Below are 55023 nucleotides of genomic sequence, written 5' to 3' on the forward strand. Positions count from 1 at the left end.
AGCAACTCAATCGTCTCGGCCCAGCCGTCATCAACAAGCGATTCGTGTGTCATCCCCAGCGTAGAATCACAACCGATTCCGCGCCGCAATCCCTATCTTAGCGCCTATGCCCTCGTGGGGGAGATGGCCGGCAGGCCAGAGGGGGGCGCTGTCCCTCCAGCGTTAAAAGCTTTCCGCCGTGCCTTGGTCAATCGAGCGTGCGCCGGAACCGCACCAGCGCCACGCCGGCAAACAGCGCCACGAACACGACCAGCCAGCCGATCTCCGTCGCCACCGCCGGCAGCTCCGCGCCCTTCAGCATGACCGCGCGCGTGATGCGCAAGAAATGCGTCAGCGGGAAAATCTCGCCGAAGGTCTGGGCCCAGCCCGGCATGCCGCGATAGGGGAACATGAAGCCCGACAGCATGATCGAGGGCAGGAAGAAGAAGAAGGTGAGCTGCAGCGCCTGCATCTGCGTGCGCGCGATCGTCGAGATCGTATAGCCGAGCAGCACCAGCGAAAGCACGAACACCAGCACGGTCGAGAGCAGCAGCGACAGCGATCCCATGAAGGGAATGAAAAACAGAAGCTTCGCCGCAGCCAGCACCACCACCACCTGCACGGCGCCCACCACCAGATAGGGCAGCACCTTGCCCAGCATGATCTCCAGCGGGCTCGACGGCATGGCCAGCAGGTTTTCCATCGTGCCGCGCTCGGTCTCGCGCGTCAGCGCGATCGAGGTCATCATCACCATCGTCATCTGCAGGATGACGCCGAGCAGGCCGGGAACGATGTTGTATTGTGAGATGCCTTCGGGGTTGTAGCGCCGGTGCACGACGACATCGAGCTGGCCGCGCGCCGCCTCCTTGGCCGCTTCCTGCATGCCCTGCGCCCGAAGCAGCGCCTGGCTGGCCACGGTGCCGAGCGTCGAGATGGCGCCGCTGGCCACCGCCGGGTCGGTGGCGTCGGCCTCGATCAGGATCTGCGGGTTGTCGCCGCGCTCGACGCGGCGGGCGAAATCGGCGGGGATAGTGACGACGAAGGAAACGTCGCCGCGTGCCATCAGGAACTCGGCTTCCGCCGCACTTTGCGCGACATGGTCGAAGCGGTAGTAGCCGGTGGTCTGCAGCGCCGAGACCATGGCCCGCGTATAGGGATCGCTGCTGGTCGCCACAAGTGCGGCCGGCAGGCTCTTCGGGTCGTTGTTGATCGCATAGCCGAACAGCACCAGCTGGATCAGCGGCACGCCCAGCATCATGGCGAAGGTGATGCGGTCACGCCGCATCTGGATGAATTCCTTGATCAGCAGCGCGCCGAGCCTGGCGAAGGAGAAGACCGCATTCATGCCATGTTGTCCTTAGAGCCGGACATGAATTGGATGAACACATCCTCGAGGCTGGTCTCGCCGGGCTTCACCGTGACGCCCCGGTGCTCCTTCTCGACATCGGCGAGCGCTTTTTCGAGCGCCGCCTTGTCGGAGCCGACGACATGGAGCGTAGCGCCGAACGGCGCCACCTGGTCGACGCCGGGCCGGCCCTGCAGCGCTTCGGCCACCTGGTCGAGCCGCGGCCCCTGCAGCACGAAGGTGGTCAGCCCGGCATTCCTGACCACCTCATCCACCGTGCCGGTGGCGAGCATCTTGCCGTAGGAGATGTAGCTGATGCGGTGGCAGCGCTCGGCCTCGTCCATGTAATGGGTGGAGACGAGCACGGTGAGCCCGCCGCCGGCGAGGCGATGGATCTCGTCCCAGAACTCGCGCCGCGCCTTCGGGTCGACGCCGGCCGTCGGCTCGTCGAGCAGAAGCAGCTTCGGCTTGTGCATGATGCAGGCCGCCAGCGCCAGCCGCTGCTTCCAGCCGCCGGAAAGTGTGCCGGCCAGCTGGTTGCGGCGGCTCGTCAGGCCAAGTTCCTGAAGCGTGCGCGAGACATACTGCTCGACCGGCTTCAACTGATAGAGCCGCGCCACGAATTCGAGATTCTCGCCGATCGTCAAATCCTCGTAGAACGAGAATTTCTGCGTCATGTAGCCGACCTCGCGCTTGATCCTCAGCGCGTCGGTGAGGATGTCGAAGCCCAACACGGTGCCCTCGCCCTCGTCCGGCGTCAAAAGTCCGCACATGATGCGGATGGTCGTGGTCTTGCCCGAGCCGTTCGGCCCGAGGAAGCCGACGATCTCGCCTTCGGCCACCGTCATAGTCACATGGTCGACGACGGTCTTGTCGCCGAAGCGCTTGACCAGGCCGCGAACGTCGATGACGTTCATTGCCCGAGATCCGCGAGATCGACATCGACGATCTGGCCGGGCTTCAACTGACCGGCATTGCCTTCCGGTCGCGCCTCGACGAGGAAGACCAGTTTCTGCCGGTTCTGCAGCGAGTAGATCACCGGTGGGGTGAATTCCGGATCGGGCGAGACATAGCTGACACGGGCCCTGAGATCCGGCTCACAGCCGTCGCAACGCACGTTGAGCAGCATGCCGACCTTCACCGACGAGAAGGCCTCCTGCGGTATGTAGACGCTGAGTTTCACGGCGCCGTCCGGCAGCATCGAAATTACCGGAGCGGTCGGCCCCGCCGTGTCGCCAGGATTGCGGATCACGTCGTTGACGCGGCCCGGAGAAGGCGCCGTCAGCACGCGCTTGGACAGTCGCCATTGCGCCTGTCCCAAGGCTGACTGCGCCTGCTTGACCTGGTTCTCGGCGGCCCTGATCGTCTCTTCGCGCGCCGGCAGGCCGCCGACGGCGAGATTGGCTTCCGCCTGGCCGACCTGAGCGTTAGCGGTCTCCAGCGTGGCCGTGGCGGTGTTGTAGTCGGCCTGCGTGCCGGCGCCGCGCTTGTAGAGGTCACTGGCGCGGTCGAACTTGCGCTGCGCATCCGCGGCCTGGGCTTTCGCCATGTCCACCTGTGCCTTGAGCACGGCGATCTCTTCCGGCCGCTTGCCGACCTGCAGGTCGGCAAGCTGCGCCTCTGCCTGCGCCAGCGCCGCCTCCGCCTGCGCCACGGCTATCCTGGCATCGGCATCCTCCAGCGTCGCCACCGGCATGCCCGGCGTCACCCGGTCTCCGCGCTTCACGTTGACCGTCGCGACCTGTGCCACCTCGATTGGTGCCAACAGCACGAACTCGCCTTCGACATAGCCGACGGCAAGCGGCGCCGGTGGCGCGCAGACGCCAAACAGTTGCGCCGCAAGCGGAAGGAAACAAAGAAAACTCATGATTTGGACTCCTTGCGGGCGACCGGATCACGCGTTGCCAGCATGGCCTTGAGGTTGTCGGCTGCGACCGCCATCACCTTGGCGGCCTCTGCTTCGCCGATCTCGCGCCAGCCCATCCGGCGCATCACCGCCTCGCGGCCGATGCGGAAATAGATGACCTGGCCGATCATCGTGAAGACGGTGAGCTTGGTCGCTTCGCTCTCGGCCGGCTCGCCGGTCGCCTGCTCCCAGATCTGGCACAGCCGCAGGTGCATCGGCTCGAACACGCCGGCATAGATGCGGTCGAGCGCGGCGGTCGGGTGCGACAGCTCGCGAAGCACGAATTGCACGATCTCGCCGGCATGCGGACTGGCCACGACGAAGCCCACCATCCGTTCAAGGGCGGCGAAAAGCTGGGCCCGGGCGGCTTCGGGGTCGAGCGGCGCAACGGCCTGGGTGCCGCCCAGCGCCTGGCCGGCAACCCCCTGGATGGTGTCGACGATAAAGTCGGCGGCGGCGGCGCGTAGGCCCTCCTTGCCGCCGAAATGATAGGCAATGGAGCCGATATTGGCCTTGGCCTCGGCAGCGATCTCGCGCGTCGACGTGCCGTCGAAACCCTGCCGTCCGAACAGCTTGAGCGCCGCCTGCACCAGCGCCGCCCGCGTCTGCTCGGCGGTGGTCGCTTCGCGCTGTTGCCTTTTTGGGTCCAGTTGCCTTCTCATGGCAGAACTTTAATCAATCGATTGATTAAAGTCAAATTTGACCTCTGAGTCGGCTTGCCTTCTCGACCCTCACAGGCTTTAGTGCGCGGCCATGGGCAAGGAAGTCGAGCGTAAATTCCTGGTCTCCAGTCCCGCCTGGCGCGACGAGGTCGAGGCGGAGATCCGCATTCGCCAGTTCTACGTCGCAGCACAGCCCGGCCGCTCGGTGCGTGTGCGCATCAGCGACGGGCGCTCCGCCAAGCTGACGCTGAAGTTCGGCGAGAGGGCGCGCGAGCGCGATGAGTTCGAATATTCGATCCCGCTTGCCGAGGCCGAGGAATTGATGGCGTTTGCCGTCGGACGTGTCATCGAGAAGACACGCCACCATGTTAGACACCGCGGCTATCTCTATGAAGTCGATGTATTCGGCGGAAAGCTCGCGGGGTTGGTGATCGCGGAGCTGGAGACGCCGGAGGACGTATCTGACGAAATGCTGCCCGACTGGCTCGGTCGCGAGGTCACCGGCGAGTCGAGATTCTACAACGCGTCGCTGGCCCTCGGGGGGATTCCGGAGATCGCCGCATGAGCTTCCGCATCGATCCGCGCTTGCCGCTGACCGGCGAGGTCAGGCGCATATTGGCCGATGAGATCGGCAAGGCAATCGCCCATCTCGAGATGGCGCGCGAGAAGCCGGAGCAGGGGCTGCACAAATGCCGCAAACGGCTGAAAAGCGTGCGCGCCCTGCTGCGCCTGGTTCGTTCCGGAGACGAACCGTTCTGCCAGACCGAGAATGAATGTTATAAACAGGTGTCGGCGCTGCTTGCCGGGCCGCGCGAGGCGACCGCCTTGATCGAGACGGTCGACCGCCTGGCTAATGCCTTTCCCGAACAATCCGTGGGCGGCGGTCTGGACGCCGTGCGCGAGCGGCTGGTGCTGCGCCAGCATGAGCTCCATGCCGGCCCCGGCCTCGACGCCGCCATCAATGCGGCAATAGCCGCATGCCGGGAAGGCCTGGAGCGCATCGACAGGCTCGCTCTGCCCGATCAGCCGGAGCAGGCCGCCGACATCCTGGCTGACGGCGCCCGCACCACCTTGCGGCGGGCGAAGAAGGCGCTGGACAAGGCGGAGTCGCGCGGCGAGGACGAGGATTTCCACGATCTGCGCAAGGCGGCCAAGACGCATTCGATGCATCTGTCCTTGCTCGGCCGCTTGTGGCCGACGCCGATCAAGGCGCGCCGCAAGGCGGTCGACAAGCTCGGCGAGCTGCTCGGCGAATTGCACGACGTCTTCGTCATGCGCGCGCTGCTCGATGCCGAAGGCGAGCCGCTCGGCCCGCCTGACGAGACGAGGCTCCTGCGCAAGCTCTTGAAGCGCTCCGAAAAGAGCCTGACCAAGGCCTGCCTTGCCGATGCCGCCGAGCTGTTCGGCGACAGCCCCAAGCGTTCGGCCAAGAAGCTCGCCCGCAAGGCGCGGGACGATCTCGCCGGACCGCAGGAAGAAGCGAAAGCGGCCTGACGCCACCCTCTCGCGCTGCTGTCCACCCGTGCACCCACATCACCGCGGCTCGCCTATACCCGCCAGTTTGTCCGGATTGCGGACGGTGTAGACCGCGGCGATGCTGCCCTCCGCATCGAGGGCGAAGCTGAACGTCTGGACGACGGCGCCGGCGACCGAGACCACCAGCCCCGGACCGCCGTTGATGAGTGCCGGCCGGATCGCGGTATGTTCGGGGTCCGGATTCTTGCGCGCCGCGCCGACGAGGAATTTCGCCACACGGTCGCGGCCGACCAGGATGTTCAGCGCCGCGGCCACCTTCCCGCCGCCGTCGGCAATGAATTCCACATCCTCGGCCAGCAGCCGCTTCAGCGGCTCGATATCGCCGCTGGTCATGGCCTGCTCGAAGCCCGCGACGTAGCGGGCGATGTCGGTCTCGTTAGCCGGAAAGCGGCGGTTGTCCTTTCTCAGCATCTTGCGCGCCCGGGACGCCATCTGCCGGCAGGCGGCGGGTGACCGCTTCAGCGTCTCGGCTACCTCCTCGAACGGCACATCGTAGAGATCGTGCAGGAACAGCGCCGCGCGTTCGAGCGGCGACAGGCGCTCCAAAGCCCGCATGACGCTGAACGAGATGTCGAGCGCGGCGTCGCTGGTCTCGATATCGGCGCTGGCTGCCTGCTCGACGAAGGGCTCCGGCAGCCAGGGCCCGACATAGGTCTCGCGCCGCTTCTGCGCCGAGCGCAGCCTGTCGAGGCTGAGATTGGTGACGATGCGCGACAACAGGCGCGGCGCGTCCTCGATGCTGTCGGCGCCGGCAAACCGCAGCCAGGCATCCTGCACGATGTCCTCGGCCTCGCCGACCGAACCGAGATAGCGGTAGGCGAGCCGGATCAGCCGCTTGCGTTGGCCAAGATAGGCCTGCAGGCGTTCGCCGCCGTCGCTCTGATGCTCAGGCAAATTCCGTCTCCGCGTGATGCTCCCGCGCGTTCCGCGCCGCCTCGGCCTTCAGCCATGCCAGCACGGGCTCGCAGGCGTTGCCGTGGCCAAGCCCGCGCTTGAACGTCGGATAAAGCTGGCCCGACACGACCGCGGCCGAAAGCCCGGCGATGCCCGCCTTGCCCCAGCGCTGCTGGCAGGCATCGAGAATGTCGGACAGTTCCGGATCGTTGTCGAGAACGGCGCGCGCATAGCGCTCGGCAAGCACCATGTCGTCCGGCAGCGAAGCGGCGGCGCCGTCGAGCAAGGCCTCGATCGCCTCGAGCTCGACGCCCGCCTCCCGCGCCATGGTGATGATGAGCTTCAGGCAGGAGCCGCAATCGGCGCGGCGGGCCGCTGTGACCTTGGCGGCGAAATAGGGTGCGGCTGGCAGCGAGAACCGCTCGTCGGTGAAGGGCGAGATCAACGCCAGCTTCAAGGCGCCGAATTCGCCGGTGTCGACCAGCTCGCGCATATAGAGCGTATCGTAGCCATAGCGGCTCTGGAACTTGCGCAGCTGTCGCTTGAGAAGCCGTTTGAACATCATGTCCTCCCTTTCTCGCTGCCGGGCAGGAGGGCGGCAAGCGGCAGTAGTCCAGGCGCGACGATCAGCATTATGTCGCGCGCGGCCGCGGTAAGCGTCGTGCCATGCGCCATCTCGACGAGGTGATAGACCGCGTGTCCGCCAAGGAAGATCGTCGCGACCGTGATCAGCCGTCCGTCGCCCGGCCGCCGGCTCGCCATAAGCAGCGCAACGCCGGCCGCCAGGAAGGCGAGGCCGATGTCACGGATGAAATGGATGTTGGCCGGCCCGGTCTCCGAGACGCCAGGGACGGCCGAATACCAGATTTCGGGTACCGCCAGCATGACGACGCCATTGGCCGCCTGGTAGATGCCGATGACCAGAAGAAGAACGCGCATGAGTGTGACCTCCTGCCGTCATGACGGGGATAGCCGGCTGGGGTGTGACAGCAAGCGGCGAAATTTTTCGCATCCGCCGATCGGCATTGGACCGTCACATCGGCGGCGCTGCCATCTGGTTTCGCCGCGTGCTCCGCACTATCCGGCGGCAATCCGTCATGTGAGCGAAGCCGTGAAGACATCCAGCCTGAACGGCGCCGTTTCGCCGATGATTCCCGTGCTGATATGCGCGCTGGCGATCTTCCTCCTGTCCGGCATGGATGCGGCAATGAAGTCGCTGACCATCGCGGTCGGCGTCTATAACACGCTGCTGTGGCGCAGCGTGGTTGCCACGGTGGTCGCGGGCGCGGCCTGGTCGGCGGGGTCGCGTTCGAAGCCGGCCCTTCCGGTGCTGGGCCTGCATGCGCTCCGCGCCGCGATGGTCGGCATCGTCCTGGTCTTGTTCTTCTGGGGTCTGGCCAGGCTGCCGCTCGCCGAGGCGATCGGGCTCAGCTTCGTCGCGCCGCTGTTTGCGCTTTTCCTCGCCGCGCTTTTGCTGGGCGAGCGCATAAGGCGGCAGGCGGTCTGGGCGTCGCTGGCCGGCATGGCGGGCGTCGCGATCATCCTGACCGGCCAGTTCGGGGCGGCAAGCCATTCGCAGGATGCCCTGCTCGGCACGGTCGCGGTGCTCGCATCGACGGTGTTCTATGCCTACAATCTGATCCTCTCGCGGCAACAGGCGCTGCTGGCCAAGCCGGTGGAGATCATGCTGTTCCAGAACCTCTTCGTCGCGATCATCCTCGGTCTCGCAGCACCCTGGCTCGCCGTTGCGCTGCCGGGCGATCTGTGGCTTCCCTTGGCCGGGGTGGCGCTGCTGTCGCTCGCCGGACAATTCCTGATGAGCTGGTCCTACGCCCGTGCCGAAGCGCAATATCTGATCCCGACCGAATACTCGGCCTTCATCTGGGCAATCGCGCTTGGCTGGTTCTTCTTCGGCGAGAAGGTGGCCTGGACCACGCTGGCGGGCGCATGCCTCATCGTCGCCGGCTGCCTGATCGCCGCGCGCGCCAATCCAAAGCTTGCCGAGCCGATCGAAGCGGCGATGTGAGAGAGCAGGGCATTGGCTGGCTGGTTCGGCTGTAATGCCGGTTCAGCCAAGCCGACGCCGCTCAGCCTTGCGGGCTCTGCACCGCGGCCTTGAGGCGCACGCCCCTGCCGCCACGCTCGCTGGCCTGGTTTTCGCCGATCAGCTCCACGCCCGCCTCATCGAGCGCCTGGATGACCTTCATCAACGTGTCGACCACGCCCCGGACGACGCCGTCGCTCGCCTCCATGCGCTGGATCGTCGGCAGCGAGACCCCGGCGCGCTCGGCCAGCGTCTTCTGGTCGATCCCGGTCAACGCCCGCGCGGCGCGCATCTGTGCGGCAGTGATCATTGGCGGTAACCTGTCTCCGAAGCTTCACGGGATGTATATTGTAGATATTACAATGTCTCAAGCATCATTTTAGATGCTTCAGACATAGATCAGTCGCTGTCGGTTACCATTTTGCGCCGCTGCAGCAGGCGAGCCGCAAGCCAGCACAGCATGGCCCAGGCAAAGCCGGCGCACCAGCCGGCAAGCACGTCGGACGGCCAGTGCACGCCGAGATAGACGCGGCTCGTGCCGACCAGCACTGTGGTGAGCACGGCGAGGCAAAGCACGAAGACCTTCGTCCTGCGGTCCGGCAGGAAGCGGGCCGCCAGCGAGCCCAGCGTCAGATAGGTCACCGCCGACAGCATGGCGTGCCCGCTTGGAAAGGACAGCGACGTCTCGGTGACGAGATGCGAGACGAGTTCTGGCCGCGGCCGGTCGACCTCGAGCTTGAGCAGGCTGGAGAGCACCTGCCCGCCGGCGATGGCGACAAATACGAACAGCGCCGTCCCCGGCCTGCGGATCAAAAGCAGGTAGACAATCGTCGCCGCCGTGATGATCACCAGCACGGCGGTGCTGCCCAGCGCGGTGACGTCGCGCACCGCGCCTTGCAGCCAGGGCGGACCGATCGGGCTGTCCGGCTGCCCGGCATGACGGAAGGCGAGCAGGATTTCCGTGTCGAAGGCGTGCGGAGTCGTGGCGCGCGCCACCTCCATCAATTCCTCGAAGCCCCACAGACAGCCGGCGATGACCAGCCCGGCCAGAAGCAGGGGGAATTCGATCTTGGCAAGCAGCGCGCCGGTGGATGATTTCATCAGAGGCTCAAACGTCAGAGCTTCTGCATATAGGGCCCGAGCGTGATCAGGGCGACGGCGGCGATCGCCAGCACCATGCCGGTCGCCTGCAAAACATTGAGCCGTTCGCCGAAAAAGGCGAGCGCCGCGACATTGACCGCGACGAGCTGGATCACCGCCGACAGGCTGAACGACACCGACATGCCGAACTCGCGCACCAGCCGCAGCATGATGAGATTGCCGGCCGTGTAGAGCGCCAGCGTCAGCAGCAGTTTGGCTAGGCTCGGCGCCATCCCCCATTGCTTGGCAGCCATCGCCGCCAGCAGGAACATCAGGGTCGAAATGCCGAGCTGCGCCAGTCCCCAGAAACTCACCTTGCCGTCCCCTTGTTCGAAGCGCCGTCGCCACGCCGGCCGCAGCCCTTGTTTCCGAAGCGGGCGAAGTCGTCAAGCTGATGGCGGCGAAGCGCCCCCGCTCACAAGGGGCCGGAGCCGGGAATCACAAAACACCGGCGCTGCAAGCCGGCAAGCAACTCTTGCGGTTCGATCACGGCGATGTCACGAAAATGTGATCGGCCCGCTTTAGGGGTCGAAAGGTCAAAATCCCAGCCACCTCAAGAAGCCAGAGGAACACCATGACCGTGACCCCTGAAACCCGTTTCCGCACCAGCCAGCTGGAAGACAATGACGGCCCGCCCGTCAACCCGACCGACAACCGCACCATGGGCGAGATCATCGCCGCGCGTTTCTCGCGCCGCGGCTTCCTCATGGGCTCGCTGGCCGTCTCGGCCATCGCCGCCACCGTCAGCCCGCTGGCGCTGGTCGCCGCCGACGAGGCGCGCGCCAGCGAGGCCTCGGCCTTCAAATTCGACGAGCTCGAAGCCGGCATCGACGACAAGCACCATGTCGCGCCGGGCTATGACGCCGACGTGCTGTTGCGCTGGGGCGATCCGCTCTTCACCGACTCGCCGGAGTTCGATCCGCTGAAGCAGTCGGCCGAGGCCCAGGCCAGGCAATTCGGCTACAACAACGACTATGTCGGCTATATCCCGATCGACGGCTCGGCCGAGCACGGCCTTTTGGTCGTCAACCACGAATACACCAACCCGCATCTGATGTTCCCCGGCATCGTCTCGATCGTCGAGAAGGATGGCAAGAAGGCCGCCGAGGTGGCGCCGCTTTCGAAGAAGCAGGTCGATGTCGAGATGGCCGCGCATGGCGGCACCATCGTCGAGATCCGCAAGCAAGGCGGCAAGTGGCAAGTGGTGCGCGACGGCAAGCTCAACCGCCGCATCATGTCGACCACCGAGATGGCGCTGTCCGGCCCGGTTGCCGGACACGACCGCGTCAAGACCAATGCCGACCCGTCCGGCACCAAGGCCATCGGCACCCTCAACAATTGCGCCGGCGGCGTCACGCCCTGGGGCACCTATGTGATGGCCGAAGAGAACATCCACGGCTATTTCTCGGGCGAATTGCCGGAAGGCCACAAGGAAGCCGCCAATTACAAGCGCCTCGGCATCCCGGAAGGCGCTTATGAGTGGGGCGCGCATTACGACCGCTTCAACCTTGCCAAGGAGCCGAACGAGCCCAATCGTTTCGGCTGGATCGTCGAGGTCGACGTCAACGACCCGACCTCTACACCGAGGAAGCGCACCGCCATGGGCCGTTTCAAGCATGAGGGCGCCGAGTCGATCGTCGCCAAGGACGGCCGCGTCGTCTTCTATCTCGGCGACGACGAGCGCTTCGACTATGTCTATAAATTTGTCACCGCCGGCACCTTCAACCCCAATGACCGTGCGGCGAACATGAACCTGCTCGACGACGGCACGCTGCATGTGGCGAAGTTCGCCGAGGACGGTTCGGTCGAATGGATGCCGATCGTGTTCGGCCAAGGCCCGCTGACGGCGGAGAACGGATTTGGGTCCCAGGCCGATGTGCTGATCGAGACGCGGCGTGCCGCCGACCTGCTGGGCGCCACCAAGATGGACCGGCCGGAGGATATCCAGCCCAATGCCGGCAACGGCAAGGTCTATGTCATGCTGACCAACAATTCCAAGCGCAAGGCCGAGCAGGTCGACGCCGCCAATCCGCGCGCCGACAACGCCTTCGGCCACATCATCGAGATCGTCGAGGATGGCGGCGACTTCGCTAGCACCAAGGGCAAGTGGGAAGTGCTGTTGAAATGCGGCGATCCTTCGATCGCCGATGTCGGCGCCACCTTCTCGACCGCGACCACCGCCCATGGCTGGTTCGGCATGCCGGACAATTGCGCCGTCGATTCCGCCGGGCGCCTGTGGGTCGCCACCGACGGCCAGGGGCCGAAGGCCACCGGCCGCACCGACGGCCTCTGGGCGGTCGACACCGAGGGCGCGGCGCGGGCAACCTCGAAACTGTTCTTCCGCGTGCCGATCGGCGCCGAAATGTGCGGCCCGCTCTTCGCGCCGGACGACCAGACGGCTTTCGTCGCCGTGCAGCATCCGGGCGATGGCGGCGAGGACTGGGAAGGGTTCGGCCGCCCGTCCTACTACGAGGACCCGTCGACCCGCTGGCCGGACTTCAAGCCGGACATGCCGGTGCGGCCTTCGGTGGTTGCGATCACGAAGCAGGGCGGCGGCAAGATCGCGGTGTGAGCTGCTGCCGCTTCCGCATGCATGCATGATCGCCGACGTTGGGGATTGGCTGAGGCCTCCCCAACGTCGTCATCCCAGGGCGAAGCAGGAGCGAAGCTCCGTCGCAAAGACCCTGGGATCCATGCCGTTACCTCGGTCGTAGAGTACAGCGGAGCAGAATTCTGCGCCGCTGCAGCGCCTTAGAGTCACGGCATGGATCCTCGGGTCTACGCGTCCGCTTCGCTCGTGGATGACGAAGTCACGGCGCCTTTGAGCCAATCTCCCAGGTCAATTATCCGGCGCGTTGAACCATCGCCATGTTCATCACGCTCCGCAACCGGAAACCGATCGTCTCGTAAAGCCTGATCGCCGCGGCGTTGCTCTCATAGGCGTGCAGGTACGGAACCTCGCCGCGCGCCGCAATCCGGCCGGCCACGAACACCGACAGCAGTCGGGCAAGGCCGCCGCCGCGGAAATCCGGATGGGTGCACACGCCGCTGAGTTCCGAATAGCCGGGCTGCTTCATGCGCTCGCCGGCCATCGCCGCGAGCCTGTCGCCGATCCGGATGCCCCAGAAATCGCCGAGGTTCAGCGCTTCCAGCGTGAAGGGGCCGGGCTTGGTGAGCGAGGCGAGAGCCAGCATCTCCGCCGCGTCGCCTTTCGTCAGCTGTTGGATGTGCCCGTCGGACATCGCCGGCATCGGCGCTTCGGCGATCATCTGCACCAGCGGCGCCGCCGAGATTGCTGAAATTTGCGGCGGCAGGACGATCTCATCCGCCTGGACCAGCACGGCTGTTTCACCCGGCGCGAGAAGCCTGCCCAGCGCCCGCAAGCTGTCCGCATCGTCGCCAGCGGTGGCGGCGAAAGGAACGATCGACGGGCGATACCGCCTGGCAAGGTCGCCACCTTCGGCGAGAGCCTTGTGCCGCGTTGCAAGCGCGCTCCAGACGGGGCGGTCGAGAACATGTTTCATGGCGCGGCAACCCTGGCATTTTCGGCGCGGCGATGGAGCGGCGTCGCGGCCAGACGGTCCTCGATGGCGGCAAGCTGGCCAAGCAGCGGCCCGGAAAGGTCGGCGCACAGCTCCGCCACGGCATGTTCGATGCTCGGCCAGATGTCCCGCTTCGCCTGGTCGACCAGCCTCCGGCCGTTAAGGCTCAGCGAAACGATCCTGCGCCGCTGGTCGTCTTGCGAAGGGTTGACCTCGACCAGCCCCAGCTCGGCAAGCAGAGCCGCGCTGCGCGTCACGCCCGGTTGCGCGACGCCCAAGGATTGCGCCAGCTCGCCGACCGGCAGCGGACCCAGCCTGTCGAGCGCGGCGAGCAGCGGGTACTGGCTCGACTGGACGCTCACATCCAGCCGGTCGAGCACACGCTGCGTGTCGGCCTGCAACTGCTCGCCCATGCGCTTCATCCGGCTGCCGAGGCAGAGAAAGCCGAGGGATCGAAGAATGTCTTCCATGGGTCGCTCGCCATAATCGATAATTTGATATATAACATGACATAGAAATATCAAGACAAAGCTCTCGCGGCAGTCTATGGGCGATAGCATTCGCTTTCGGACATTTGCCCTTCATTCGTGGCCAATTGCATCCTATATCGCGCTGACGCGACGTGGCCGGTCGCGAGCGATTCGCGACCTGAGGGCGGCAGGTCATCACTCTTGGCACGCGGAGCTCATGGCGCCCCTGCGCATCTATTTCGACAGGCTTCTCGACGCCGTGGCACCAAAGGTTCCGCGGTGCGACTTGACGGACGCCGAACGCCTGGCGCTGGTGCGCCGCCACGGCGATTTCTCGCTCGCCTATTCCACGGCCGTGCAGCAGAAGCTGTCCTATTTCAGCGATGGCGACGGCTACATCGCCTTCGGCACCAAGATGAGCCGTCATTTCGCTCTGGGCGATCCGGTGGTCGATCCGGCGGATCGCGCGGCCTATATCAAGCGCTTCGTCGAGGCCGCCGGCGGCCCGTGGTTCGTCCAGATCGGCATGGATACGGCCAAGGTGCTCGCCGGCCTCGGCTATCATGTCAACCGCCTCGGCATCGACACCAGGCTGCTCCTGCCGGCGCATGACTTTTCCGGCAAGCGCAACGAGACCGTGCGCTATTCCGAACGCTGGCTGACGAAGAAGGGTTTCACCATCGCCGAGGACAGAGGCGACAGGCTGCAGGAGGAGATCGCTCAGCTTTCGGCCGACTGGCGCAAGGAGCGCATCATCAAGCGCTGGGAGATGGGCTTCCTCAACCGCCGCTTTTCCGAAGAGCTCGGCGTCGACATGCGCCGCTTCCTCCTGCACAGCCCAGAAGGCCGGCTTCTCGCCATCCTCGATTTCGACCCGCTGTTCCGGGACGGCAAGGTCATCGGCTACACCACCGCCTTCAAGCGCAAGCAGGTCGACGCGACGCCGCATGCCGAGGTCGGCCTGACCAAGTTCGCCGTCGACCGCTTTCGTGAGGAAGGCATCTCCGAGGTGACGCTCGGCCTCTCGCCGCTATCCGATATCGAGCCCAGCGGCTTTGCCGAATCGAGCTTCTGGCGCGGCGCCTTCCAGCGCGCCTACAACTCGCCCTGGGTCAACCGCTCGCGCTTCAACCTGCAGGGCCAGGCGGCCTTCAAGCGCCGCTTCCACGGCGTCGAGGAGCCGACCTATATCGCGTTCCGCAAAGGGACGTTCGTGGAGATGCTGGGCCTGCTGCGTTTGCTGAAGGCGATTTGACCTGGCGCTCTTTCCTCGCCCCATATTCGTCTCGCCATGCACACATCTTTTGTGACTGGCGCGACTGATCAGGCCGAAGCTTGATTGCCACGTGGTTCCCCCAATCCGTCGCTGCTTCGCAGCGCCACCTTTCCCCCCTCCGGAGGGAAAGGAAGGGAGCGTTGCTGGACGAGCGTCGACAGCAAAAAGCTTGGTGCCTTTCCTCTACCCCGTCGATCGGGGAGAGGTGGCTCGGCGAAGCCGAGACGGAGTGGGGGTCGACCAGCGCTACAGTAGAGCATGATCCCGAAAAGTGGGAACCGGTTTTCGGAAAAGATCATGCTCCAACAAAAAATTAGAGCAGGATGACGATTCAACAAAATCGTCATCCTGCTCTAGACAATGCATGCGCCAAGCTGCCATGCACACTATCGCCAAATACCAGCAGCCTGGAAATGTGTGCATGCCGCAGCCCACTTCGTGGGGCGAGGAACTCCGTCAGTTCCGCAACCGATAGCCGGTCCTGAAGATCCACGCGACGATCGCGATGCAGATGCCCAAGAACACAAGCGTCATGCCGAGGCTGACGCCGACCGAGACGTCGGCCTTGCCGTAAAAACTCCAGCGGAATCCGCTGATCAGGTAGACCACCGGATTGAACAGCGTGACCGTCTTCCAGATGCCCGGCAGCATGTGGATCGAATAGAAGCTGCCGCCGAGGAAGGTGAGCGGCGTGACGATCAGGAGCGGCACCAGCTGCAGCTGCTCGAAGGTCTTTGCCCAGATGCCGATGATGAAGCCGAACAGGCTGAAGGTCACTGCGGTCAGCACCAGGAAGGCAATCATCCAGAACGGATGCTCGATCCTCAGCGGCACGAAAAGTGCGGCGGTGGCCAGGATGATCAGGCCGAGCATGATCGACTTGGTCGCCGCACCCCCGACATAGGCGAGGATGATCTCCAGATAGGAGACCGGCGCCGACAAAAGCTCATAGATCGAGCCGACGAATTTCGGGAAATAGATGGCGAAGGAGGCGTTGGAGATCGACTGGGTCAGAAGCGACAGCATCATCAGGCCCGGCACGATGAAGGCGCCATAGGGGATGCCGTCGATCTCGTTGATGCGCGAGCCGATGGCCGAGCCGAAGACGACGAAATAGAGCGAGGTCGAGATGACCGGGGAGATGATGCTCTGCAGGACGGTGCGGAAGGCGCGCGCCATCTCCACCCGGTAGATCGCCCATACGGCTCGAAAATTAGGGGCAGCGCTCAGGTTCATGGCTCTTGCCTCAGGAGATTGACGAAGATCTCTTCGAGCGAGCTGTTCTTGGTGTCGAGATCGCGGAACTGGACGCCAGCCGCCTCGAGGTCGCGGATCAGCGAGGCGACGCCAGGACGGTCGCTCTGGTTGTCATAGATGTAGGTGAGCTGGTTGCCATCGGCGGACAGCTCCAATGAATAGCGAGAAAGTCCGTCCGGAACGGCGGAAAGCGGCGCGCGCAGCTCCAGGGTCATCTGCTTGCGGCCAAGCTTGCGCATGAGCTCGGCCTTGCCTTCGACCAGGATGATCTCGCCCTTGTTGATGACGCCGACGCGGTCGGCCATCGCCTCGGCTTCCTCGATGTAATGCGTGGTGAGGATGATGGTGACGCCGTCCTCGCGCAGACGCCTGACCATCGCCCACATGTCCTGGCGCAACTCCACGTCGACGCCGGCCGTCGGCTCGTCGAGGAACAAGACGCGCGGCTCGTGCGACAGCGCCTTGGCGATCATCAGCCGGCGTTTCATGCCGCCCGACAGCGTGATCGCCTTGGAATCCTTCTTCTCCCACAGCGAGAGGTCGCGCAGCACCTTCTCGACGAAATCCTTATTGGGCGCCTTGCCGAACAGGCCGCGGCTGTAGTTCACCGTCGCCCAGACGGTCTCGAAGGCGTCGATGGTGAGCTCCTGCGGCACCAGCCCGATCAGGCTGCGCGCCGCGCGGTAGTCCCGGCCGATGTCGTGGCCGTCGACCGTGACGGTGCCCGAGGAGCGGTTGACGATGCCGCAGACGATCGAGATCAGCGTCGTCTTGCCGGCGCCGTTCGGCCCGAGCAGCGCGAAGATCTCGCCGCGCTCGATGTCGAGATTGATTTCCTTCAGCGCCTTGAAGCCGGTGGCATAGGTTTTCGTGACACCGGAGATCGAGATGATGGATGACATGCTGAAATACGGCCGGCTGGAAAAGGTGACCTGATATAGGTCGGATGCCGCAAGGTGCAACGGTAAATCGACGCCGCTGCTGACAGTTCTGGACAGTGAGCCTGGCGACGGGAATCGCCAATTGCCGAAATGATTCAACTTCGAATAGGGCGATTGAACAATTTACAACTGTATCGCCGCACTATGAGGGCATGTTCAAACAGAGCTATCCGCTTCGCAGAGGTCTGGTCCGCTTTCTCTACGGCCTGATCTTTGCCGGGCTTTCCGTTGTGCCTTTCGGCTTGTCCACCGCGCATTGGATAGCACGCTCCTTCGGGAACGGTGGTTTGCTGATTTCCCTTGTGGCGTACATCGCCGTCATGGCGCTCCTTTTTTGGGTTGTGAACAGGGTCAATGACGCCGCCCCAACGTTTACCCTTCCACCTGGCGATGCGATCCGGGTCGGACTACCTATTGAAGAGACTGTCGAGAACACGGACTTGTCGCTGGAAACAGCGCTGAAGAGAGCGCAGTTCAATCAGAAGTGATCGTGTGTGCCGTCACCAAGGCGCCGATCCAATCGCGAGCAGCGATGAGGGGCGGCGCCGACCTGGAAGGCAACGAGATGGCGGTGCCAAATTCGAACGCCGGCGCCGCCCCTCATCCGTCCTTTGGGCACCTTCTCCCCGCAAGCGGGGAGAAGGAAATCAGGTCTGCGCCGTCCAGAAGGCGATTTCCTGCGCCTTGGTCGTCAGCTCGGTCTTCAGCCATTGATCATCGTCGTCGAGGTAGCTCCACGGCGTCTTGCCCTCAGCCCGCATCTCGCGAATGTAGGAGCGATAGCGGTAGTGGCTGTAGACCGACATCGCATAGGTGGCATAGGCGGCGGTGAGCTTCCTGTGGCCGCGGATGATCACCAGGTTCTCGTCGTTCTTCTCGCTCGCCGGCGCCGAGAAATTGTGGCTGCCGGTCACCACCACGCAATCGTCCGAATGCGGGTCGGTCACCAGTATCTTCGAATGCACGATGGCATGGCCGATCTGCGACAGGAAGGTACGCCGGTTGACCTCGGCGATCCACGGTCCGAGCGGCGCGTCGAGGCCTTGCGGCTGCGCCACGGCGTAGCGGTCCGGCGTGAATGTCCGGTCGCTGCTCACCAGGTTGATGTCGAGGAAATTCTGCTCGGTGCCGCCCTCGTCGGCGCTCAGCGTCGAGACCACGCCGCGCACATACATGCCCTTTTCCCGGGCGCGCTGCCCGGCCAACGTGTGCAGCCCCTGCTTGCCCGGCGTGAACATCAAAAACAGCACCGCCTGCTTGGCCGAGTTGATGACGTCGCGCAGCGCCGCCATATCGGCGCCGTTCGAGGTGCGGGTGAACCACACCGTCGCCTTTGCGCTGCCCACCGTGAAGGTCTTGGGCGCGTCGTTGTCGGCCATCAGCGCCGGCGTGAAATTGGCCGGGTCGGTCTTCGGCGGCGAGGCGTCCGTGAGCAGGTCCCAATGCTGGCGGTAATGCTGTGCAACCGCCGCGTCCTCGATCAGCAGGCCGTTGTTGACCTGCGTGCAGAGGCCCGTGGTGCTCCAGTTGGTGCTGCCGGTCCACACCTTCTTCGGCTCGCCGTCTTGCGACACGACGACGAATTTGTTGTGGCCGAGGCCTTTCGATTTCAGCATCCGGTCGATGGTGGCGATGCCGTGGTCGTTGAGGTTCTTGCGCGCGTCCTTGTTGCCGTCGCCGCTCTTGTCGGAGCCGTTGGCGAGGATGAGATGGAGGCGCGGCCCGAGCCCGATCAGCGCTGTCTCCAGCGTCGCGTCGGCAAGCTCGTAAAGCGCGGCATGCAGTTCGTCGCCGGCGCCTTGCGTCAGCCCGACCATGCGCAGGCCGAGATCACCTTCCAGGAAAGCGCGGAATTTCGCGTCGCCATTGGACTGCAGGCTCTTCTTGAAGGCGGCGGGCGTGAGCTTGTTCTTGGCCATGTAGCGGGCGACGAATTGCGACAGCACCAGGCCGCGGTTGAAGTAGCAGGAAAAGCCGCCGCCAGCGTCGGTCGCGAGCGTATGCCAGTCCGTCCAGTCGCTCGATACGCCTTTGGTCAGCGGCTTGCCGGGGCCGGCGCTCATCATCGCGGTCACCCGGTAGCGCACGACATTGCCGACATCGGCCGCATGATCGGTCCAGTTGAAGCGCTGAAACGGCCACACGTCCGACGGCCTGTGGTCGCCTGATTTCGGCTTGTCCTTGGTGAAGCCGACGCGGTTCTCCACCGGCTCGATCTTCTCGCTCGTGCCGGCCTTGCGGCCGCGCTCGAGCAGGAAGCCGCGGCATCCGGCTATGAACCCGCTCGGCGCCCAGGCGACGAAGGCATCGTCGCCATTGGTGTAGACGGAAACCTTTATGTCGACGGCCATTTGTCGTTCCTCCCCGATACGGTGCCGGAATGCCCGGCCCGCCAAGCAGCCAACAAGAATCCGCGCCGGAAGCAGGGTCCCGGATCAGTTGAGACAGAATTTACGAAAGGGTGACGGCAGTGATTATGTGGCGGCAGAAGATCGGATGTCAATGTTTTGCAGCATCAAGTATAAATCTATGAACTGCTTCACACGGCATCTTCTTTGCCAGCAAAACAAAGGGCGGAGGCCTTGCGACACTCCGCCCGAACCTTTCATCAGGCCTGCCGAGACTGTTTCGAAATTCGTTCCGGCGAGTCATATGGTGGTGGTTTCGAGAACCGGCCTCCGCCGGCCCTAGCCTTCATGGGGCGGAGGCACTTATGAGGGCTTCGGCCGGCGTAGGCCGGAGCGGAGCGGACATTCGGTCCGTGAGCCTGCGCATGACCCCGAAAATCGAAATCGATTTTCGGATAGGATCATGCGCCAACTAAAATTGCGGCAGCGTCCTTTGCGCGTCCAAGAGGACGCGCGGCGCTGCAGTAGCGCAGAAAACGCCATCAGATGACCGCCGGAGTAGAATTTCCAAACGGTCTCTCAGCTCTTGCTGGAGGCCAGCACCAGCACCGGCTTCTCGCTGTAAAGCTTGGGGAACAGCGACTTCAGATTCTCGATCTTGGGCAGGTCGTTGTAGACGATATAGGGATAGGTCGGGTTCAGCGTCAGGAAGTCCTGATGGTAATCCTCGGCCGGGTAGAAGGTCTTGCCGGTCTCGAGCGTGGTGACGATCGGCTTGGGGAAGACCTTGGCCTTGCCCAGCTGGGCGATGTAGCTCTCGGCGACCTTCTTCTGCTCGTCATTCTCGGCGAAGATCGTCGAGCGGTACTGCGTGCCTGAATCCGGCCCCTGGTAGTTGAGCTCGGTCGGGTTGTGCGCGACCGAGAAATAGACCTGCAGCAGCTGGCCATAGGTGACCTTGGACGGGTCGTAGGTGATCTCGACGGACTCGGCATGGCCGGTGCGGCCGGTGCCGACCACTTCATAGACCGCGTTCTCGGCGCTGCCGCCGGTATAGCCGGACACCGCCTTGCTGACGCCCTTGACGTGCTGGAACACGCCCTGCACGCCCCAGAAGCAGCCGCCAGCGAATATCGCCTTCTCGGTGCCGCTCGCCGCCTTCTCGTCCAGCGCCGGCGGCGGGATCACCACCGCGTCCTCGGCCGAGCGCGCCGGGCTCTGCCAGAAGACGGCAGCGGCCACCGCCGCAAGGCCAAGCGCTGCAACCGCGCCGCGAGTGAAGAATGGCCGCGCGGCTTTTTTCTTTATGCCGTTCATGTCCTGATCTCCTGTTGTTGTTCCATTATATACGATGCAAGCCGCCGGCAGGTTCTCACTTTGCCGTGCGGCGGCTAATGGCCAACGGCGCTCCCCCTCATCCGGCCCTTCGGGCCACCTTCTCCCCGGCGGGGAGAAGAGACTGGCGCCGCGCCGGCAATCTCCTCTCCCCGGCGGGGAGAGGTCGGATTGCCCCGAATTGCTCTTCGCAATTCGGTTGGCAATCCGGGTGAGGGGCAGTGCCGGGCTCAGCTTACTGAGCGGTGGTGTCCGCCGGCTTCATCGCATCCGCCGGTTTCATCGCATCCGTTGCCGGCTTCATTGCCTGGGTGCTCATCGCATCGGGCTTCATGGCATTGCCGGGCTTCATCGCGTCCGTCGCCGGCTTCATGGCGTCGGTCGCCATCGCGGGCTTCATCGCATTGGTTGCGTCGTCGGCGCGGGCGCCGGCGATGAAGACGGAAGCCGAAAGCGCGAGGGCCAGCGCCGGCAGCGTGAGGAACTTGGTCATGGGTGTACTCCTTGGTTTTGGCGCGCGCATGCGGGCCTTGGTGAAGCGTTGCCGCTCTCATGCGGCCCCGCGCGAAGGGAAAGAAAGATCAGTTGGCGGCAGCGGCGAGGATCGGTCCGCCGCCCGGCGCCTGCACCAGCACAGCGGTGCTCAAGCCGCCGGTCGCCGCCGGCAGCGGCAGCGTGGTCGCCTCGCCATTCCAGCGGCCGAGCTTGGTGAGCGCATGCACGACATTGGCGTGCGGCAGCGTGCGGCCGGTGTTCTCGCCGCGCGCCACCGGTACCTCGACGACGCCCCGGTTGTAGCGCACCAGCCAGATGTCGGCGCCGCCGCCCGGCGCCTTACCGGCGCCGATGCTGACCTTGCCCTGGTCGAGCGAAAGCTCCGGCCCCTGCGTGCGGCCGCTGCCGGTGATCAGGCCCTGGATCTCGCCGGGCGCCGCGCCCACGGCGTCGCGGCTGCCGTTCACCACCACCTGTGGCGTGAACGGCCCGTCATGGCCGAGCGGCGGCTCGTAGGTCACCTGGCGGTCAGTGAACTCCTTGCGCCCGAAAGTGTCCTTCCAGCCGAGATAATCCCAATAGGTGACGTTGAACGACAGCGCCAGCACGCCCGGCTGGTCCTTGACCTTGATCAGATTGGCGTTGGCCGGCGGGCAGGACGAGCAGCCTTGGCTGGTGAACAGCTCGACCACGGTCAGCGGCTGGGCGGAAGCGGCGCCGAGCGTGGCGGCAAGCATCGCGCCGGCGAGCAGGCTTGTTGTCGATCCGGTCATGGGAAGCAATCTCCGTTGCGGCGGGTCATGCTCCGATTTCGCCGGGGTGGAGGGGTTCGTTACAGCTTCACCGGTTTGTGATTGAGGGCACTCTCCCCCCTCGAGGGGGAGATGGCCGGCAGGCCAGAGGGGGTCCTGGCGCGTGGAACGCCGACGCCTTTTTCGCCGCAGGGAAGGTCGTGCCGGCTGAGGCGACCCCCTCTGTCGCCTTCGGCGACATCTCCCCCTCAAGGGGGGAGATCAGCCATCACTGCGTCAGCACCGTCTCCGACGGGCGCTGGTTGTAGTCGCATTTGCCTTGCACGGTGTAGAAGAAGTCGGCGTCGGTATAGGCTTCCGGCACGGGCGAGCCGCCGTCTTCCCAGCCCTGGTAGCCGGCCTGGCCGCAGGGCACGGCGGTGAAGATGTCGACCTTCTGGCCGGTCGCCACTTCCGTCAGATTGGTCGGGCTGGTGCCGATGAAGAGCCGGTTCGAGGTGGTCGGGTCATTGGACTTGAGCACCTTCGGGTTGCCCGAGGGCACGTCCATCTCGAGATAGAGCTGGTCCATCTGGCTGACGTCGATCACCGCGCCCGAACCATTGGCGGGATAGAAGGTATCGACGCAGTAATAGGTGGTGCCGTACTGGTCGGTCTGGATCACCGTCCCCGACGGCACGCTCTTCTGCAGGCTCTTCAGCGAGCCGGTGGTGCAGGTCTGGTTCTGCACCGTCGTCGAGGTCGACCCGTTGACGGTGTTCACGGTCGTGGTGCCGTAGCCCTTCGGGTCGCCATAGCCATTATAGCTGTAGGTGATCGTCATCAGCTTCTGGGCGGTGGTGTCGCCGAACTTGGTGCCCCACAGCACCATGGTCTTAGCCCAGTAGCCTGACACCTTCGTCACCTTGAAGGTGGTCTGCACCAACGCCGGCGTCTTGCGCACCGAGGAGCCGACGCCGACCTGCACCGTGTTGATGCGGGCGACCTGCATGAAAGTGGTCGGCATCGGATAGCTTGCCGTGGCGGTAAAGGTCGCCGTGCCGGTAGCATCGACATTGACGCCGGTCAGCGTCGCCGTGCCCTCCCCGCTGTTGGCCGCATAGGCCTGCTGCAACGCCGTCTGGCGGTCACCGAGGCTTGTCGTGGTGGGCAGCGTGGTGACCGAGATGATCGCGGCGTCGAGCGCGTTCTGCATGTCGCTGCGCGTCGTCACCGCCGAGGTGTAGTCGACGGAAAAGCCGACCGCCGCCACCAGCGGGATCGTCAGAATGGCCATCATCGGCATGATCGAGCCGTCGCGGCGCGCGAAGAATCGCCTCGCCATTCCGGCCACCGCGGCCGGGCTGAATTTTCTGGCAGTACTGGGCATTTCAGGGCCTTCGTCGTCTCGGCAGCAAGCCGGTTTACCATCCGGATGCAGAGCATCCGCCAAAGCGGTGCATGAATGTTTAAGCGGTTTTGAATATTTCGTGAGCGGGACGTGATCTTCCCTTCCCCCCTTGTGGGAGAAGGGGAAAAGCCCTGCCGCTTGCCCCTCAACCCCGCCCCTGCTAAAGCGCGCCGCATGACGACGCCCCTCGACCACATCCGCAATTTCTCCATCGTCGCCCATATCGACCATGGCAAATCCACGCTTGCCGACCGGCTCATCCAGCTGACCGGCGCGCTGGAGGAGCGCGACATGAAGGAGCAGGTGCTGGACTCGATGGATATCGAGCGCGAGCGCGGCATCACCATCAAGGCCCAGACCGTGAGGCTGAACTACCGCGCCAGGAACGGCGAGGATTATGTGCTGAACCTCATCGACACGCCCGGCCATGTCGACTTTGCCTATGAGGTGTCGCGTTCCTTGGCCGCCTGCGAGGGCTCGCTGCTGGTGGTCGACGCCTCGCAGGGCGTCGAGGCGCAGACGCTGGCCAATGTCTACCAGGCCATCGACAACAACCACGAGATCGTCGTGGTGCTGAACAAGGTCGACCTGCCGGCGGCCGAGCCGGAGCGCATCCGCGAGCAGGTGGAGGAGGTGATCGGCCTCGACGCCTCCAACGCGGTGCTGATCTCGGCCAAGACCGGCCAGGGCGTGCCGGACGTGCTGGAGGCGATCGTCCACCAGCTGCCGCCGCCGCGCGAGGGCGACATCAACGCGCCCTTGAAGGCCATGCTGGTCGACAGCTGGTACGACGCCTATCTCGGCGTCATCGTTCTGGTGCGCATCATCGACGGCGTGATGAAGAAGGGCCAGACCATCCGCATGATGGGCACGGGCGCAAAGTATCTCGTCGAGAGGACGGGCGTGTTCAAGCCGGCCCGCGTCAATGTCGACGAGCTCGGCCCCGGCGAGTTCGGCTTCTTCACCGGCTCGATCAAGGAAGTGGCCGACACCCGCGTAGGCGACACCATCACCGAGGACCGCCGCCCGACGGCGAAGGCCCTGCCCGGCTTCAAGCCGGCGCAGCCGGTGGTGTTCTGCGGCCTGTTCCCGGTCGACGCCGCCGATTTCGAGGATTTGCGCGCCGCCGTCGGCAAATTGCGCCTCAACGACGCGAGCTTCTCCTTCGAAATGGAAACCTCGGCCGCGCTCGGCTTCGGCTTCCGCTGCGGCTTCCTCGGGCTGTTGCACCTTGAGATCATCCAGGAGCGGCTGGAGCGCGAGTTCAACCTCGACCTCATCGCCACCGCGCCCTCCGTCGTCTACCGCATGAACCTCATCGACGGCACGGTGAAGGAACTGCACAACCCGGCCGACATGCCGGATGTGATGAAGATCGCCTCGATCGAGGAGCCGTGGATCCGCGCCACCGTCCTGACGCCCGACGACTATCTCGGCGGCATCCTGAAGCTCTGCCAGGACAGGCGCGGCATCCAGGCCGATCTCTCCTATGTCGGCAAGCGCGCCATGCTGACCTACGACCTGCCGCTCAACGAAGTGGTGTTCGACTTCTACGATCGCCTGAAGTCGATCTCCAAGGGCTACGCCTCCTTCGACTATCATTTGACCGACTATCGCGAGGGCGACCTGGTCAAGATGTCGATCCTGGTCAATGACGAGCCGGTCGACGCGCTATCGATGCTGGTGCACCGCTCGGCGGCGGAAAAGCGCGGCCGGCAGATGTGCGAGAAGCTGAAGGAGCTGATCCCGCAGCATCTCTTCAAGATCCCGATCCAGGCGGCCATCGGCGGCCGCATCATCGCCCGCGAGACCGTCTCGGCGCTCAGGAAGGACGTCACCGCCAAATGCTACGGCGGCGACGTGACCCGCAAGCGCAAGCTGCTCGACAAGCAGAAAGAGGGCAAGAAGCGGATGCGCCAGTTCGGCAAGGTGGATATCCCGCAGGAGGCGTTCATCCAGGCGCTGAAGATGGGGGATTGAGGGCGAAGTTTTGAATTTGTGATGCCCCAGCCGTAAACGAACTATTTACCTAACTGATTGATAAGAATCGAGAAATACGTTTCGAATCAATAACTTGAAGCTTTAGGCTTTTTCGCCTATACTACTCTAATGGGCAGCACAAAAATCAATTTCAACCGCGACAAATTGCGGGCAGCGGTCTTGCATGTCATAGGACAATGCAAGCCCGATCGGCTGGGCGCTGTTAAGCTGCATAAAGTCCTCTACTACACCGACATGTTGACCTTTCTCGATACAGGTCAGCCCGTAACCGGCGCTGAGTATCGCAAGCGTCCGTTCGGTCCCACTTGCGATGCAGTTTTGTGGGTGTTGGACGAACTTGCTCGCACGGGCGAAGTCTCAATCGACAAGGTCAAGTATCACGGCTACCTGAAAAAGCAGTTCAAGCTTAATGGCAGCCCAGATACGAACCAACTCAGCGCCGATGAGAAGGCGACATTGGATGAGATGGCTGACTTCGTTTGCAACAACAATTCCGCCAAAACCATAAGCGACTTTTCTCACGACATGGTCTGGGAGATGGTGGAGTTTGGCGAGGTCATTCCGTATCATAATGCGATTCACTTGATTCCCAATGTTGCGTCTCCCGATGCGATTGCATGGGGAGAGGCAGAAGCGGAAAAGATTGCAAATACTAGATCGCAATCCCAGAACTCGCCCTTGGCGGGTATTGATTCAGGAGCTTTTCGATCGCGCATGGTCGAACTGTCTCGACGCCGATCGGTATGACATAGACGATCTAATAGACTTATTTTCTAGTATCGAGGATGGGCTGGGGTTTAATCCCTACGCGATAGGGAATCCTCATCCGGCCCTAAACTCGATCGGCCTGTGGATCTATAACAGTCCGCCATTGGCGCGTATTCCGATGGTATACATACTCTACGAAATCGTTCCTGAAGCTAAAACTGTTCTCCTTTGGGCGGTGCGATTTCCGTAACCAATCGACGCTGGCTGAATTTGCCTGCCTCGTTGCCCTCATCCAGATCACGGATAGTTTGCGGAGTAGCAAACTCTTCTCAATTCGGCGTATCCTCTCCCCAGCTTGGGGAGACATTCGCATGCGCTCCACCTCCGACACCGTCGCCGCGATCGGCCTCGCCATTGGCGGCGCGCTGGGCATGGCGGGCACCTTCGTTGCCAGCGACGCGCTGCGCGAGACGCTGTGGACCATCGACGGCGTCGGCATCGTCGTAGCGGCAGCACTGCTCACGATGAAATACCAGCGGCTAGGCAATGATCTCGTCGCGGCCGGCTTCCTGACTTTCCTGGCCGGCGAAAGCCTGCTTCTGGCCGGCAATGGGGCGGGCCTGCAGGCCTCCGTGCCTTCCTATGCCGGCGGTATCGCGCTCTGGGCGGCGGGGCTGGTGATGGTCAGCGCGCAAGCCACCTTCGCGCTCTGGATGCGGCTCACCGCTTTCGTTGCCGCCCTGCTCTTCGCCGCCTCGGTCCTGATGATCCTGTGGGGTGCGCCGCTTCTGCCCACCTCGGCGCCGCTGCCGGCGCTCGGCTATCCGTCCCTGGTCCTGACCTTCATCGGCTGGATCTGGACGCTGATGAAAGCCGAGCGGTGAGAGCGAAGGCGATGGCCGCGCCGCTCGAACTCCGCAACAGCCCGTCGGGAAAGATCCTGCCCGCCGTCGGGCCGTTCCTGCTCGGCGGCATTTTCGGCTTCGGCGCGCTGCAGGGCGTGGCCTCGGGCGCGGACGGCGGGCATGCGCTGTGGATCGCGCTGCTCGGCGCCGCTTGCCTGGGGCTCGGCGTCTTCATCGCGCGCGGCGCCTTCGACACTTCGGTCAAGGTGGTGCTGGACAGCCAGGGTTTTCGCGATGCCCGCGCGGGCGACGTGCTGGTGCCGTGGAGCAAGGTGCTGAGCGTGCGGCTCGCAGCCGGCGGCAAGGGCGCGGCGATGCTCAATTTCGAGCTCACCGAGGAGCCGCCCGACGCAATCCGATATTCCTCCGCCAACGCCTTCGGCCTGATGCCTTTCGGCCGGAACATCGTGCATATGGAAATCTCCTCGCTCGACGTGCGGGGCCAGGACCTGGTGGATGCGGTGAAGACATTTGCACCGCATGTGGTGGTGAGGCGCTGATCTCCCCCCTCGAGGCTGAGATGTCGCCGAAGGCGACAGAGGGGGTCGCCGCGCGTGGAGCGCCAGCGTCCTCGGCGACGAGCCGACCACGCCGGCGCTTCACGCGCAAGGTCCCCCTCTGCCGGCCATCTCCCCCTCAAGGGGGGAGATTACGCGTGTCTTACGTGCTCTACTCCTCCCGGGGGACCTCGCCATGATTCGCGCTCTGCTCGCCTTCCTTCTCCTCACCGCGCCGGCCTTCGCCGCCGACATGTCGGTCTTCGTGCGCAACCAGCGCTCGGACGGCGTGGCGCTGGAATTGTTCAGCCGCGACAGCCAAAAAGTCTGGCCGGGCGACGACAAGGTGTTCCTCATCCGGCCGAAGGCGCGCAAATCCGTGCCGATCTCCTGCGAGCCCGGCGAGCATATCTGCTGGGGCGCCTGGGTGAACGGCGACGATACCGTCACCGCCGGCGTCGGCCCCGACAACGACCAGCCCTGCGACACCTGCTGCTTCATCTGCGTGGAGCATTCGACCGAGACGGTGGACCTGGCGGAGTAGGCGGGGCGCTGAAGCCGCTGATCTCCCCCCAAAGAGCCCCAGAGAGGGGGGATGCCCTGAAGGGCAGAGGGCGTGCGAAGGATCGCGGCGTTGCAGGATCAAGGTTCCTCGCCCCACGAAGTGGGGAGAGGTGGCTCGGCGAAGCCGAGACGGAGAGGGGAGCGCCCTACGAAGGCCCCCGCTCCGTCCGCTTCGCGGACACCTCTCCCCCGCCTCTGGCGGGGGCGAGGAACCCAAGCGTTGAGACCCCGGCGGGACAGCGCCCCCCCCTCTGGCCTGCCGGCCATCTCCCCCTCCAGGGGGGAGATCAGCCAATCGCCACAGCCTCACCATCCCCCAAAATCACCAAGCTATTTTCGCCGCCCCTTGGCATCGGCTCCCGCCGTGCCATCATCCAAGCCTCGGCCGTGGGGGCCGATTCTGACTCGGGGGTCTTCATGTCCATCTCTTTCGCGCGCCGCGTTGCCGCCGCGCTTTCGCTCGCCGTCCTCATCGCGCCCGCCGCTCATGCCGGCGACGTCACCTTCCAGATCAAGAACAGCCATCCCAACGCCATGCGCCTCGAGCTCTACAGCCAGGACCGCGACTATGTCTGGCCGGGCAATGGCAAGGATTTCTACCTCGACGTAGGCGAAACCAAGCAATTGCCGATCTCCTGCAACGAAGGCGAGAAGATCTGCTACGGCGCCTGGGTCGACGGCGATGAGGAGACCTATTGGGGCGTCGGCCCCAACAACAAGGAACCCTGCGAGGACTGCTGCTACACCTGCAGCGGCGGCCAGACCGAGGAGATCGATCTGCAGGAGTAGGGGCGCTGTTTGCCGACATCTGCGTGCTTGGGTTCCTCGCCCCCGCCAAAGGTGGGGGAGAGGTGTCCGCGAAGCGGACGGAGAGGGGGCCTTCGTAGGGCGCTCCCCCTCTCCGTCTCGGCTTCGCCGAGCCACCTCTCCCCCATTTCATGGGGGCGAGGAACCTTGTCCTCCGCGGCTGCCCATCCTCCCAGCTTGACGCCCTTCGCACCCCCGCCCTAGCCTAGCCTCCACCACCAGAGGAGAGCCCCATGGCAGGCACGGTCGAAGGCGAGAAGATCGACGTCGGTTTCAACGGCAAGCGCTGCATCCATTCGCGCAATTGCGTGCTCGGCAACCCGCATGTCTTCGTGCCCAACGCGCCGGGCGAGTGGATCCACCCGGAGGCGGCTGATGTCGAGCAGGTGGTGGCGCTGGCGCAGAATTGCCCGTCGGGCGCCATCACCTATAACCGCAAGGACGGCGGGCCGCAGGAGAAGCCGCCGGTGGTCAACACCGTGCGGCTGCGCGAGAACGGCCCGCTGGCGGTGCATGCCGAGATCGTGCTCGGCGAAGACACCTTCTTGCGCGCCACGCTCTGCCGCTGCGGCCTGTCGCAGAACAAGCCGTTCTGCGACAACAGCCACATCAAGGCCGGTTTTTCCGCCACCGGCGAGCCGCCGTTGAAGGAGGCGCAGGTGCTGGAAGCACGCGATGGCCCGCTGAAGGTTACGCCGACCGTCAACGGGCCGCTGAAAGTCGAAGGCAATGCCGAGATCGTCACCGGCACGGGGCATACGATTGCCCGCACCACGAAGGTTTTCCTCTGCCGCTGCGGCCATTCGGCCAACAAGCCGTTCTGTGACGGGAGCCATAAAAGGGTGGGGTTCGAGGGATGACAGGCGCCGCACCGGCGTTAGTTAAGGATGAGGTTTCGCGCTCAGGAGGATATCCATCATGCGCACCATGCTCGTCCTTGCCCTGCTTGCCCTTGCCATGCCCGCCTATGCGGCCAATCACGCGGTCCAGATCAAGGGCATGAAATTCAACCCGTCGAAGGTCAGCGTCGCCGTCGGCGACACCATCATCTTCACCAATGCCGATCCGATGACGCACACCGCCACCGCGCTGGATGGCTCGTTCGATACCGGCCATCTCGCCACGGGCAAGAGCGCCAAGGTCAAGATCACGGCCGCCGGCGCGCACCCCTTCCACTGCGCCATCCATAGCTCGATGAAGGGCATAGTCACGGCGAAGTAGGCGGCGGCGCTTAAAGGTTCAAGGTTCCTCGCCCCGCCAGAGGCGAGGGCGAGGTGTCCACGAAGTGGACGGAGAGGGGGCCTTCGTAGGGTGCTCCCCTCTCCGTCTCGGCTTCGCCGAGCCACCTCTCCCCTCTTCGTACCCTCTTCGTGGGGCGAGGAAACCGCGAACTCCCCCTGGCCCATCCCTCCCACCTTTATCCGCCGGCGCGTATCGGCTAAGGGCTTCGCAGCAAAGCCCTCGACCCCGGACTGCCGCCCCAAATGACCGCCAAGCCCAAACCCCTCTTCCTCGGCATCGACACCGGCGGCACCTACACCGACGCCGTGCTGTGGTCGGAGGAAGGCGGGCCTAAGGGCAAGGTGCTCGCCAAGGCCAAGTCGCTCACCACCCGCCATGATCTCGCCGTCGGCATATCCGGCGCGGTGGATGCGGTGCTGCAGGAAGCCGGCACCGACCCGGCCGCCATCAAGCTTGTCTCGATGTCGACAACTTTAGCCACCAACGCGCTGGTCGAGGGGCAGGGCGGGCGCGTGGCGCTGGTGATGATCGGCTTTTCCGAGGGCGACCTTGCGCGCGACGGCCTGAAAACGGCTTTGGGCACCGATCCGGTGGTGTTCTGCCCCGGCGGCCACGACGTGCACGGCAATGCCGCAAAACTCGATCTTTCCGGCCTCGAGGCGGCGCTGCCGGAACTGGGCGCCTCGGTGTCGGGCTTCGCCGTCTGCGCCTATTTTGCCACCCGCAACCCGGCGCATGAGCTGGCGGCCCGCGACCTCATCCGCGAGAAGACCGGCCTGCCGGTCACCGCCAGCCATGAATTGTCGGCCAAGCTCGGCGGCCCGCGCCGCGCGCTCACCACCTTGCTCAACGCCCGCCTGATCTCGATGATCGACCGGCTGGTCGCGGCGACCGAAGGGTTTCTGGCCAAGCGCGGCATCGCGGCACCGCTGATGGTGGTGCGCGGCGATGGCGCGCTGGTGTCGGCGGCCTTCGCCCGCCAGCGGCCGATCGAGACCATTTTGTCCGGCCCGGCCGCCAGCCTTGTCGGCGCCCGCCACATGACGGGGCTGGACGACGCCATGGTGTCGGATATCGGCGGCACCACGACGGACGTCGCCGTGCTCGACCAGGGCCGGCCGCGCCTCGATCCGGAGGGCGCCACCGTGGGCGGCTTCCGTACCATGGTGGAAGCCGTCGCCATGCGCACCTTCGGCCTCGGCGGCGATTCCGAAGTCACGCTGGAAGACGGCGCGCTCGACCCGAAGATCCTGCTTGGGCCGCGCCGCCTGGTGCCGCTGGCGCTTTCCGGCATGGTGCATGGCGAGGCGGTAACGTCGGAACTCGAGCGCCAACTGCGCGCGCCGAACCCCGGCCGCATGGACGGGCGCTTTGCCCTGCGCACCGGCGTGCCGGACCGGCTCGCCGCCGGCCTCACGGGACCGGAAGCGAAGCTCTACGAGACGATCGGCTCCACCCCGCTGGCGCTCGACCGGCTGTTGTCGTCGAATGCGCAGAACGCCACGCTGAACCGGCTGGTCGCGCGGGGGCTGGTGCACATCAGCGGGTTCACCCCGTCGGATGCCGCCCATGTGCTTGGCAAGCAGGCCAATTGGGACGCCGCCACCGCCCGCCTCGGCGCCGAGCTTTTCGCGCGGCGCCGCGACGGCCGCGGCCAGACGATCGCGGCGACGCCGGAGGAGATTTCGCAGCGCGTGCTGACGACGCTGACCCGCTGGTCGGCCGAATATATCCTCGAAACCGCCTTCGCCGAGGACGGGCTGGACGGCGCGGCGACCGTCGCGCACGCACTGGTGCAGCGCGCGGTCGACGCGCATCCCGGCATCGCCCGCTTCACCGTCGCGCTCGACCGCCCGGTCATCGGCCTCGGCGCCTCGGCGCCGCTGCACTATGCCGGCCTGCCGCCGCTTGTCGGCAATGGCTGCATCGTGCCGGAGGACACCGATGTCGCCAACGCGCTCGGCGCCGTGGTCGGCCAAGTGCGTGTCTCGGCCGAAGCCCGCGTCAGCCAGCCCAAGGAAGGCCTGTTCCGCCTCGCCTCGGGCCGGACGGTGCGCGATTTCACCGAGGAGGAAAAGGCGATCGAAGCGGCGCAAGCCGATGTGCGGGCGATCGCCGCCGAGCGCGCCAAGGACGCCGGCACCGACAGCGCCGAGATCGACGTCGCCACCGAGTTCAAGGTCTCGACCATCGAGGGCCAGCGCATGTTCATCGAGGCGCATGTGGTGGCCGTGGCGTCGGGACGGCCAAGGATTGCGGTGTAGCGCGGCCAATCTCCCCCCTCGAGGGGGAGATGTCGCCGAAGGCGACAGAGGGGGTCGCCGCGCGTGAAGCGCCAACACCGGCTGCGCCGAAACGACGTCGGCGCTCCGCGCGAGGCGACCCCTTCTGGCCTGCCGGCCATCTCCCCCGGGGAGATTCGCTAATCGCCAAAATCCCCCTACACCCTAAGCTGAATTGACCCCGCAGCCCCAAACATGCCAAAGGCCCCGGCTAAGCCTATATCTGGAGACGTGCAGATGACCGACCGCATCGAGATCGCCGGGTTGCGGATTGCCCGGGAGCTCCATGATTTCGTGGCCGGGGAGGCCACGCCCGGCACCGGCATCGACCCGGAAAAATTCTGGACCGGATTTTCGTCGATCGTCCATGACCTCGCGCCGAAGAATCGGGCGATGCTGGCCAAACGCGACGCCATGCAGGAAAAGCTCGACGGCTGGTATCGTGCCAATGGCGCGCCGATCGACATGGAAGCCTACAAGGCCTTCCTGAAGGAAATCGGCTATCTGGCGCCGGAAGGCCCTGCCTTCTCGGTCAGCACGGAGCATGTCGATCCCGAGATCGCTGTCGTCGCCGGGCCGCAGCTTGTCGTGCCGGTGATGAATGCGCGCTATGCGCTCAACGCCGCCAATGCCCGCTGGGGTTCGCTCTATGACGCGCTCTACGGCACCGACGCCATTCCCGAGACCGGCGGCGCCGAGAAGGGCAAGGGTTTTAATCCCACGCGCGGCGCCAAGGTGATTGCCTGGGCGAGGGATTTCCTCGACCAGTCGGTGCCGCTGACCACGGGCAAATGGGCCGGGGTCAACGGGCTGACGGTCGAGAACGGCGCGCTGAAGCTGGGCGAGGGCGCCGGCGCCACAACGCTCGCCGACCCGAAACAGTTCGCCGGCTATCGCGGTGACGCCGCCAATCCCGAAGCGGTGCTTCTGGTCAAGAACGGCCTGCATATCGAGATCGTAATCGACCGCGCCAACCAGATCGGCAGGACCGATGCCGCGGGTATCGCCGACGTCATCCTGGAATCGGCCTTGACCACCATCCAGGACTGCGAGGATTCGGTCGCCGCCGTCGATGCCGAGGACAAGGTCGTGGTCTACCGCAACTGGCTCGGCCTGATGAAGGGCGACCTGGCGGAAGAGATCACCAAGGGCGGCAAGACGTTTACCCGCAAGCTCAACCCGGACCGCCGCTACACGGCGCCCAATGGCGGCCAACTGCTTTTGCCGGGACGCTCGCTGATGCTGGTGCGCAATGTCGGCCACCTGATGACCAATCCGGCGATCCTGGATCGCGACGGCAACGAGGTGCCGGAAGGTATCATGGACGCCGCGGTCACCGCGCTGATCGCGCTGCATGACGTCGGGCCGAACGGACGGCGCGCGAACTCGCGCGCCGGCTCGATGTATGTGGTGAAGCCCAAGATGCACGGGCCGGAAGAGGTCGCCTTCGCCGTCGAGATCTTCGACCGCATCGAGACCCTGCTCGGCATGGCGAAAAACACCATCAAGATGGGCATCATGGACGAGGAGCGGCGCACCACCGTCAACCTCAAGGAGGCGATCCGCGCCGCGAAGGAGCGCGTGGTGTTCATCAACACCGGCTTCCTCGACCGTACCGGGGACGAGATCCACACCTCGATGGAAGCCGGTCCGATGATCCGCAAGGGCGACATGAAGCAGGCCGCCTGGATTTCCGCCTATGAGGCCTGGAATGTCGATACGGGCCTGGAATGCGGGCTTGCTGGCCATGCCCAGATCGGCAAGGGCATGTGGGCGATGCCCGACCTGATGGCGGCGATGCTGGAACAGAAGATCGCCCATCCCAAGGCCGGCGCCAACACCGCCTGGGTGCCCTCGCCGACGGCCGCCACGCTGCACGCCACGCACTACCACAGGGTCGACGTGCACGCCGTGCAGGCGGCGCTGAAGAGCCGGCCGAAGGCCAAGCTCGACGACATCCTGTCGGTGCCGGTCGCGGTGCGGCCGAACTGGACGCCGGACGAGATCCAGCGCGAGCTCGACAACAACGCGCAAGGGATCCTCGGCTATGTCGTGCGCTGGATCGACCAGGGCGTCGGCTGCTCGAAAGTGCCTGATATCAACGATGTCGGCCTGATGGAGGACCGCGCCACGCTGCGCATCTCCTCGCAGCACATCGCCAACTGGCTGCGCCACAAGGTGTGCTCGGAAATCCAGGTCAGGGATTCGCTTCAGCGCATGGCGGCGATCGTCGACCGCCAGAATGTCGGCGATCCGCTTTATCGGCCCATGGCGCCGGACTTCGATGGTTCGATCGCCTTCCAGGCCGCGTGTGACCTGGTGTTCAAAGGGACGAGCCAGCCCAACGGCTATACGGAGCCGGTGCTGCATAAGCGCAGGCTGGAGCTGAAGGCGAAGGGCTGAGAGGGGCGGCTTCGTGCAACATGTCGATCAATTTGCATTGGTCGGCGCTGCCCCCTCTCCGTCCGCTGCGCGGACACCTCTCCCCATTTCATGGGGGCGAGGAAACGGTAACGGCCGACGTCGCGGCCCTGAAAAGCTTGGGTTCCTCGCCCTCGCCAGAGGCGGGGGAGAGGTGGCTCGGCGAAGCCGAGACGGAGAGGGGGAGCGCCATACGCGATTGCCTCAATTCAATCCGAGCGTGCCCCGCAGCTTGGACAGGTCCTCGTCTTGATCAGCCCCGGGTCTTCCTTCGACACCAGCGGCTCGACCAGCGCCACGATCTTCTGCGCGCCATCGATATTGGCCTGGAAATCCCAGAGATCCGTGTGGCTGCAGCGGTCCTCCTCGCCGGAGATTTTCGACGACGCCATTTCCTCGAACAGGCCGGCGGCGCCATCGACCGCCTTTCCGCGGCACGGCGAGCCGGCGCCGATCACATAAACGAGATGCCGAGGTGATCGCCGATCGGTCCGCAAGGTATTGACGATTCTCGATCTACCTACTAGTTGGTAGGTGACGTTGAATGAAAGGTATCCTCATGTCTGCACAAATGAACCGTGCCCAGTCCTCGAATGGCTGGCTCAAAAGCTATTATTATCTGCGGTTCGCCGTATCGGCGGCCTGGGTCGCAGCGGCCTTCACCGTCGCGGGGACGATTCCGGCGCTCGCCGCGATCATGCTGGTGGCCTATCCCGCCTGGGACGCACTGGCGAATTATGTCGACGCGCAGCGCAGCGGCGGTCTCGGCCGCAACAGGTCGCAGCTGCTCAATTTCGTCGTCAGCATCATCACCGCGATCGCGGTCGCCATCGCGCTTGGCCACAGCATGAACGCGGTGCTTGCGGTCTATGGTGTCTGGGCGGTCGTCTCCGGCGCGTTCCAACTGCTCACCGCGCTGCGTCGCTGGAAGACCAACGGCGCCCAATGGGCGATGATCCTGAGCGGCGCGCAATCGGCGCTGGCCGGCCTGTTCTTCGTCAAGATGGCGGGCGGCGCGGAGGCCATCGGCATCGCCAACGTCGCGCCCTATGCCGCTTTCGGCGCCTTCTATTTCCTGGTGTCCGCCGTGTGGCTTTCGGTCAGCGATATCCTTCGCAAGTCGCCGCAGGCCGTGCGTTGAGATTTCCTCCGCCGGAGGTTAGGCATGTCCATGGATAAGCCTTCGAACACCGCCCCCTCGAATACCGCCGATGACATCCTGGCCGCCGCGCGAAGCTTCATCGTCGCCAGCGGCTATAACGGATTCAGCTATGCCGATATCGCCGAGGTGGTCGGTATCCGCAAGGCGAGCATCCACCATCATTTCCCGAGCAAGGTCGACCTCGTGCAAACCCTGGTCCGGCGCTATCTCGAGGATGCCGTGACGGGCATGACGGAGCTTGAGCGCAATGTGCCTGACCCGCCCGAATTGCTCCGGACCTATGCCGGCTTCTGGGCGCAGTGCATCGAGGACGCGAGCAGGCCGATCTGCGTCTGCGCGCTGCTTGCCAGCGAGCTTCCGGCCCTTCCGCCGGAGGTTGCCGTGGAGGTCCGGGCCTATTTTCAGTTTCTCTCGGGGTGGCTGACCCGTGTCTTCGAGCGCGGCGCCGAGCAGGGAACATTGACGATCGCCGCCGCGCCGCGCGCCGAGGCGGAAGCCTTCATGGCAACCGTGCACGGGGCGATGATTTCCGCGCGGGCCTATGGCGATGTCCTGACCTTCGGCATGATCCTGGCGCCGACGCTGCAGAAGCTGATCCCAGCGACCGATTGACCTGCGCGCGACTAAAGCGCGTCGCGATCTTTCAGATTCGCTCCATGCGCTTTAGGTTTCTGATTCTACGCATGTCTTTGTCCCGAAACCGGCTCCCACTTTTGGGAGACGTGCTTTAAGCCGCCTGCGCCATCCGCTCGGCGCTCATGCGATAGGAAATCGCCTCGGCAAGATGGATGCGGCCGACCGTCTCGCTGGCGTCGAGGTCGGCCAATGTGCGCGCCACTTTGAGCACGCGGTGATAGGCTCGCGCCGAAAAGCCGAGCTTTTCGCTGGCATCCTTGAGCAGCGTCAGCCCGGCGGTATCGGGCCTGGCGATCTCCTCGATGATCGAAGGCGGGCAATGCGCGTTGGTGGTGGCGGCCGCACCCAGCCTTTCCAGCCTTTCGCGCTGCAGGGCGCGCGCACGCGCCACGCGCTGGGCCACCGAAGCACTCGTCTCGGCCTTGTCCGGCCGGATCAGGTCGCTCGCCGAGACCGCCGGCACCTCGATCCGAAGATCGATGCGGTCGAGCATTGGGCCGGAAATGCGCGCCTGGTATTCGGTGCGGCAGCGGTCGCCGCGCAAGCAGCGATAGCCGGGCTCGCCCGACATGCCGCAGCGGCACGGATTCATCGCCGCCACCAGCTGGATGCGCGCCGGATAGGTAACGCGGTGGTTGGCGCGCGCGATCATGCAGTCGCCCGTCTCCAGCGGCTGGCGCAGCGCGTCCAGCGTCTGCGGCGAAAATTCCGGCAATTCGTCGAGGAACAGCACGCCGTGATGGGCGAGCGAGGCTTCGCCCGGCCGCGCGCGCAGGCCGCCGCCCACCATCGCCGCCATCGAGGCGGAGTGATGCGGGGCGCGGAAGGGCCGCCGGTCGGTCAGCTTGCCTTCGCCAAGCTCGCCGGCGACGGAGGCGATCATCGAGACTTCGAGCAGCTCCTTCGGCGCCAGCGGCGGCAGGATCGAGGGCAGCCGCTGCGCCAGCATCGACTTGCCCGAGCCTGGCGGCCCAACCATGAGTAGATTATGCCCTCCGGCCGCCGCCACCTCGAGCGCCCGCTTGGCGCTTTCCTGGCCCTTGATGTCGGCGAGGTCGGGCAGGTCGCGCGCGGCGAGCTGGATGCCGGCTTCGGGCCGCGACAGCACCTGCGTGCCGCGAAAATGGTTGGCGATGGCGATCAGGCTGCGCGGCGCCAATATATCGAAGTCCTTGCCGGCCCAGGCCGCCTCGGGTCCGCAGGCGAAGGGACAGATCAAGCCCTTGCCTTCGGCATTGGCGCCGATCGCCGCGGGCAGCGCGCCGGCAACGCCGGCGATGGTGCCGTCGAGCGACAATTCGCCCAGCACCACATAGCCGGCGAGCATATCGCCCGGTATGGCGCCCAGCGCCGCCATCAGGCCGAGCGCGATCGGCAGGTCGTAATGGCTGCCTTCCTTGGGAAGATCGGCCGGCGCGAGGTTCACGGTCACCTTCTTCGACGGCATCGACAGGCCGGACGCATGCAGCGCCGCCTGCACGCGCTCGCGGCTTTCGGCCACCGCCTTGTCCGGCAGGCCGACGATCTGCATGCCGACCTTGCCCGGCCCGACCATCACCTGGACATCGACCGGCAAAGCCTCGATGCCCTGGAAAGCCACCGTGCGAACCCGCGCCACCATGTTGTCCAAGCCCCCGATATCGGCAAGCGCGGCCCTGCGATCAGGCCGCGAGCGAAATCAGGCTAGACAACCACAGATTTTCGCTTTGGGCAAGAACATTACAGGAACATTGTTTGCCGCGCGTTCCGGCGGGCGTCGTGGGGAGATTGCCCCCGCTTCCCCTCAACACAATCCCAGAACAGGCTTGCGATATCCGCGCCCCCGAAACGCCGCACCTCGCGAATGCCGGTCGGCGAGGTCACGTTGATCTCGGTCATGTAGTCGCCGATCACGTCGATGCCGACGAGGATGAAGCCGCGTTCTTTCAGCGAGGGTCCGATGCGGGCGCAGATCTCGCGCTCGCGCTCCGTCAGCTCGGTTTTTTCGGCGCGGCCGCCGACATGCATGTTGGAACGGGAATCGTGCTCGGCCGGCACGCGGTTGATGGCGCCCACCGGCTCGCCGTCGATCAGGATGATGCGCTTGTCGCCCTTGCGCACGTCCTTGAGGTAGCGCTGCACGATATAGGGCTCGCGGAACAGCTGGCCGAACATCTCCAGCAGCGAGGCGAGGTTGCGGTCGGCTTCGAGCAGATGGAAGATGCCGGCGCCGCCATTGCCGTAGAGCGGCTTGACGATGATGTCGCCGAACTCCTTGCGGAACGCGGCCACCTCTTGCGGGTCCTTGGTGATCAGCGTTTCCGGCATCAGGTCCGGGAATTCGGTGACGAAGATCTTTTCCGGGCTGTTGCGCACCCAGGCCGGGTCGTTGACCACCAGCGTCTTCGGATGGATGCGCTCCAATATGTGCGTGGTGGTGATGTAGTTCATGTCGAAGGGCGGGTCTTGCCTCAGCAGCACCACGTCCATCTCGGAGAGGTCCGTGCGCACCTTCTCGCCCAGCGAGTAGTGGTTGCCCTTCTCGTCGCGCACCTGCATCTCCTCGATGCGCGCGAACACCTTGCCGTCCCGCATCGACAGCCGGTCGGGCGTGTAATGGAAAAGCTTATGGCCGCGCCGCTGCGCCTCCAGCGACAGCGCGAAGCTCGTGTCTCCGGCGATCGACACGGTGGAGACATGATCCATCTGAACGGCGATTTTCAACGGCATTTTCGGTCTCCGGCGTGCTCTGCCGCCGATATACGGAAATCGGCGGCGTCTGCCAATCGTGCTCGCTTGGTGCAGACGCTCAGAGACCGCTACCAGATGGCCGCCCGAGTAGAATTTCCAAACGGTCTCAGCGGTCGAAGACCAGCCTGGAATATCCGAGGAAGGACAGCGTCATCGCGACGATCGAGGCGATGGCGAGCGCCGCCAGCGGCGGCAGCGCCGGCAGGGCGAACAGGACGGCGCAGTAGACCAGGTAATTGACGATGCTGGTGGCGATGCCGACGCCGCCATAGCGCGCGCCTTCCTGCGCGATGCTCCGGCTCGACGGCGCGAAGGTGAGATGACGGTTCACTTGCCAGGTGACGCAGAGCGCGAAGCCGATCGACAGCACGCGCGCCGAGAGCGCACCGAGCGGCGTGGTGGCAAGCAGCAGCCAGAGCGCCGCCGCGTCGGCGACGAAACCGATGCCGCCGGCGAGGGCGAAGCGGACGAGGCGGCCCACTAGATCGTGATGGCGTTTCGTTGAATCGCCCTCACGATCTAACTCTTTGCTGGAGCATGATCTTCTCCGAAAACCGGTTCCCACTTTTCGAGATCATGCTCTAAGCCGCCCGTGGGGCCTTGCCCGGGTCGCTCTTGGGCAGGGCCTGCCCGGATGCTGGACGCTCGGCCCGGCCGGAAGAAATCGACAAATAGAAGATGCGCTTCTGCTCGGCCCGGCCGCGCGACACGGAATCGAGGATGAAGCCGGTCATCATCGACAGCATGGCCAGAAGCAGCATGCCGATCGACAGCACCCAGGTCGGCATGCGCGGCACGAGCCCCGTCTCGGCGAATTCGATCAGCACGGGGATCATCAGGCCGATGCTGGCCGCCAGGAAGAACAGCGCGAACGTGCCGAAGAAGCGCAGCGGCTGCGTCTCCTTCACCAGCATGGCGAACATCCACAGGATCCTGGCGCCGTCGCGGAAGGTCGACAGTTTCGACGACGAGCCCTCCGGGCGGCGGCCGTAGTCGAGCGCCATCTCGCTCACCGGCAGTTTCAGCTGCGAGGCATGCACCGACATCTCGGTCTCGATCTCGAAACCGCCGGACACGGCCGGGAAACTCTTGACGAAGCGGCGCGAAAACACCCGGTAGCCGGAGAAGATATCGGTGAAGTCGGTCCCGAACAGGCCCTTGTAGAGGCGGTTGAAGATACGGTTGCCGAAGGCGTGGCCGTTGCGGCCGGCATCGTCGGTCACGCCGCGCCTGGTGCCAACCACCATGTCGGAGCGTTCGGTCTGCAGGATATTGATCAGCTGCGGCGCATCCTCCGGCGCGTAGGTGCCGTCGCCGTCGGCCATCACATAGATGTCGGCGTCGATGTCGGCGAACATGCGCCGCACCACGTTGCCCTTGCCCTGGCGCGGCTCGCGCACGACGGTGGCGCTGGCGGCGCGGGCCTTCAGCGCGGTGAGGTCCCTGGAATTGTTGTCGTAGACATAGATCGCGGCCGAAGGCAGCGTCTCGCGGAAGCGCCGCACGACCTCGCCGATCGTCAGCTCCTCATTGTAGCAAGGCAGGAGCACGGCGATGACCGGCTCGTGGCGGACTGCATGCGGCATGTCTGTCTCCGGGCGCCCGACCCAGCCTCCGGCCGCCTTTGTGCCGGCCCCGTCGAGCCGTTTTACTATTTATTGAAGCCGTTAAGGCTAGGTTTAAACCGATCCTCTCCCTTCAAAGGCCACGGCAATGGGCACAGCCGAGAACGGCGCCGCCACCTGGAAGTCCGACTTCATGCTGGCGCTGCTGGCCACCCTGCTTGCCTTCGCCATCGACGCGTGGGCGGGCTTTGGGCAACTGACCGACGCAGGCGGCGACAACGACAATCTGCTGCGCCTCGTCGAGGTCCGCGACCTGCTGGTCGGCCAGGGCTGGTTCGACCTGCACCAGTATCGGATGGGGCTGGAAGGCGGCTTCGTCATGCACTGGTCGCGGCTGGTCGACGCGCCGATCGCCGCCATCGCGCTTGCCGCCTCGGCGCTCACCGGCAGCAGGCCGCTCGGCGAGGACGTGGCGCAGGTGCTGTGGCCGGCGCTGCTCTTCTGGTCGACCTTGTTCTTCACCGCCCGCGCCGCGCGCAGCTTCGGCGGCGGTGGCGCGGTGCTGCCCGCTATCCTGGTCGGCGCCGCCGGCTATTACTTCATCGGCATCTACGACCCCGGCGCGCTCGATCACCACAACGTCCAGCTGATGCTCACCATGGCGAGCCTCGCTTTGCTGCTCGAGGCGCCGGCGCGGCGTTGGGCCGCGCTGCTGTCCGGCCTCTGTGCGGCATTGACGCTCGCCGTCGGCATGGAGACCGTGCCCTATGTCGCCACCATCGGCGTTTGCGTGTCGCTGCTGTTCGTCGCCGATCCTGCCAGCGAGCGGATGATCGCCCGGGATTTCGGCCTCGGCTTCGCCGGTGTCGCGGCGCTTGTCTTCGTCACGACGGTTTCTCCTTACGAGTGGGGCGCGGCTCAGTGCGATGCCTTCTCGGTCGCGCAGTTCGTCGTCGCGGCCATTGGCGGCATGGGGCTGGCGGCAATCGCTTGTGTCGAGCCCGCCGCCGGCAGCTGGCGGCGCAGGCTGGCCTTGCTTGCCGCGCTGGGCGCCGTCCTCGGCGTGGTCGTAGCGGTGCTGTTCCCGCAATGCCTCTCAGCGCCCTACGCCTCGCTCGACCCGCGCCTCAAGGAACTGTGGCTCGACCATATCGACGAGGCCCAGTCGCTGTTCACGCTCATTGTCCGCGATCCGGCGCGTGTGGCGGCGCGTTACGCGACGCCGCTGGTCGCGATCATCCTGATGGCGCTGCGCTTCCGCCGCGGCGGCTGGCGGCGGCAGGACAGCCTCGTCGCGGCGCTGCTCGCCGTCGCTTTCGTGGTCGGCGCCTGGCAGGTGCGCGGCACCACCTTCTCGATCGCCTTCGCGGTCATCCCGCTGTCGGCCTGGATCGCCAAATGGCGGGCGCGGGCCGAGACCAGCTCCTCGCTCGGCGTGGCGCTGCGCCTTGCGGCCGTCTGGCTGGTCTCGATCAACCCGGTCTGGACAGGCGTCGCCGCGGCCGCGTCGGTCGCGTTCGAGAAAGACAAGCCTCTCGCCGACGGCGCAACCACGGACGGGACCTGCGAGAAGAAAGCTACCTTCGCGCCGCTCGGCGGCATGGCCGATGCCACCGTGCTGACCATCTCCAATCTTGGAGCGCCGGTGCTTGCCTATAGCGGCCATCGCGTCTTCGCCGGCCCCTATCACCGCAATGTCGCCGGCAATCTCCTGGCGCTGGACGCCTTTCTCGGCTCGGCCGACAACGCGCGCGCAATCGTCGAGGCGCATCGTGTCGGCCTCGTCGCCATCTGCCCCGGCAATGTCGAGACCATGATCCTGACCCGGAAGGCGCCGCAAGGCTTCCTGGCCGGCCTGCTGCGCGGCGGCGTGCCGGACTGGCTCGAGCCGGTCAGCGAGACCAAGGGCAGCCCGATCTCCCTCTATCGCGTCAGGCAAGCCGGCTAAGAACAATTCCAGGAAAGCGCGCAGCGGGTTACGTGAGGAATTGCGCAAGAGGTTCGAAGCGCGACCTTTTTTGGGGGCCTTCGAAAAATCGATTTTCTCGATACTTTTCCTAAACGCTTTGCTGCCAGTCTGAAGAGAAATACCGCCGTAAGAACAGGGACATGATGCAAACGACGTTTGGCACCAGTCAGCCAGGCAAGGAAAACACGGATCTGGCCTTCACGGATTCGTTGACCGGGCTCGGCAACCATCGTCGCTTCTTCGACAAGGTCGATCGCCTGATCAGCGACCGCGCCGACGATCCCGCGCCCTTCACCGTCGGCATCCTCGACCTCGACGGCTTCAAGCCGATCAACGACCTGTTCGGCCATAAGGCCGGCGACGACATCCTGATCCAGGTGGCGATGCGGCTGCGCGCCTCGATGGACGGCTATTCCACCGTTTGCCGCATCGGCGCCGACGAGTTCGCCTATCTCTACCCGATGGTGTTCTCGGAAGAGCAAGCGGCCGAGAAGTCGCGCATGCTGATCGAGATCCTATCGGCGCCTTACGATGTCGGCGAGCGCACCGCGAGGCTCTCGGCCTCGGTCGGCTGCTCGCTGTTCTATTCCGGCGACGAGACCACCGAAATCCTCCTCAACAAGGCCGAGACCGCGCTCTATCACGCCAAGCGTTCGGGCCGCGGCCGCGTCGTCGTCTACACCCGCGAGATGGAAGAGGCCGCCAAGCGCGTCACGCGCATCGAGCAGGCGCTGCGCCGCGCCGTCTCGGCCGGCGAGGTCGAACCGCATTTCCAGCCGATCGTCGACCTGAACAGCCGCCGCACCATCGGCTTCGAGACGCTGGCGCGCTGGACCGACCGCGATCTCGGCGTCGTGCCGCCATCCGTCTTCATCCCGATCGCCGAGGAACGCGGCATCATCGGCCCGTTGTCGCAGCTGGTGCTGCGCAAGGCGACCGAGGCGGCGCGCAACTGGCCGAAGGAGCTGTTCCTGTCCTTCAACCTGTCGCCTTCGCAGCTCGTCGACCAGAACACCGGCCTGCATATCCTGGCCATCCTGGACCGCACCGGCTTCGATCCGCGCCGGCTGGAGATCGAGATCACAGAGACCGGCCTGATGAACGATCCGGCCTCGGCCGAGAAGATCGTCGAGGATTTGCGCCGCGTCGGCATCCGCGTCTCACTCGACGATTTCGGCACCGGCCAGTCGTCGCTCGGCCGCCTGCGCGAGTTCCATTTCGACAAGCTCAAAATCGACCGCGCCTTCGTCTCCTCCATCCTCGACGACCGGCCGTCGGAGCACATCATCCGCGCCATCCTGGCCATGTGCGAGGGGCTCGGCATGGACGTCGTCGCCGAAGGCATCGAGGACGAGGCGCAGGCCGACCGTCTCGTTCAGTTCGGCTGCGCCGGCGGACAGGGCTATCTGTTCGGCAAGCCGGCCGACGCCGACGCCACGCTCGGCTATCTGCGCGATTCCTATCGCGGCGCGCTGCACGCCAAGGCGATTTGACACATCGCGGCACCTGACCGCACATGACTGCGCCGGCCCCCTCATCCGGCCGCTTCGCGGCCACCTTCTCCCCGTCGGGGAGAGACTGGCGCCGACGCCGGCAATTCCCTCTCCGCTCGGAGAGAGGTCAGCCGAGCGAAGCGGAGGCTGGGTGAGGGGAGCGCCCATTTTGTCAGACATAAGCGGCGGTATCCGCCGTTTATCCCTTGCCCCCGGGGCCGGCATGGCTAGGATGCGCGCCGGCCAAAGGGAGAAGAGATCATGATGCCATCGGCGCGTTTCGCCGACCTCGACGGCGCCTCGGTGCTCATCACCGGCGGAGGCTCCGGCATCGGCGCTGCGCTGACCGAAGGTTTCATGCGGCAGAACGCGAAAGTCGCCTTCATCGACATCGCCGACAAGCCGAGCATGGCCCTTGCCGACCGGCTGGAAAAGGAGCTTGGCCGCCGTCCACTCTACCTCAAGGCCGACCTGCGTGACATCGAGGCGCTGCGTGCCGCCGCGGCAAAGGCGGCCGAGGCGCATGGCGACGTCACGGTGCTGGTCAACAACGCTGCGCTCGACGACCGTCATGCGGTCGAAGACGTCACCGTCGAGTTCTGGGACAACAATCTCGCCATCAACCTGCGGCCGCATTTCTTCACCGCGCAGGCGGTGGCGCCGGGCATGAAGCGCGCCGGCGGCGGCTCGATCATCAACTTCACCTCCACCTCATATCTGATCAACCATCCCGACATGCCGGCCTATACCGCGGCCAAGGCAGGCATAGTCGGCCTCACCAAGGGGCTGGCCGGCAAGCTCGGCGCCGACCGCATCCGCGTCAATGCGGTGGCGCCGGGCTGGGTCATCACCGAGCGGCAGCGAGAGCTCTGGGTCACGGACGAAGGGCTCGCCGCCCATGTCGCCAAGCAATGCATCAAGGACATCATGCAGCCGGACGACATGGTGGGCACGGTGCTGTTCCTGGCGTCGGACGCTTCGCGCATGCTGACCGCGCAGATGCTGATCGTCGATGGAGGCTTCCTGTGAGCGCGGCACCCGCGGTCGCCGCGCTCGACTGGGGCACGACCAGGCTGAGGGCCTGGCTGCTCGACGGCACGGGAAAGGTGCTTGCCGAGCGGCGCGGCGACGACGGGCTGATCACGGCGCGCGAAAAAGGCTTTGCCACGGTGCTGGAAGGCCATCTTGGCGCCATGGGCGCGCCGGATACGCTACCGGTCATCATCTGCGGCATGGCCGGTTCCCGGCAGGGCTGGATCGAGGCGCCCTATGTCACCGTGCCGGCGCCGATCGGCGCTATCTTGCGCGGCGCCGCCCGCGTCGAGGGCTCGAGCCGCGACATTCGCATCGTGCCAGGCCTCGCGCAGCGCCTGACTGAGGCGCCGGATGTCATGCGCGGCGAGGAAACCCAGCTGGCCGGCGCCGGTTTGCCGGCAAAGGGGCGGCACCTTGTCTGCATGCCCGGCACGCATTCGAAATGGGTCGCGGTCGCGGACGGCACGGTCGAAGGTTTCGGCACCTGGCCGACCGGCGAATTGTTTTCGGTTTTAGCCACGCATTCGATCCTGAAACATTCGCTGGGCGAGCGTCCCGCTCCGGTCTCGGCGGACAGCCGGTTCTTCCGTCAGTGGTGCGAACGGGCGCTGGGCGAAGGCGGCGACGTCACCTCGAAACTGTTTGCCATCCGCGCCGCCGGGCTTCTGCAGGATCTGCAGCCGGACGAGGCGGCGGCGGCTCTGTCGGGACTGCTGATCGGCGGTGAGATCGCGTCGGCAAGGCGCCGCTACGGCGCGAGCGAAGCGCCGGTGGCATTGGTCGCCTCCGGCGCGCTGGCCACGCTTTATGGCGCGGCGCTCGGTTTTGCAGGCCTTGCCTTCCGCGCCGTGGACGCCGATGAAGCGGTGCGCGCCGGCCTCGTCGAGGCCGCGCGCGAGAACGGCATGATAGGAGGCGCTTCGTGAGCCAGACCGCACTCTTCCCGAAGCTCAAGCGCGGCCTTGTGGCCATCCTGCGTGGGCTGAAGCCGTCCGAGGCCGTGGCGATCGGCAAGGCGGTTTATGATGCCGGCATCGAAGCGATCGAGGTGCCGCTCAATTCGCCGGAGCCGTTCGTCTCCATCGCCGATCTGGTCAAGGCGCTGCCGAAAACCGCGCTGATCGGCGCCGGCACGGTGCTGGCCGCCGCCGATGTCGATGCCTTGCACAAGGCCGGCGGCAAGTTGCTGGTCAGCCCCAACATCGATGCCGAGGTCATGGGCAGCGCCATGCATCACGGCATGGTGACGATGCCCGGCGTGTTCACGCCCACCGAAGCCTTCCAGGCGATCCGGCTCGGGGCCTCGGCGCTGAAATTCTTCCCGGCAAGCGTGCTCGGGTCGAGCGGCATCGCCGCGGTGCGCGCGGTGCTGCCGCCGACGACCTTGATCGGCGCGGTCGGCGGCGTCTCCGACAAGGACTTTGCCGGCTACAAGGCGGTCGGCGTCAGCGTCTTCGGCCTCGGGTCCAGCCTCTACAAACCGGGTGCGTCGGTCGAGGATGTCGCGCAGCGCGCGCGCGCCGCGGTCGCTGCCTGGGACGAAGCCTTCGGAGGATGACAATGGACGGCGTTTCGGTTTTTTCCGACCACATCTGCGAGCTCGGCGAAGGCCCGAGCTACGATCCCGCCACCGACACGCTGTTCTGGTTCGACATCGTCAACGGCAAGCTTCTGGAAAAGCCGCTTGCCGGCGCGCTGAAGGTCCATGACCTGGGCGTCATGGCCAGCGCCATCGCCGTCATCGATAACGAGCGCCAGCTCATCGCCACCGAGATCGGCCTGCAGGTCAGGGACGTCAAGACCGGCAAGCTGACGCTGCACACGCCGATCGAGGCCGACAATCCGCTGACGCGCTCCAACGATTCCCGCGTCCATCCCTGCGGCGCTTTCTGGACCGGCACGATGGGCAAGGGCGAGGAGAAGGGCGCCGGCTCGATCTACTGGTTCTTCAAGGGCGAGCTGCGCCGGCTGTTCTCGGGCATCACCGTCTCGAACTCGATCTGCTTTTCCGAGGATGGGGCGATCGCCTACTACACCGATACCTCGACCGGGCTTCTGATGCGGGTCGCCTGCGATCCGGCGACCGGCCTGCCGCAAGGCGAACCGAAAGTGTTCGTCGATCATCGCTCGTCGAAAGGCTATGTCGACGGCTCGGTCGTCGACCGCGACGGCGTGCTGTGGAATGCCGTCTGGGGCGGCAAGGCGGTAAAGGCCTATGCGCCGGACGGCACGCTGCTGAATGAGATCGCCATGCCGGTAACGCAGGCTTCCTGCCCCGCCTTTGTCGGCCAGAGGGCCGACCGTCTGGCCGTGACCTCCGCCTGGAAGGGCAAGGACGAGAAGCAGCGCGCGCTCGATCCGCAGGCCGGCATGACCTTCCTGCTCGATATCCCGGTCAAAGGCCGCTTCGAGCCGCGCGTGCTGATCGGCTGAGCTATCACGCAACCGCCCACGCCGGTCGGTTTCCCGCAAGCCGGCCGCTGCGGCCATGCGATGGTAGCGCCGATTTCGCCCGGAGCATTCGATGCCGCAGCCGACGTTGATCCTTGTCTACGAGCCGGAAAAGCCCTGTTTCGACCGGCTGATCGCGCAGGGTTTTCCAACGGAGCGCGCTATCGAAATCTCGTCCTATCTGGCGCAGTCGACCGACCTTAAGCCGGAATTCAACCTGCTCGCGGCGGCTTGCGACAAGCGCGGCCTCGCTTTCAAGCCTGTCGAGCTCGACGACGCGGCGCCGGTTCTGGCAAAGGCCGACCCCGCGACGACGCTGGTCTGGACGCTGACCGACGGCATCGCCTATTTCCGCGGCGGCGCCGCACCTGCGCTTGCGCGCCTCAATGGCCTGCGCACCATCGGCGCCGACGATTCCCTTTTCGCGCTTTGCCAGGACAAGCTCCGTTCCGGCGCGGTCCTCGGCGCGCTCGGCCTGCCGGTCCCGCAGGCCGGCCTGGCGCGCAATGGCGAATGGCTGGTCGAGCCGCCGGCCTCGCCCAAAGGCTGGTTCGTCAAGCCGAACCGGCTCGGCGCCAAGATCGGCATCTGGCCGGATTCGCGCATCGCCGATCTCGGCCACGCGCTGGAGCTGAGCCGGCGTGTCTTTGCCCATTATCGCGACGATGTCGTCGTTCAGCCCTATGTCGCCGGCCGCAACGTGCGTGCCAGCTTCCTTGGGCTGAAACCCAAAACCGGTGTCGATGCGCTCGGCATCTTCTTCGTCGATTCCGGCGGCGATTTTCAGACCATGGCCGACTCGATGGCGCTTTATGGCGACACCGGCCAGGCCGCGAAGGATGCAGGTACTTATGTCGAGCCGGAACTTGAGGCCGTCGGCGCCAGTCAGCCGGGGGCGGATCGGAAAATCCGCGCCATTGCGCGGAAACTGATAAGCGGTCTCGGGCTGAAAGATGTCTTTTCCGTCGACTTCAGGGTCGAGGCCGACGACATTGTGCATCTCATCGAGTTCGAGGTCTGCCCCGGCCTGCCCTGCTTCGATTTCCGCGACTATTGCCGCAGGCAATGGGGCATGAGCCTCGCGGATGCGATGGCCGAGACGGCTGCGAACAGGTTGAAGTTATGACCGTCGGGATTGGCTGAAGTCTGCGGGGTGGAGAAGTTTTGAGGCGCCGGCGGGACAGCGCCCCCCTCTGTCCTGCCGGACAGAGGGGGGCGCGAAGGATCGCGGCAAATCTTGTTCTACGCCATCGCGTTCTTTGATCATGTAAAGGCAGAGTGACGCGAGGAACTAAACCCCCTCGACCAGCACGATCTCGCCGTCGGCCACTTTCTGGCGGATGGCGACGGCGCGCTGGTATTCCGGCGAATGGTAGCAGTCATGCGCTGCCGCAAGCGATTCGAACTCGATGATCACATTGCGGGCGCGGCCCTGACCTTCGGCCTTTTCATGCTCGCCGCCACGCGCCAGGAACTTCGCGCCGAAGCGGTCGAAGGCGAGCTTCGCGGCGGCGACATAGTCCTTGTAGCCCTCGGCGTCGCGCACATCGACACGGGCGATCCAATATCCCTTCGGCATTCTTTTTCTCCTGTCTGTTTTTCGCGACCGAGGACCGGTCCTCAGGCGGATTGCATCTCGGCGAGTATCGCCTCTGCCGCGGCGCGGCGGTCCGGCGCGGCGACGATCGGCCGGCCGACGACGAGGTGGCTGGAGCCGTTGCGGATCGCCTGCGCCGGCGTCACCACGCGTTTCTGGTCGCCGTGGTCGCTGCCTGACGGCCGGATGCCCGGGGTCACAACCGCCATGTCGGGGCCGACGATGCGGCGCACCGCCTCGGCCTCTTCCGCCGAGCAGACGATGCCGCCCATGCCGGCATGCAGCGCCTGTTCGGAGCGCCGGAGCACCAGCGTGTGCGGGTCGTATTCATAGCCGGCGTCGATCACGTCCTGCTCGTCCATCGAGGTCAGCACCGTCACGCCGAGCAGGCAGAGCTCGCTGCCTTTGGCGGCCTCGACCGCCGCTCTCATGGTTTTGGGATAGGCGTGCAGCGTCAGCATCGTCATGCCCATCTTGACGACGTTCTCGACCCCCTTGGCCACGGTGTTGTCGATGTCGAGCAGCTTCATGTCGAGGAACACTTTCGTGCCGCCGCTGGCAAGCTCGCGCGCGAAATCGAGCCCGCCGGCGAAGGCGAGCTGGTAGCCGATCTTGTAGAAGGAGACGGCGCCCTCGAGCTCGCGCACCGCCCTCTCGGCCTCTTTCAGCGTCGGCAGGTCCAGCCCAACGATCAGCCTGTCCCGCATCGTGTCGGCCTCCGCGAAATTGATCATGCCTCGATCCGGGTGGACAGCATGCGCGAGGTTTCGATCAGTGTACGGCATAGGCGCTCCATCGATTGGTGTAGTCTGGCGTCCCTGAATTGTCCGTCCTCGGCGAAGGCCTCGCCGGCCCCGGAGACCGAGCATTCCGGCGTGATCACCTCCATCTGGCAGCGCACCAGCACCGCGCGCAGATGGTTGATGCAACGTATGCCGGCGAACTTGCCTTCCGAGGACGAGCAGAGAGCGATGGGTTTGCCGTAAAGCGGCCTGAACGAACGGCTGCCCTCGCGCCGTATCCGGCTCACCCAGTCGATGCTGTTCTTGAGCAATGGCGGGATCGAGCCGTTATATTCGGGCGTCGCGATCAGCAACCCGTCATGCGCGGCGATCTGGCGGCCGAGCTTGGTCGCGTTCTCGGGGATGCCTTTTTCCTTTTCCAGGTCCTCGTCCATGATCGGCAGCGGATAGTCGCCGAGCGAGATGCGCGTCACCTCCGCGCCCTGCATGGCGAGTTCCTTCTGCGCCACATCGGCGGTCCGGCCGCTGAAAGCGCCGGTCCGGACCGAGCCGGCGAAGACGAGGATTCTTGGGATCAGTGCCATCGGCTCGCTTCGCTAAAGGAATAGGGGAGTAGGGGAGTAAGGGAGTAGGGCAGTAGGGATCGTGCGGGAGCTGAACCGTTCATTCCCCTATTCCCTTACTCCCCTACTCCCCTATCCCTAATGCGCCGCCCGCCGGTAGATCCACAGCTGCGTCGGCGGGATGTTGCGGAAGATGAAATCGAAATGCTCGACCGTGTAGTCGCCGCGCCCGGCCGGGATCGGCGACAGCGGGCCGTAGGTCAGCTGCACGATCGGCCGTCCGGCGGGAATGCGGTCGAGCAGGCTTTCGACATAGGCGATGCGCTGGGCGACCGGGAAATTGAGCAGCGGCACGCCGGAGACGACCGAATCGAACACCATGTCGCGCCTGTCGCCGAGCGTCGCGTTGAGATTGAAGGCGTCGCCCTCGATCACGTTGACGCCGGGATAGAGCCGGCGCAGATGGCGCACGAAGTCGGTCGAATACTCGACCGCGTAGAGGTTTTCGGGTTTCACGCCCTGGGCAAGGATGGCGCGGGTGATGACGCCGGTGCCGGGCCCGACCTCGAGCACCGGCAGGCCCGATCTCGGATTGACGATCGAGGCCATCTTGCGGGCGGTGATGGAACTGGTGGGAACGATCGAGCCGACTGTTTTCGGCTTGTCGATCCAGCCTTTGAAGAACTTGAGCTCGTCGTCGAATTTTTCGGCCAGCGCTTTGCGCAACCCGGGACTACGTGCCATGCGAGCTCTCCTCAATGCTCAGCCCCCGCTCCGCTACTTAGCAGGTGGGTGGGACAAGGCAAGGCGTCAAGCTGGCATAAGGTGTTGATGACGCTTGGGAAGCGGATCACCCTTGCGATGCCGTGCGAATGCGGCGCGGTGGCGGTCAGCTTTCGCCGAACGACTCGAAGAAGTCCTTCATGCGGGCGAAGAAGCCGCTCGACTGGGGCGAATTGTCCTTCGAGGAGAGCTGCTCGAATTCCTCAAGCAATTCGCGCTGGCGGCGCGTCAGGTTCTGCGGCGTCTCGACCGCCGTCTGGATATAGAGGTCGCCGACATTGGGCTGGCGCAGCACCGGCATGCCCTTGCCCTTCAGGCGGAACTGGCGGCCGTTCTGGGTGCCTTCCGGCACCTTCACCTTGGTCTGGGTGCCGTCGAGGGTGGTGACCTCGAAGGAGCCGCCAAGGGCGGCCGTCGTCATCGAGATCGGCACTTTGCAATAGAGATCGGCGCCGTCGCGCTGGAAGAATTCGTGCGGCTTGACCGCCAGGAAGATGTAAAGGTCGCCGGACGGTCCGCCGCGCAGGCCCGCCTCGCCCTCATTGGCAAGCCGGATGCGGGTGCCGTCCTCGATGCCGGCCGGGATGTTGACCGACAGCGAGCGCTCCTCGGTGACGCGGCCCTGTCCAGCGCATTTCGGGCAGGGATCCTTGATCGTCTGGCCGCGGCCCTGGCATTGCGGGCAGGTGCGCTCGATCGAGAAGAAGCCTTGCGTGGCGCGCACCTTGCCGTGGCCGTGGCACATCGAGCAGGTCACCGGCTGCGTGCCGGGCTTGGCGCCGCTGCCGGAGCATTCCGAGCAGGAGATGGAAGCCGGCACGTGGATCTGCGCGGTCTTGCCGGAGAAAGCTTCTTCCAGCGTGATTTCCATGTTGTAGCGCAGGTCGGCTCCGCGTTCGCGGCCGCCCGACGAACGGCGCTGGCGGCCGCCGCCCATCATGTCGCCGAAAATATCCTCGAAGATGTCGGCAAAGCCGCCGGCGCCGAAGCCGTGCGCGGCGCCATTCATGCCGCCCTGTTCGAAGGCGGCGTGGCCGAAACGGTCATAGGCGGCGCGCTTCTGCGGGTCCTTCAGCGTCTCGTAGGCTTCGTTGATTTCCTTGAACTTGTGCTCGCAGGCATGATCGCCGGGGTTGCGGTCGGGATGGAACTGCATGGCGAGCTTGCGGAAAGCGCTCTTGAGTTCCTTGTCGTCGGCGCCTTTTTGCACGCCCAGCGTTTCGTAGAAATCAGCTTTCATTTTTTCCCGCTGTCCGGATGCTCAATGTCTTCAAGCATTGTTGGCGACGTTTGCCGGCATGGTCTTGGATTTAGGAGCGATGTTTCCCGGTTGCTAGTACCAAGCCGGGGGCGCTCCGGGTTTTTCCGTCACATTTTCAGGCAGGCATGCACTTTTTCAACGAAGGTTGCAAAAAAGCCCGGCTTCGCGCCGGGCTTTTGCACTTATTCGCCGTCAGCCGGCTCAGGCCGACTTCTTCTTGTCGTCGTCTTCGTCGATTTCCTCGAAGTCGGCGTCGACCACATCCGAATCCTTGGCGGCATCCGCCTTGGCGTCGGCTTCGGCCGCTTCCTTCTGCGAGGCCTCGTACATGGCCTGGCCGAGCTTCATCGAAGCTTCGGCGAGCGACTGCGACTTGGCCTCGATGTCGGCCGGATCGTCGCCTTCGGCAGCGGTCTTCAGCGCGGCGATCGCATCGGAGATCGCGGTGCGGTCAGCCTCCGAGACCTTGTCGCCATAATCCTTCAGCGACTTCTCGGACGAATGCACCAGCGCCTCGGCCTGGTTGCGGGCCTCGACGAGAGCACGGCGCTTCTTGTCCGCCTCGGCATTGGCCTCGGCGTCCTTCACCATCTTCTCGATGTCGGCGTCGGACAGACCGCCCGAAGCCTGGATGCGGATCTGGTGCTCCTTGCCGGTGCCCTTGTCCTTGGCCGAGACGTTGACGATGCCGTTGGCGTCGATGTCGAAGGTGACCTCGATCTGCGGCACGCCGCGCGGGGCCGGCGGGATGCCGACCAGGTCGAACTGGCCGAGCAGCTTGTTGTCGGCCGCCATCTCGCGCTCGCCCTGGAAGACGCGGATCGTCACCGCCGACTGCGAATCCTCGGCAGTCGAGAAGGTCTGGCTCTTCTTGGTCGGGATCGTCGTGTTGCGCTCGATCAGTCGGGTGAACACGCCACCCAGCGTCTCGATGCCCAGCGACAGCGGCGTCACGTCGAGCAGGAGCACGTCCTTGACGTCGCCCTGCAGCACGCCGGCCTGGATGGCGGCGCCAAGCGCGACGACCTCATCCGGGTTGACGCCCTTGTGCGGCTCCTTGCCGAAGAACTGCTTCACGATCTCCTGGATCTTGGGCATGCGGGTCATGCCGCCGACCAGGACCACCTCGTCGATCTCGCCCGCCTTCAGGCCGGCATCCTTGAGCGCCGCCTTGCAGGGCTCGATGGTGCGCTGCACGAGGTCCTCGACCAGGCTTTCGAACTTCGCCCGGGTGAGCTTCATCGTCAGGTGCTTCGGGCCGGTGGCGTCGGCGGTGATGAAGGGCAGGTTGATCTCGGTCTGCGTCGTCGACGACAGCTCGATCTTGGCCTTTTCCGCGGCTTCCTTGAGCCGCTGCAAGGCGAGCTTGTCGTTCTTCAGGTCGATGCCCTGTTCCTTCTTGAACTCGGCCGCCAGGTATTCGACGAGCCGCATGTCGAAATCCTCGCCGCCGAGGAAGGTGTCGCCATTGGTCGACTTCACCTCGAACACGCCGTCGCCGATCTCGAGCACCGAAATATCGAAGGTGCCGCCGCCAAGGTCATAGACGGCGATGGTCTTGCCGTCCTTCTTCTCCAGGCCATAGGCAAGCGCGGCGGCCGTCGGCTCGTTGATGATGCGCAGCACCTCGAGGCCGGCGATCCTGCCGGCGTCCTTGGTCGCCTGGCGCTGGGCGTCGTTGAAATAGGCCGGAACGGTGATGACCGCCTTCTCGACCTTCTCGCCGAGATAGGCTTCCGCCGTCTCCTTCATCTTCTGCAGGATCATGGCCGAAATCTGGCTGGGCGACTGTTTCTTGCCGCCGGCCTCGACCCAGGCGTCGCCATTGTCGCCCTTGACGATCTTGTAGGGGACAAGCTTCTTGTCCTTCTCCGTCACCGGGTCGTCATAGCGGCGGCCGATCAGGCGCTTGACCGCGAAGATGGTGTTTTCCGGATTGGTGACCGCCTGGCGCTTGGCCGGCTGGCCGACGAGACGTTCGCCGTCATTCGAGATGGCGACGATGGAAGGCGTGGTGCGCGCGCCTTCAGCGTTCTCGATCACTTTGGGGTCCTTGCCATCCATGATGGCGATACAGGAATTGGTGGTGCCGAGATCGATACCGATAACTTTTGCCATTGTTCTAAGTCTCTCCTCTAAGCAGGCTCTCAGGACCCTTCAAAAGGCGTTCCGACGAAAGCCCCTGTTCACAAGAAATCCCGCCACGGTTCCCGCTTTTCGGGCCCGGACGGCTGGCGCGTATATAAGAACAGCCGACACAAGGCGCAAGCATTCTGCGCAAGCTGTCCGCCGCTTC

55 protein-coding genes and 1 pseudogene are annotated in these 55023 nt (G+C 65.0%); 26 read left to right on the top strand and 30 right to left on the bottom strand.

Going from position 1 to position 55023, the window contains the following annotated elements; translation table 11 throughout:
• Positions 1-187: 187 nt before the first annotated feature.
• From RFM41_RS06785 to RFM41_RS06800, 4 genes are read right to left on the bottom strand one after another with little or no spacing between them, the layout of a single operon-like run.
• Complete coding sequence (locus RFM41_RS06785; RefSeq protein ID WP_320248060.1) at positions 188-1324, bottom strand: ABC transporter permease; 1137 nt, start codon at positions 1322-1324, stop codon at positions 188-190.
• Positions 1321-2241, bottom strand: a complete 921-nt coding sequence (locus tag RFM41_RS06790) for an ABC transporter ATP-binding protein (RefSeq protein ID WP_320248059.1) — start codon at positions 2239-2241, stop codon at positions 1321-1323. Before RFM41_RS06790 ends, RFM41_RS06785 begins: the two co-directional genes overlap by 4 nt.
• On the bottom strand, positions 2238-3191 hold the full coding sequence (locus RFM41_RS06795) for an HlyD family secretion protein (RefSeq protein WP_320248058.1): 954 nt from the start codon (positions 3189-3191) through the stop codon (positions 2238-2240). The genes RFM41_RS06790 and RFM41_RS06795 overlap by 4 nt, the downstream gene beginning before the upstream one ends.
• Positions 3188-3892 carry a CerR family C-terminal domain-containing protein gene (locus tag RFM41_RS06800; protein ID WP_320248056.1) on the bottom strand — a complete coding sequence of 235 codons (705 nt, stop codon included), beginning with the start codon at positions 3890-3892 and terminating at the stop codon, positions 3188-3190. Before RFM41_RS06800 ends, RFM41_RS06795 begins: the two co-directional genes overlap by 4 nt.
• A 91-nt stretch (positions 3893-3983) precedes the next feature.
• Here RFM41_RS06800 and RFM41_RS06805 point away from each other — a divergent pair, with 91 nt between their 5' ends.
• A complete protein-coding gene (locus RFM41_RS06805; RefSeq protein ID WP_320248054.1) occupies positions 3984-4457 on the top strand; it encodes a CYTH domain-containing protein in 474 nt (157 codons plus the stop codon).
• The gene (locus tag RFM41_RS06810; RefSeq protein WP_320248052.1) at positions 4454-5386 is read left to right on the top strand and encodes a CHAD domain-containing protein; all 933 of its coding nucleotides are present in this window, start codon (positions 4454-4456) and stop codon (positions 5384-5386) included. Before RFM41_RS06805 ends, RFM41_RS06810 begins: the two co-directional genes overlap by 4 nt.
• A gap of 39 nt (positions 5387-5425) precedes the next feature.
• Here RFM41_RS06810 and sigJ read toward each other — a convergent pair whose 3' ends face one another.
• From sigJ to RFM41_RS06825, 3 genes are read right to left on the bottom strand one after another with little or no spacing between them, the layout of a single operon-like run.
• Positions 5426-6322 (bottom strand): RNA polymerase sigma factor SigJ, encoded by an 897-nt coding sequence (gene sigJ, locus RFM41_RS06815; protein WP_320248050.1) that lies wholly within the window; start codon positions 6320-6322, stop codon positions 5426-5428.
• On the bottom strand, positions 6315-6884 hold the full coding sequence (locus RFM41_RS06820; protein ID WP_320248048.1) for a hypothetical protein: 570 nt from the start codon (positions 6882-6884) through the stop codon (positions 6315-6317). The genes sigJ and RFM41_RS06820 overlap by 8 nt, the downstream gene beginning before the upstream one ends.
• On the bottom strand, positions 6884-7261 hold the full coding sequence (locus RFM41_RS06825) for a hypothetical protein (RefSeq protein WP_320248046.1): 378 nt from the start codon (positions 7259-7261) through the stop codon (positions 6884-6886). Before RFM41_RS06825 ends, RFM41_RS06820 begins: the two co-directional genes overlap by 1 nt.
• Before the next feature lie 160 nt (positions 7262-7421).
• Here RFM41_RS06825 and RFM41_RS06830 point away from each other — a divergent pair, with 160 nt between their 5' ends.
• Entirely contained in the window at positions 7422-8348 is a 927-nt protein-coding gene (locus RFM41_RS06830) for a DMT family transporter (RefSeq protein WP_320248044.1), read from the top strand.
• A 61-nt stretch (positions 8349-8409) separates the two neighbouring features.
• Here RFM41_RS06830 and RFM41_RS06835 read toward each other — a convergent pair whose 3' ends face one another.
• From RFM41_RS06835 to RFM41_RS06845, 3 genes are all read right to left on the bottom strand, one after another.
• Complete coding sequence (locus RFM41_RS06835) at positions 8410-8676, bottom strand: helix-turn-helix domain-containing protein (RefSeq protein WP_320248043.1); 267 nt, start codon at positions 8674-8676, stop codon at positions 8410-8412.
• 89 nt (positions 8677-8765) lie between these two features.
• Positions 8766-9467: a phosphatase PAP2 family protein gene (locus tag RFM41_RS06840; protein ID WP_320248041.1), complete on the bottom strand. Its 702-nt coding sequence runs from the start codon at positions 9465-9467 to the stop codon at positions 8766-8768.
• Between the two features lie 14 nt (positions 9468-9481).
• On the bottom strand, positions 9482-9820 hold the full coding sequence (locus RFM41_RS06845; protein ID WP_320248039.1) for a hypothetical protein: 339 nt from the start codon (positions 9818-9820) through the stop codon (positions 9482-9484).
• A gap of 260 nt (positions 9821-10080) precedes the next feature.
• Here RFM41_RS06845 and RFM41_RS06850 point away from each other — a divergent pair, with 260 nt between their 5' ends.
• Positions 10081-12078: a PhoX family protein gene (locus RFM41_RS06850; protein WP_320248038.1), complete on the top strand. Its 1998-nt coding sequence runs from the start codon at positions 10081-10083 to the stop codon at positions 12076-12078.
• A gap of 271 nt (positions 12079-12349) precedes the next feature.
• On the opposite strand, the gene RFM41_RS06855 is transcribed toward RFM41_RS06850, so the two are convergent.
• Positions 12350-13030, bottom strand: coding sequence for a GNAT family N-acetyltransferase (locus RFM41_RS06855; protein WP_320248036.1), 681 nt, complete (start codon positions 13028-13030; stop codon positions 12350-12352).
• The gene (locus RFM41_RS06860; protein WP_320248035.1) at positions 13027-13518 is read right to left on the bottom strand and encodes a MarR family winged helix-turn-helix transcriptional regulator; all 492 of its coding nucleotides are present in this window, start codon (positions 13516-13518) and stop codon (positions 13027-13029) included. Before RFM41_RS06860 ends, RFM41_RS06855 begins: the two co-directional genes overlap by 4 nt.
• 217 nt (positions 13519-13735) lie before the next feature.
• On the opposite strand from RFM41_RS06860, the gene RFM41_RS06865 reads away from it, so the two are divergent.
• Positions 13736-14773 (top strand): phosphatidylglycerol lysyltransferase domain-containing protein, encoded by a 1038-nt coding sequence (locus RFM41_RS06865; protein ID WP_320248033.1) that lies wholly within the window; start codon positions 13736-13738, stop codon positions 14771-14773.
• A 477-nt stretch (positions 14774-15250) separates the two neighbouring features.
• Here RFM41_RS06865 and RFM41_RS06870 read toward each other — a convergent pair whose 3' ends face one another.
• On the bottom strand, positions 15251-16030 hold the full coding sequence (locus RFM41_RS06870) for an ABC transporter permease (protein ID WP_320248031.1): 780 nt from the start codon (positions 16028-16030) through the stop codon (positions 15251-15253).
• Complete coding sequence (locus tag RFM41_RS06875; RefSeq protein ID WP_320248028.1) at positions 16027-16953, bottom strand: ABC transporter ATP-binding protein; 927 nt, start codon at positions 16951-16953, stop codon at positions 16027-16029. Before RFM41_RS06875 ends, RFM41_RS06870 begins: the two co-directional genes overlap by 4 nt.
• A gap of 191 nt (positions 16954-17144) precedes the next feature.
• Between RFM41_RS06875 and RFM41_RS06880 the strand changes: the two genes are divergently transcribed.
• Positions 17145-17480 (top strand): hypothetical protein, encoded by a 336-nt coding sequence (locus tag RFM41_RS06880; protein WP_320319256.1) that lies wholly within the window; start codon positions 17145-17147, stop codon positions 17478-17480.
• A 159-nt stretch (positions 17481-17639) separates the two neighbouring features.
• Here RFM41_RS06880 and RFM41_RS06885 read toward each other — a convergent pair whose 3' ends face one another.
• The 5 genes from RFM41_RS06885 to RFM41_RS06905 all read right to left on the bottom strand — a co-directional run bounded on the left by RFM41_RS06885 (position 17640) and on the right by RFM41_RS06905 (position 23201).
• On the bottom strand, positions 17640-19343 hold the full coding sequence (locus tag RFM41_RS06885) for a phospholipase D-like domain-containing protein (protein ID WP_320248026.1): 1704 nt from the start codon (positions 19341-19343) through the stop codon (positions 17640-17642).
• Between the two features lie 576 nt (positions 19344-19919).
• Entirely contained in the window at positions 19920-20657 is a 738-nt protein-coding gene (msrA, locus tag RFM41_RS06890; RefSeq protein ID WP_320248025.1) for a peptide-methionine (S)-S-oxide reductase MsrA, read from the bottom strand.
• 253 nt (positions 20658-20910) lie between these two features.
• Entirely contained in the window at positions 20911-21168 is a 258-nt protein-coding gene (locus RFM41_RS06895; protein ID WP_320248024.1) for a hypothetical protein, read from the bottom strand.
• 88 nt (positions 21169-21256) lie between these two features.
• A complete protein-coding gene (locus tag RFM41_RS06900; protein WP_320248023.1) occupies positions 21257-21943 on the bottom strand; it encodes a DUF1223 domain-containing protein in 687 nt (228 codons plus the stop codon).
• A 247-nt stretch (positions 21944-22190) separates the two neighbouring features.
• On the bottom strand, positions 22191-23201 hold the full coding sequence (locus RFM41_RS06905) for a pilus assembly protein TadG-related protein (RefSeq protein WP_320248021.1): 1011 nt from the start codon (positions 23199-23201) through the stop codon (positions 22191-22193).
• Here RFM41_RS06905 and RFM41_RS06910 point away from each other — a divergent pair.
• From RFM41_RS06910 to RFM41_RS06960, 11 genes are all read left to right on the top strand, one after another.
• On the top strand, positions 23191-23406 hold the full coding sequence (locus RFM41_RS06910) for a hypothetical protein (RefSeq protein ID WP_320248020.1): 216 nt from the start codon (positions 23191-23193) through the stop codon (positions 23404-23406). The two genes, RFM41_RS06905 and RFM41_RS06910, sit on opposite strands and share 11 nt — an antisense overlap.
• An 80-nt stretch (positions 23407-23486) precedes the next feature.
• Positions 23487-25292, top strand: coding sequence for a translation elongation factor 4 (gene lepA / locus RFM41_RS06915; protein ID WP_320248018.1), 1806 nt, complete (start codon positions 23487-23489; stop codon positions 25290-25292).
• Positions 25293-25421: 129 nt separating this feature from the next.
• The gene (locus RFM41_RS06920; protein WP_320248017.1) at positions 25422-26060 is read left to right on the top strand and encodes a Panacea domain-containing protein; all 639 of its coding nucleotides are present in this window, start codon (positions 25422-25424) and stop codon (positions 26058-26060) included.
• 332 nt (positions 26061-26392) lie between these two features.
• Entirely contained in the window at positions 26393-26905 is a 513-nt protein-coding gene (locus tag RFM41_RS06925) for a hypothetical protein (RefSeq protein ID WP_320248016.1), read from the top strand.
• A gap of 11 nt (positions 26906-26916) precedes the next feature.
• Complete coding sequence (locus RFM41_RS06930) at positions 26917-27426, top strand: hypothetical protein (protein WP_320248014.1); 510 nt, start codon at positions 26917-26919, stop codon at positions 27424-27426.
• Positions 27427-27619: 193 nt separating this feature from the next.
• A complete protein-coding gene (locus RFM41_RS06935; RefSeq protein ID WP_320248012.1) occupies positions 27620-27967 on the top strand; it encodes a hypothetical protein in 348 nt (115 codons plus the stop codon).
• Between the two features lie 437 nt (positions 27968-28404).
• Entirely contained in the window at positions 28405-28776 is a 372-nt protein-coding gene (locus RFM41_RS06940; RefSeq protein ID WP_320248011.1) for a hypothetical protein, read from the top strand.
• 251 nt (positions 28777-29027) lie between these two features.
• Positions 29028-29654, top strand: a complete 627-nt coding sequence (locus tag RFM41_RS06945) for a CDGSH iron-sulfur domain-containing protein (protein ID WP_320248010.1) — start codon at positions 29028-29030, stop codon at positions 29652-29654.
• Between the two features lie 58 nt (positions 29655-29712).
• On the top strand, positions 29713-30015 hold the full coding sequence (locus tag RFM41_RS06950; protein ID WP_320248009.1) for a cupredoxin domain-containing protein: 303 nt from the start codon (positions 29713-29715) through the stop codon (positions 30013-30015).
• Between the two features lie 263 nt (positions 30016-30278).
• Positions 30279-32300 carry a hydantoinase/oxoprolinase N-terminal domain-containing protein gene (locus RFM41_RS06955; RefSeq protein WP_320248008.1) on the top strand — a complete coding sequence of 674 codons (2022 nt, stop codon included), beginning with the start codon at positions 30279-30281 and terminating at the stop codon, positions 32298-32300.
• A 255-nt stretch (positions 32301-32555) separates the two neighbouring features.
• Positions 32556-34721, top strand: a complete 2166-nt coding sequence (locus RFM41_RS06960) for a malate synthase G (protein ID WP_320248007.1) — start codon at positions 32556-32558, stop codon at positions 34719-34721.
• A 266-nt stretch (positions 34722-34987) separates the two neighbouring features.
• On the opposite strand, the pseudogene RFM41_RS06965 reads toward RFM41_RS06960, so the two are convergent.
• Positions 34988-35167: pseudogene (locus RFM41_RS06965) on the bottom strand (imelysin family protein); the annotation flags it as partial.
• 131 nt (positions 35168-35298) lie between these two features.
• Between RFM41_RS06965 and RFM41_RS06970 the strand changes: the two are divergent.
• Entirely contained in the window at positions 35299-35880 is a 582-nt protein-coding gene (locus RFM41_RS06970) for a DUF308 domain-containing protein (RefSeq protein ID WP_320248006.1), read from the top strand.
• Between the two features lie 24 nt (positions 35881-35904).
• On the top strand, positions 35905-36513 hold the full coding sequence (locus RFM41_RS06975) for a TetR/AcrR family transcriptional regulator (protein ID WP_320248004.1): 609 nt from the start codon (positions 35905-35907) through the stop codon (positions 36511-36513).
• Between the two features lie 115 nt (positions 36514-36628).
• On the opposite strand, the gene RFM41_RS06980 is transcribed toward RFM41_RS06975, so the two are convergent.
• From RFM41_RS06980 to RFM41_RS06995, 4 genes are all read right to left on the bottom strand, one after another.
• Positions 36629-38158 (bottom strand): YifB family Mg chelatase-like AAA ATPase, encoded by a 1530-nt coding sequence (locus RFM41_RS06980; RefSeq protein WP_320248002.1) that lies wholly within the window; start codon positions 38156-38158, stop codon positions 36629-36631.
• A gap of 98 nt (positions 38159-38256) precedes the next feature.
• A complete protein-coding gene (gene gshB, locus RFM41_RS06985; RefSeq protein WP_320248000.1) occupies positions 38257-39246 on the bottom strand; it encodes a glutathione synthase in 990 nt (329 codons plus the stop codon).
• A gap of 127 nt (positions 39247-39373) precedes the next feature.
• The gene (locus RFM41_RS06990; protein WP_320247998.1) at positions 39374-39748 is read right to left on the bottom strand and encodes a GtrA family protein; all 375 of its coding nucleotides are present in this window, start codon (positions 39746-39748) and stop codon (positions 39374-39376) included.
• A 100-nt stretch (positions 39749-39848) separates the two neighbouring features.
• Positions 39849-40853 carry a glycosyltransferase gene (locus tag RFM41_RS06995; RefSeq protein ID WP_320247996.1) on the bottom strand — a complete coding sequence of 335 codons (1005 nt, stop codon included), beginning with the start codon at positions 40851-40853 and terminating at the stop codon, positions 39849-39851.
• Positions 40854-40980: 127 nt separating this feature from the next.
• Here RFM41_RS06995 and RFM41_RS07000 point away from each other — a divergent pair, with 127 nt between their 5' ends.
• The 7 genes from RFM41_RS07000 to RFM41_RS07030 all read left to right on the top strand — a co-directional run bounded on the left by RFM41_RS07000 (position 40981) and on the right by RFM41_RS07030 (position 48906).
• Positions 40981-42780, top strand: coding sequence for a GtrA family protein (locus RFM41_RS07000; protein WP_320247994.1), 1800 nt, complete (start codon positions 40981-40983; stop codon positions 42778-42780).
• Between the two features lie 164 nt (positions 42781-42944).
• Entirely contained in the window at positions 42945-44294 is a 1350-nt protein-coding gene (locus RFM41_RS07005) for a putative bifunctional diguanylate cyclase/phosphodiesterase (protein ID WP_320248087.1), read from the top strand.
• A gap of 261 nt (positions 44295-44555) precedes the next feature.
• Positions 44556-45323 (top strand): SDR family NAD(P)-dependent oxidoreductase, encoded by a 768-nt coding sequence (locus RFM41_RS07010; RefSeq protein ID WP_320247993.1) that lies wholly within the window; start codon positions 44556-44558, stop codon positions 45321-45323.
• Positions 45320-46255 carry a 2-dehydro-3-deoxygalactonokinase gene (locus RFM41_RS07015; RefSeq protein WP_320247992.1) on the top strand — a complete coding sequence of 312 codons (936 nt, stop codon included), beginning with the start codon at positions 45320-45322 and terminating at the stop codon, positions 46253-46255. The genes RFM41_RS07010 and RFM41_RS07015 overlap by 4 nt, the downstream gene beginning before the upstream one ends.
• Positions 46252-46887 (top strand): 2-dehydro-3-deoxy-6-phosphogalactonate aldolase, encoded by a 636-nt coding sequence (locus tag RFM41_RS07020; protein ID WP_320247990.1) that lies wholly within the window; start codon positions 46252-46254, stop codon positions 46885-46887. The genes RFM41_RS07015 and RFM41_RS07020 overlap by 4 nt, the downstream gene beginning before the upstream one ends.
• A 2-nt stretch (positions 46888-46889) precedes the next feature.
• On the top strand, positions 46890-47762 hold the full coding sequence (locus RFM41_RS07025) for an SMP-30/gluconolactonase/LRE family protein (protein WP_430691517.1): 873 nt from the start codon (positions 46890-46892) through the stop codon (positions 47760-47762).
• A gap of 91 nt (positions 47763-47853) precedes the next feature.
• Positions 47854-48906 carry a D-alanine--D-alanine ligase family protein gene (locus tag RFM41_RS07030; protein ID WP_320247986.1) on the top strand — a complete coding sequence of 351 codons (1053 nt, stop codon included), beginning with the start codon at positions 47854-47856 and terminating at the stop codon, positions 48904-48906.
• A 165-nt stretch (positions 48907-49071) separates the two neighbouring features.
• Here RFM41_RS07030 and RFM41_RS07035 read toward each other — a convergent pair whose 3' ends face one another.
• The 6 genes from RFM41_RS07035 to dnaK all read right to left on the bottom strand — a co-directional run bounded on the left by RFM41_RS07035 (position 49072) and on the right by dnaK (position 54845).
• Positions 49072-49359, bottom strand: a complete 288-nt coding sequence (locus tag RFM41_RS07035) for a DUF1330 domain-containing protein (protein WP_320247984.1) — start codon at positions 49357-49359, stop codon at positions 49072-49074.
• A 41-nt stretch (positions 49360-49400) separates the two neighbouring features.
• Positions 49401-50111 (bottom strand): orotidine-5'-phosphate decarboxylase, encoded by a 711-nt coding sequence (gene pyrF / locus RFM41_RS07040; protein ID WP_320247982.1) that lies wholly within the window; start codon positions 50109-50111, stop codon positions 49401-49403.
• A complete protein-coding gene (locus RFM41_RS07045) occupies positions 50108-50704 on the bottom strand; it encodes an NADPH-dependent FMN reductase (protein ID WP_320247980.1) in 597 nt (198 codons plus the stop codon). Before RFM41_RS07045 ends, pyrF begins: the two co-directional genes overlap by 4 nt.
• Positions 50705-50821: 117 nt before the next feature.
• The gene (gene pmtA / locus RFM41_RS07050; protein WP_320247978.1) at positions 50822-51427 is read right to left on the bottom strand and encodes a phospholipid N-methyltransferase PmtA; all 606 of its coding nucleotides are present in this window, start codon (positions 51425-51427) and stop codon (positions 50822-50824) included.
• Positions 51428-51572: 145 nt separating this feature from the next.
• Positions 51573-52706 carry a molecular chaperone DnaJ gene (gene dnaJ / locus RFM41_RS07055; RefSeq protein WP_320247976.1) on the bottom strand — a complete coding sequence of 378 codons (1134 nt, stop codon included), beginning with the start codon at positions 52704-52706 and terminating at the stop codon, positions 51573-51575.
• A gap of 222 nt (positions 52707-52928) precedes the next feature.
• Complete coding sequence (gene dnaK / locus RFM41_RS07060) at positions 52929-54845, bottom strand: molecular chaperone DnaK (protein ID WP_320247974.1); 1917 nt, start codon at positions 54843-54845, stop codon at positions 52929-52931.
• Positions 54846-55023: the final 178 nt, after the last annotated feature.

It is taken from the genome of Mesorhizobium vachelliae (assembly GCF_033977325.1).
Taxonomy (GTDB): Bacteria; Pseudomonadota; Alphaproteobacteria; order Rhizobiales; family Rhizobiaceae; genus Mesorhizobium; species Mesorhizobium vachelliae.

Coding starts and splice junctions, on each gene's coding strand:
- RFM41_RS06785 (WP_320248060.1), bottom strand. CDS start 1,324: ATGAATGCGGTCTTCTCCTTCGCCAGGCTCGGCGCGCTGCTGATCAAG.
- RFM41_RS06790 (WP_320248059.1), bottom strand. CDS start 2,241: ATGAACGTCATCGACGTTCGCGGCCTGGTCAAGCGCTTCGGCGACAAG.
- RFM41_RS06795 (WP_320248058.1), bottom strand. CDS start 3,191: ATGAGTTTTCTTTGTTTCCTTCCGCTTGCGGCGCAACTGTTTGGCGTC.
- RFM41_RS06800 (WP_320248056.1), bottom strand. CDS start 3,892: ATGAGAAGGCAACTGGACCCAAAAAGGCAACAGCGCGAAGCGACCACC.
- RFM41_RS06805 (WP_320248054.1), top strand. CDS start 3,984: ATGGGCAAGGAAGTCGAGCGTAAATTCCTGGTCTCCAGTCCCGCCTGG.
- RFM41_RS06810 (WP_320248052.1), top strand. CDS start 4,454: ATGAGCTTCCGCATCGATCCGCGCTTGCCGCTGACCGGCGAGGTCAGG.
- RFM41_RS06820 (WP_320248048.1), bottom strand. CDS start 6,884: ATGTTCAAACGGCTTCTCAAGCGACAGCTGCGCAAGTTCCAGAGCCGC.
- RFM41_RS06825 (WP_320248046.1), bottom strand. CDS start 7,261: ATGCGCGTTCTTCTTCTGGTCATCGGCATCTACCAGGCGGCCAATGGC.
- RFM41_RS06835 (WP_320248043.1), bottom strand. CDS start 8,676: ATGATCACTGCCGCACAGATGCGCGCCGCGCGGGCGTTGACCGGGATC.
- RFM41_RS06840 (WP_320248041.1), bottom strand. CDS start 9,467: ATGAAATCATCCACCGGCGCGCTGCTTGCCAAGATCGAATTCCCCCTG.
- RFM41_RS06850 (WP_320248038.1), top strand. CDS start 10,081: ATGACCGTGACCCCTGAAACCCGTTTCCGCACCAGCCAGCTGGAAGAC.
- RFM41_RS06855 (WP_320248036.1), bottom strand. CDS start 13,030: ATGAAACATGTTCTCGACCGCCCCGTCTGGAGCGCGCTTGCAACGCGG.
- RFM41_RS06860 (WP_320248035.1), bottom strand. CDS start 13,518: ATGGAAGACATTCTTCGATCCCTCGGCTTTCTCTGCCTCGGCAGCCGG.
- RFM41_RS06865 (WP_320248033.1), top strand. CDS start 13,736: ATGGCGCCCCTGCGCATCTATTTCGACAGGCTTCTCGACGCCGTGGCA.
- RFM41_RS06870 (WP_320248031.1), bottom strand. CDS start 16,030: ATGAACCTGAGCGCTGCCCCTAATTTTCGAGCCGTATGGGCGATCTAC.
- RFM41_RS06875 (WP_320248028.1), bottom strand. CDS start 16,953: ATGTCATCCATCATCTCGATCTCCGGTGTCACGAAAACCTATGCCACC.
- RFM41_RS06880 (WP_320319256.1), top strand. CDS start 17,145: ATGTTCAAACAGAGCTATCCGCTTCGCAGAGGTCTGGTCCGCTTTCTC.
- RFM41_RS06885 (WP_320248026.1), bottom strand. CDS start 19,343: ATGGCCGTCGACATAAAGGTTTCCGTCTACACCAATGGCGACGATGCC.
- msrA (WP_320248025.1), bottom strand. CDS start 20,657: ATGAACGGCATAAAGAAAAAAGCCGCGCGGCCATTCTTCACTCGCGGC.
- RFM41_RS06895 (WP_320248024.1), bottom strand. CDS start 21,168: ATGACCAAGTTCCTCACGCTGCCGGCGCTGGCCCTCGCGCTTTCGGCT.
- RFM41_RS06900 (WP_320248023.1), bottom strand. CDS start 21,943: ATGACCGGATCGACAACAAGCCTGCTCGCCGGCGCGATGCTTGCCGCC.
- RFM41_RS06910 (WP_320248020.1), top strand. CDS start 23,191: ATGGCCATCATCGGCATGATCGAGCCGTCGCGGCGCGCGAAGAATCGC.
- RFM41_RS06905 (WP_320248021.1), bottom strand. CDS start 23,201: ATGATGGCCATTCTGACGATCCCGCTGGTGGCGGCGGTCGGCTTTTCC.
- lepA (WP_320248018.1), top strand. CDS start 23,487: ATGACGACGCCCCTCGACCACATCCGCAATTTCTCCATCGTCGCCCAT.
- RFM41_RS06920 (WP_320248017.1), top strand. CDS start 25,422: ATGGGCAGCACAAAAATCAATTTCAACCGCGACAAATTGCGGGCAGCG.
- RFM41_RS06925 (WP_320248016.1), top strand. CDS start 26,393: ATGCGCTCCACCTCCGACACCGTCGCCGCGATCGGCCTCGCCATTGGC.
- RFM41_RS06930 (WP_320248014.1), top strand. CDS start 26,917: ATGGCCGCGCCGCTCGAACTCCGCAACAGCCCGTCGGGAAAGATCCTG.
- RFM41_RS06935 (WP_320248012.1), top strand. CDS start 27,620: ATGATTCGCGCTCTGCTCGCCTTCCTTCTCCTCACCGCGCCGGCCTTC.
- RFM41_RS06940 (WP_320248011.1), top strand. CDS start 28,405: ATGTCCATCTCTTTCGCGCGCCGCGTTGCCGCCGCGCTTTCGCTCGCC.
- RFM41_RS06945 (WP_320248010.1), top strand. CDS start 29,028: ATGGCAGGCACGGTCGAAGGCGAGAAGATCGACGTCGGTTTCAACGGC.
- RFM41_RS06950 (WP_320248009.1), top strand. CDS start 29,713: ATGCGCACCATGCTCGTCCTTGCCCTGCTTGCCCTTGCCATGCCCGCC.
- RFM41_RS06955 (WP_320248008.1), top strand. CDS start 30,279: ATGACCGCCAAGCCCAAACCCCTCTTCCTCGGCATCGACACCGGCGGC.
- RFM41_RS06960 (WP_320248007.1), top strand. CDS start 32,556: ATGACCGACCGCATCGAGATCGCCGGGTTGCGGATTGCCCGGGAGCTC.
- RFM41_RS06970 (WP_320248006.1), top strand. CDS start 35,299: ATGTCTGCACAAATGAACCGTGCCCAGTCCTCGAATGGCTGGCTCAAA.
- RFM41_RS06975 (WP_320248004.1), top strand. CDS start 35,905: ATGTCCATGGATAAGCCTTCGAACACCGCCCCCTCGAATACCGCCGAT.
- RFM41_RS06980 (WP_320248002.1), bottom strand. CDS start 38,158: ATGGTGGCGCGGGTTCGCACGGTGGCTTTCCAGGGCATCGAGGCTTTG.
- gshB (WP_320248000.1), bottom strand. CDS start 39,246: ATGCCGTTGAAAATCGCCGTTCAGATGGATCATGTCTCCACCGTGTCG.
- RFM41_RS06995 (WP_320247996.1), bottom strand. CDS start 40,853: ATGCCGCATGCAGTCCGCCACGAGCCGGTCATCGCCGTGCTCCTGCCT.
- RFM41_RS07000 (WP_320247994.1), top strand. CDS start 40,981: ATGGGCACAGCCGAGAACGGCGCCGCCACCTGGAAGTCCGACTTCATG.
- RFM41_RS07005 (WP_320248087.1), top strand. CDS start 42,945: ATGCAAACGACGTTTGGCACCAGTCAGCCAGGCAAGGAAAACACGGAT.
- RFM41_RS07010 (WP_320247993.1), top strand. CDS start 44,556: ATGATGCCATCGGCGCGTTTCGCCGACCTCGACGGCGCCTCGGTGCTC.
- RFM41_RS07025 (WP_430691517.1), top strand. CDS start 46,890: ATGGACGGCGTTTCGGTTTTTTCCGACCACATCTGCGAGCTCGGCGAA.
- RFM41_RS07030 (WP_320247986.1), top strand. CDS start 47,854: ATGCCGCAGCCGACGTTGATCCTTGTCTACGAGCCGGAAAAGCCCTGT.
- RFM41_RS07035 (WP_320247984.1), bottom strand. CDS start 49,359: ATGCCGAAGGGATATTGGATCGCCCGTGTCGATGTGCGCGACGCCGAG.
- pyrF (WP_320247982.1), bottom strand. CDS start 50,111: ATGATCAATTTCGCGGAGGCCGACACGATGCGGGACAGGCTGATCGTT.
- RFM41_RS07045 (WP_320247980.1), bottom strand. CDS start 50,704: ATGGCACTGATCCCAAGAATCCTCGTCTTCGCCGGCTCGGTCCGGACC.
- pmtA (WP_320247978.1), bottom strand. CDS start 51,427: ATGGCACGTAGTCCCGGGTTGCGCAAAGCGCTGGCCGAAAAATTCGAC.
- dnaJ (WP_320247976.1), bottom strand. CDS start 52,706: ATGAAAGCTGATTTCTACGAAACGCTGGGCGTGCAAAAAGGCGCCGAC.
- dnaK (WP_320247974.1), bottom strand. CDS start 54,845: ATGGCAAAAGTTATCGGTATCGATCTCGGCACCACCAATTCCTGTATC.